We start from the raw sequence: 48,442 nt of genomic DNA, 5'->3' as shown, positions 1-48,442 counted from the left end.
ATTTATGGTTGACTTTTCATAGCTGGTCTCCATGTTTTCTTTTTGTTATGTTTCAAACTTACGTTTATATCTTAACTGTAAGTCGAGTATATATTCTCCCTATCTAAAAGTCTATTGACAAAAAGTATAATTTTTTTAATCTTATTTTGTGCATTTTTATCAGTTATATTGACCATTACTGTTCTTATTATCGTTATTGCATTTTCACTTTCTATATACTACAATATACATAAAGCTAGAACTTAACTCTATCTATAACAATTCAGGAAATAATATAATCCAGAAAATCTGACAAGTTTTTGCGCTCTGCCAGACTATATCAAATATATAATTTATAAAACAGCTACCATAACAGAATCAGGAGAATCTTATGAGTGAAAAAGGTTTAACCAATATCAGCGTAAAAAAAATAAACAGATCAAAAGTTTATCAATACATCTACAGAAAAAAAATAACATCCAAGCTCCAGATCGTTCAGGATTTACAGATGGGATTGTCCACCGTAAGCCAGAATCTGAACCTGTTAGAGCAGGATGGCTTAATAGAAAAAAATGGATATTTCGAATCCACCGGCGGAAGAAAAGCAAATGCGATTCAGATTGTATCTGACTTCAGAATTTCCATTGGCATTGGTATTTTAAAGAATATGTTCCATATCACTGCCGTTGACCTGTACGGAAATGCACTCTATACCAATACCATTCCATTTCCATATTCCAACACGCCGGATTACTATAAGCAGGTCACCGATAAAATCAAAGAATTCATTGCCACAAATCAGTATGATGAAGAAAAGATACTTGGTGTTTCCATCGCTACACAAGGAATCACCTCCCCTGATCACTCTACTGTGCTTTATGGAAATATCATGAACAATACAGGCATGATACTGGAGGACTTTTCCCGTTATCTGCCTTATCCATGTTATTTGGAACATGATTCAAAGTCTGCTGCCTTTCTGGAATTATGGAAACACCCGGAACTTGACAGCGCCGTTGTCTTTCTACTGAATCGTAATCTCGGAGGCGCTATCATCACAAACCACCAGATTCATCAGGGAAGTTCTATGCACAGCGGCACGATCGAACATATCTGTATTAATCCAGATGGACCTCTCTGTTATTGCGGAAACCGCGGCTGTCTGGAAACTTACTGTTCCGCCAACGCTCTGGAACAGGCTGCCGGTATGAATATAAAAGACTTTTTCTCTCTTTTACGCGAAAAAAAATCTCCCCAGCTTACACAAATCTGGAAAGATTATCTCCATCACCTGGCCTTTGCCATGAAAAACATTAATTTAATTATTGATGCGCCTATTATCATCAGTGGTTATCTGGCACCATATTTTTTAGAGGACGACATTGCCTACCTGACTAAACATATCAATGTTTCCTCACCATTCGCATTAAACAAAGAGCACATTTTTGTTGGCACAAATGGACAATACACTCCTGCTATCGGGGCTGCATTGTTCTATGTAAATCAATTTATACATGCAATATAATAAATATTACGCTGCATAGTTATTCGTACATGGCGGTGATAACTCAGAGGAAACTCAGAGTAAGATTCAACAGTTACATCAGAATTTAAAGGAAGCTAAATCTGATTTGGAAGATACTGAATATCAACAGTATTTAAGTGACCAAGAGCAATTACTTGACACATTCTACGATGAAACAGAGGAATGGTTAAATGCTCGTTTAGACGACCTTGATGGTCTTATTCAGCAAGTAATTGAAGAAACAAATACCAACGCAGGAAATATCAGTCAAACTAGAACAGATATTATGGTCATTAAATGGTATACATGCCACTATGAGAGCAATTCAAGTATATGATGAATTTAGTGATGATATGCAGAATTTATTCTGGGTAATAATGAAAGAATTGGAACGTGACGTTGAAGCATTGAGTAATCTTAATGAGCAAAAATAAAATTTTAGGGTATGTAGATTAATTTCTACATACCCTATTTTTTACGATTTTTCCTCTTCTTGCACTGGAATTTACTTTTTCAAGTCAGCTCCACATTTTAAATTTACGTGGACGAGATGTGGACATTTCAATATTATTCTCGTCCACATACACTTTTATAAAAAAAAGAGAGCCTTCGGATTTCTCCAAAGACTCTCCAAAAAGCCTATAAAATCAAGCTTTCTATTTAGAATTTGCCCTCATCAGAAGCCTGCTCTACGGAAGCAGTGGGGCTTATATTTACAGCATTTGTAAGCATTTTTGTGTATTACCAGCGTATTACCTACCACTTTTCATAGCAATTTAGACCACTTTTATTTGCCGCTACCGTTTTTTATTTTTGTTAATTCTGCAATATTTTCTAACTAAAATGGTATTCATTTTTGTTGAAATAATTTGGAGCAATATTTCATTTTTTTAATGGTCCTGTTTTAGTAACTATATATAGATCAGTATCATCCTTACATTCTGAAAATTTGTAGATCCAACCATTTGCTTTTAATACTTCAAAAATTTTAGTAACAACTGGATTTTTTTGATATGTTCTTTTTACATTACGCATGGTAAATATTCTCTTGAGTTCTGGAACACCAAGTTCATCAAAATGCTTTTTACAAGTTTCCTCATTCAAATAAACTAATTGACTAGCCCATAATTGTATTTTTATATCTATACTATATGAACTCTTAGTTATCAAATCAGAAATCAACTGATCATCAAGTATAAGATCTTCATCCAAAATAATTTGATTAATGCTATCTTCCGCAATTTCGTAGATTGCATTTTTCATTATATTGGAATAAGATGAATAATTCTTATATATAACTTTTGCATCACTTGAATCAAAATTATTTTTTATAATATATGCCGATAGCTCATCGGAATATTTTTTGTTATATATAGGAATTTTATCTGCTGTATAAGCAAGCATTGCTATTTTTTTCGGATCTCCAATATCCAAATCCAAAACATGTAAAGCCTCATCTAAATTAAAATCAATCTGCGGAAGGATATCCAAATAAGATGTCACATTCGCATCAATAAATGTCATAACAAGCGTTGGATAATACATACGAATATATTTCAAAGCATCGACATGCATTTCAATAATATGATTTTTTATCAAAATACATACTTTTTCCTCACTAATATCACTATTTTCAAATGTTTCCAATACATAATTTAAATTATTTAATATTTCTTCGTATCTATTATTATTGATATTGTTATTTATTATAATTTTATCAAAAAATTGTTCCGTAATATCTGAACCATAAACTTGTTCCATACCGGAATAATCGATTGGTTTATTTAAGTTATTAATTGTATCAATTAACACCTGATCTAAACCAAAGTTATGAAAATAGTGTGCAATATTATCCACAGATATAAATACCAATTGCCTTGTCAAGAGTTGCGACCACAAGGTTGTATTCTTAACTTTCGATAAATCATAAATATTTGTGAATAAATAATTTATATATTGCTTCTTTAAATTTTCCTCAACAGCGTCATTATTAAGAATTTCTATTACACAATCTTCTTCATCTTCAATCCTCTCTTCGCAATTATCAAGTATAATTCCTACATATGTATTTATATTTTCATTTACATACATTACAAGTGGTTCATTCCGCATGGATTGTACTAATGTGTAATTTTTATGTGTAATATCAGCAGTATCATCTACACCATATTGTGTTTGCAACATTAATTTAATATTCTCGAAAGACAAATCATACAAATGATTTTTATAAACTGCTAAAAATAACTTTTCTTCAGATTTCAAATAATTGATCGATATAAATGATACCTGCAATAAAGAAAGTTGAGAAATTATTGTATCAATCCGTGCATTTGGAATATTTAAATAGTCATCCTCATTTGATATATATTCACTAAGACAATTATCAACATTAACCAGTTGCAGTATCGGAGCATCTGTATAGTATAATGTATCTATAGAATATCTCCGAATTTGCTCCGTTGAAAACTTACCGCTTATTTTTGCAAAAGAGAAAAATTCTGGCCACTGCTGGTTTAATTTTGAAATGAACAAACTATCAAATTTACCTGAATCGTAAAATTTTGCCACAAAATCAAATCGATGATTTTCCTTAATTTGAACAATTACTGTGTACAAATACTTTTGATATTTTGGATTATCCTGTTGCATAAGAATACCATAAATAAGATCAAAATTTAAAGTCTCCTCTTCTGAAAAATCCACTTCACGTAAAACAGGAGATTCCAAAACTTTTTTAACATCCATTAATGAATATTCAAAATCCGCACCCAATTTATCTGTTATTTTTCTCAAAAAGATTTTGTCATGGGCAGATATACTTTCCTCATAAAAGTACGTCATATAGTCATTGTATGTTTCATCAATATAGCCATCCCGAATAAGGAATTTTAATAAATCAAAGTATGAATTACCTTTAATCTCTTTATACTCAAATGTCTTTCCTATTACATTAGATCCCTTGATCATAAATATTTCATCTGCATTATCTCTATCAATCAATTCATGTAATTGCTGTGTTTTTATAACCATCAATTGATGATCAATATCAGCTATACGCTTTTCATATTTTAATTTATCGCCATTTATACGACTTTGGATTGTATGCCGTCTTGCTTCCTTCTCGTTCTCCATAATCGCCCATTGTTTTTTCCCCTCCGAAGTAAGAGAAGAATATCCATAATTATGTGGTAAGTTATTATATTTTACATTATATAAGACATTCAGTTCTTCAATAGTATTCAGTAATTCCGCATCAATCTTTTGAATTTCTTCTATAAGTAACTGCTTTTCATTTTCCAAAATTTCTTTCTTTTTTGCACTAAAATAATTCTTTTTTCCAAAAAGCTCATGGACATAACCTCGCCCAAGTTGTAAATCACTGAAATCCCTTGGAAACAAATTTTTATACACAATGATTGCTAACATTTTATCCCATTGCAATTCCGTATTATTTAGTCTGTTCATATATATCCGAAATTCATTATATATATTTTTTAATACTCTCATATCATCTATATAAAGAGATAAGCGTTGTAAAAAACTTGCATCAAAATGTGTTAAAAGATTTTCTTTCTTCATAAGTGATATAAACTTATCATATGAATTGGAAGCATCCAGAATAGGAATAACAGGTATAATATAATCAAAAAATTTCGTGCGATCCTTCGTTGTAAAAATATCATCACGCAATAAATAAAAAAAACGTAGTGGTTTATATTCACCAGACTCAGAATTTTCTTCTAAATATTTCTTTTTATGAAAATTTGTTAAATTATTTACTTCTCGTAATCGAACAAAAATTTCATTTGAATCAAACCGATCCATATCTTCAAATACAATAACATCTGCCTCCACTTGTTCAAAAAGATAAAGTACCTCGTTCAAATATTTATCAAAATAAGATTCGTTTTGTGTTTCGAATATTTCTATTGTATTTCCTTGATAGCTAATTTTACGAAACAAATTTTTATTTTTCTGTACGGTTATTATTTTATGAATGCATATAATAGCACTAATCACAAAAAGTAATGTTGCAATAATAATTGCATATCCACTTGTAAAAACTGATAAAAATTGTTTGATTCGTTCTTCTTGAATTTGTTCAACTATTGTTGGGACTTTATTTGATATACGTAAAAAAGCTCCACTGCACAATAATATAGATATCAATACCGTTAACTTCTTGATATCTTTTTTCCCCATATCTTTTTTGATTCTAAAATTGGTTTGAGGAATCCGTTTCACTGGAATCTGATGTAATAATTGATTTAATATTTTTCCTTCAATCCAAGATTCTTTCTTAGAATCATCTGAATCAGTTTCTTCAGGGCATTCAAAATGCGCTAATGAAATATGTACAAATTTTTTATCAGGATGTTTTTTCTTGTATGTCTCAATAATACTGCTTTTTCCTGCACTGTAAGGACCAGAAAGAGCAACATTTGTAATGTCATCATTTTTTAAAGAAAATTCAATTGCGTCTTCATATACAGAAATATCAGCATTATCAATAGGTGTTAATTTTTGAAAAGTTATATTTTGTCTATCGTCCATAATGAAAATACTTCTCCTTTAGTATGGAATATCATATTCGCTATTACTATCTAAATAATTATATCAAATTTCATCTCATTTGTAAGCTAAAATATTTCATACTTTCATATAAGTCTGTAAAATCTTCACATAGCAAAAGGCATTCCCACATTAGATGGAAACACCTTTTGTCATTTTCGATATGCTATTGACAATTATCAATTTTGTATCCCGTAAATTCATAAAACAACTTAGGACTGATATAATAATCATAATGCTTACTGCCTTCTCTTTTAAAAGCAGTTCCGATGGGTAAAATTCCTTGTACCAATCCCTGCCTGATATATTGCTGATCTTTCCCCATAATTTTTGCTGCAAGAGCAACCGGGATATTATATCCATCAAAAGTTTCGTTTTCACCACTTTTATACATACCAGCCTCATCTCCTTTCGACATCATTGACCTTCATCTATTAACTGTTTAAAATTTTAGCCATTACAAAATCTGCATTATAACGATAACTCCTAAAATGCCCCAGGGCAACCATTGATAAAATTTCTTCATTCTTATAGCGGATTCCCATTGCTTTCTAACTAACTCAATGTCTATACGTTGATTACTATGGCCATAGGGTATCACCTTTTGAAAGATTTTTAAAAATTCGTCTAATTTATAATTTCCGCCTCTCACTTCAAATAGATTTTCTTCTACCAGCACCGAATTAACACAGATCTCACTTTTCCGCTTCGGATCTTCTGTGATCTGAATCAAAAAAGCCTGTTTCTTCTTATTAAACATAACGTCCGTAATATCCGAAAAATGTATCCAGCAGGACTCATATACATTTCCAACTGCCTGATAGCATTTCAAGGTCTCCTCTTCAATGGAAATCAAACTGTTTGCTACTTCTGTCACCTGCTCCTCGTATATGCTCCGTTTCTTCCATAATAAGATAGCGGTCCAAAAGAAACTGCCTGCTGCCACACACCAAACTATATAGCAGGCATGTATTCCAAATATGACTGGAAGAAACATGCATAGGATGCCTGCTAAAAGATAGACCAGCATGAAAATCAGACAATTTAATGCCCGCTCATACGCGGTTATTTCCGCCCCCTGCTCTGGGTAAATGCATTTTTTTTCCATATACACTACCTCGCAGACCGGATGACACGTGAAATGATACCGATTGCTACTTCCTTTTCTTCGTCCATTCTTGTACAAATAAAATATACGTCATCCTTTTTGCGTGGCAGTAGCTGACGGTCTTCCACCGAATGAGCAATCGCATTCGTCCCAACCTGCAGGCGAATAAAAATCAAACCATCATGGATTCCCGTTACTGTTCCGATATATTTTCCCTGCTTTTTGCATGCGTAACATGTGGTATGGTCTAATGATTTTCCTTCCACCGTAATACTCAGTTTTCCACCCGCTTCCTGGATCTTGTGAATCCGCACCAGCGTCGTATCTCCTACGCGGTAATGTTCCCTGGCATCCGCCATCCACGCCCGCACTAACTCATACGTCCTGATGAAACACTCCAGGCCAAAGCACTCCAAACGGAGCAGATGTTCTGTAACCGCCAGGATTCTCGCTTCCACAACGCTCCCTTCCTGAATCAGTGGTGCTTCGCCTTCCACTTGTGGGCGGTAAAAGTTTTGCACTTTTTTCTCCATTGCCTTTTTTCGTGATGCGACCACCGAATGTGTCGCAGCATCCAGTTTTAATACGATGAAATCAATCTCACAACCAATCATGTTAGATGTGATACGGATCTTCTTGGTCATATCCCCCTCATCCTGTTCTGACAGAATGATGTTCATCTCTGTTACTGGGATCATCACACGATAGCCCTGGTAATCTGCCAAAGCCACATTCACAGTTTTTCCCTCTCCAATGGAGTGCCGCTCCATGGAGATCAGCATGCCTGTCAAAATCTTCTGCTTGAGCATGGAATTCTGTAATTCGTGCCAATTCAGATCATCGGTTTCATTGTCATTTTCATATACAGATGCTGCCAGACGATCTAACGTGATGATCTGATCCGTACCGGTCACCGGCTTGCTTACCGCTCCCTGCCCTTCTGTTCCGGAAGTTTCCTCCACCTGCAGCATCTTTTCTTCTTTCAGTTCCACAATCTAGTCCTTTCTTATGATGTAGTTTATTTTTGTTGTTCCCATATTGTGTATATACTTCGATTTACCATATTCGGAAACTAGACGTTATTCTGATTCTGGAACAGCTTCTCAAAAAACGCATCCAGATTTGTGTCGGAATCCTGCTGCCCGTTGTCGCTTTCCCCTGACATTACTTCCACTTCCAGATTTTTATCTTCTACAAACGGCTTTTGTGCCTCTTTTTCTTCTGCAGCCTGTACCAGATCTTCCTCTAGGTCAACAAACTTCGGTTTCCATTCTTCTTCAAATACAGCCTGTCCATTTGGGAACCTGCCCTCTGTCGCATATTTTTCTTCCATTTTCTTTCGCTGTTCCAACAGCATGGTCCTCTGGTTCCCCCATCTCTCACTGTCTTTGACTACATAACGTTCCGGATCAGAAACGGCTTCGCGCAAAAGCTCGCCCCGACTTTTATATGCACAGCCTCTTCCACTGATATCATGTCCCTGTTCATACCTCCAGACCGGAAGAAATGCCTGTGGCATGATACGCCGCAGTTTCAATGCCTCTGGATGTTTATAAAATGGGAACTTTTTGAGTCGTATCATCTTCGTGCCCCGAACAAATAAAAACATCTCATCGGTATCAAGCCGCATGATTTCGTCCGGTGTGTATACCGGTCTCTGACCAACACCCGAATTTCTTGCCATATCCGGCACATAGTCTGTCAGACGCACTGTTTTCAGATTTTTCCGGATGGTCTCCACTTCAATGGTTGACAGTCCGGTCAGTGCTGAAAAATATTCTGCTGTCGTGGATTCATTGCATCCTAAAAATAACCGGAAATCACAGCCGCCGACCAGTTCTTCCCATACACCATCCGGATAACGATTTTGGAACTGTGGAATGTTCTGAACCATCAAGACCATTCCAATATCCCGACTTCGCGCCGTTGCCTCCTTCTGCTGGATGCTGTCAATGATTCCGATGTTGGGCATTTCATCAAGGATGAAATAGACCGGCACATCACATTTTCGTGCTGGCTGCCGGTCGGCATAAGCCATTATTTTGATAAACGCCATGGATATCATAAGGGCATTGAGCATGTTATACGTTGTCGTTGTATCAGAAGCCATGCAAAATATCGCCGTTTTCTTTTGCGCCATCCGTTCCAGATTGATCTGCTGGTAACCTGTCATCCGCTTGATTGCTTCATCCTGAAAAATTTTCAGGCGGGAACCAAGTCCCAGAATCGCATTGCCTTTATTCTGCGGGGATTGGCAGAACAAGTTATAGGACTGTCTGGCAGGGTGCGTGACCGGAAGTGCAAAAAATTTTGCGTCCAGCGATGCTGCTGATTCCTGCAAAAGCATGTTATATGCCGTACTGAACTGATGCAGTTCCTTGGGCATGACTGTGACTACATATAGCACCAGGGCCTTGAGCAATACTTCCTCAATGTCGTTGAAAAATGCTTCGCTGTTAATACTTGTCGTATTCTGGATGATCGTGTGACAAATAATGTCGACGTATTCCAGCTCCTCTTCCCCACTGATCTCCTGCAAAATATCCCATCCATCCGAATTCCAACGGTTTGACAGATTCCACAGTCCAACTTCATATCCTTGGGAATACAGATAATACACCATGTCGCCGCACAGTTCCCCTTTGGGATCTGTGACACAGAAAGACTCTCCTCGTATCACGCATTGGATGATCATGTTTCTGGAAATAGCAATTGATTTAAACGATCCCTGGGAGCCCGCGACAAACATATTTCGGTTATATGGCGAGTCACGAGGAATAGACACCACCTTTCCATCCATTGTGGTTCCCAGAATAATGCCATCCGTCTCCAATGCACTGTCTGTGATTGACAGATAGTTTTTATACTCCTCTTCGGTTGCTATCCGGCTAGTCCCATAGGTTCCCTTGGCAGAATAAGAGAAATTTCGTTCATCTTCGTTATCCCTGGAACGTCCGACCACCTTAATGTACAGGATCAATGCCACGATCAGTATCAGACTTGTGCCATAACCAATGTGCCCCTGCCTTGTAATTACTGCTACTTTTACTGCATGAAGAATGCCAAATGACAAATCTCCCTCTGGCTTCGCCAGGATTGCCAGGCATCCGCCCGGATATAGGGCACCGCAGACAATACATAGCACTTTTACATGCGTATACTTTGTATGTTCTTTCTTTGGAATTTTTCCCCTCCACTGGGAGAATGTCTGCTGCATTTTTTCAATATAATAACGGTATCTCATATGCGCCTCCTTCTACTTTGGATATACGTCAATGAGATACTTTCAGAAACTAAACTTTCATCGAGTTGCACAAGTCAACTAGTATAAATCCACCGGCTATTCTATACTATAAGCAATAATGGAATATGCTTTGACACAACTCATTTTGCCAACTTACAAATGAATCGAATCAATTTCAACCCAAAAGTTTGTTCTGTAATAAATTTTTTAAACTTTTTTTCATTTGTATGAAAAATATTTACTTTGACAGTTGTATATATAGTAACAGGAGTAAAAAATATGAACACTTATGATTACAACATTTCGGATATTGTAAATAAGTACAGCAGGCATGTTGCAATGCTATCGTACACTTATACCAAAAATATCGCTGATGCAGAGGATATTGCTCAAGATGTCTTTCTACAATTAATAAAAAGCAATAAGGAATTTGAAAATGAAGAACATTTACGCGCATGGCTTTTTCGCATCGCTATTAATAAAAGCAAAAACCTTTTAAAAAGTTTTTGGATTAGCCACCGCAGTGATTTTCCAACAGAAAATATTTCAATACACGAAAAAGATTATGATTTAATTCTGTCTGTTCTCGAATTAGAACCAAAGTACCGAATACCTATTCATCTTTTTTATTATGAAGGATATTCCATAAAAGAAATCAGTGCCATTCTTCATGAAAAGGAAGCTACTATCGGAACCAGGTTAGATCGCGCAAGGAAAAAATTAAAAGACAAATTAGGAAGTGATTACTATGGATCATAAAAAATATAAACATGCATTTCAGCAAATCCGTTTCTCTGAACATTTAGAAGAAGATATTCTTTCAAACCTTGAAAAACGGAATAATAAAAAAACGCGTACTAAATTATTTTCACGTGTTATTTTTACAAGTGCTGCTTCCCTATGTGCACTTACATTGATTGTTACACTTAACAGATCGGATTCTCTGGATTGCGATTTGCTATCTGAAAATTCACTTGCAGAACTAGATAACATTTCAAATATATCAGTCTGCCAGACGACTACTACTGAAAACCAGAAAGTCGAAATACCTGATCATGAAATGGTTATTCTTGATCCTGACAGTGAAATTGAAAAAAATAAAATTGTTTCTTTTTCTGGTGAAACTAATCATGCAGATAGCAATTATGAAATTGGTTATATTTATAATGGAACGTACAATAAATTAGACGGATTAAACAATACCCCATCATTTGATGAAGCATTTTGCACCACAGATACAGGAAAATACTACGTGTGCATTTCAAACTATTCTGCTCAAGAATTGTCTTTTGACACAAAACTAACAATAACTACGAATGATTTAATATACCATACTAACTCAGTATATTTATCAAAAGACAGTAGCATCACAATCCAAACTGATCTTATCAGTGAAAATTGTATTGCATATTACATTGAAAATTGTCAGACAAAAAAATTGACAAAAATTCAATCATCAACAAAAAAAGCAGCAATTAATGCAGATGGATCATACCGCATTTTTGGTATTACATCCCAAAATACTATTATTGATTTGAAAGATTGCCTTTCTATTGAGCACTCTGTTACCCAATCAGATAGTGATTCTATTATCCCATTATGTTATTGATACTGTCATATGTATGGACTATGTAAGGAGGTGATAGTTTAATCATTAAATATACAGCAATACCAAGGAGGTCCTTTATGAAGAAAAAATTATTATCAACCCTGTTACTTGCAGGGACACTTTTAATAGGTTCTACAGTATCTGCTTACGCACAGGATGTTTCTTCCGATCCACTTCAGCCATATGAAGATCGGTTAGAAGAATTAAGCACTGAACTGGGTACTGACTTAGCAATCGTTGCTCCTGAAGATGGAACCATTGAAGATGCTATCGATTTTTATTCTAGCATGTCTATGGATGAATTTGACTCATATGTAAAAGATGCCTATGAAGAAGCGGAATCTTTAGATGTGGTTACAGAAGAATATGTATCTGAAGAGTCCTCGTCCTTGGACGTTGCACCTTTAGCCAGCATTGCTTATTATCAAAAATATTTTTACAACTCCGGAAACACCAATAACTATCTCTATGTTCGAGCATATGTAAACAGTGATACTTCAAAGTACACCGGAGAAGTATATGATATTGGCAGTGTTCAGAAATCATATCCATCATACAAATGCAAATCAGCAAGTTATAGTTTCTCCAGCAATAAAAAAACGATCACCTGCAATTACAGAGTAACGAAATATTTATCTAGCACACTAATAGAAACTACAACAAAAAATATCTCTTGCACATTTATAGCAAACGGTGGCAATATATCTGCATCTGGCAGCGTTTAATTATTTTAAAGAAAAGTGTGGAGAGCATCATGAGGTGCCCCCACACTTTTCTTTTTTGGGCAATCTTTTTCCATTTTAAGACATAGTCATCTTTTTTCCAAATCTATACCTAACAGTCCAATTTTTGCCGCCCAAAAACATGCATCCCGGATTCCCGCAATATAGGAGAGATCCGCATATCTGCCATCCAATTTCTCTAACGACTGGATATAAGCATCAATTCTGCTTCGTACCTCTTTTTCCAGTGGCAGATCCTCATACTCTCTTAACAGCTTCTCCAGATTTTCAAGTTCCATCTTATAAACCGAATCTGTTTTTGCATATTGATTCCGGGTAATATCGATTGCTTCTGCTACGGTTTTTTCCAATAATTCTTTACTTAGCATTTCATTACTCCTTTTCGCTTGTTCGAATATATGTTCTGTATATTTATATACGTTTTTTAAAGGAGTTTCATAACAAAAAAATCGCCACAATCGTGACGATTTACAAACTTTATTGTTTCATATGATCATTCTTTGGCTTTAGCTCTGAAAAGTCTGCTTCGTTTTCAACCGAAATAGCGATCACTGGATTTTTCAATCCCTTCCCATCCAAAAATGCAATCCGATCTGCAGAATAGAATTTCTGTTGTTCGAAACCTACTAAAACCGTCTGCACCTCTGCTTCTGGTGGAAACTGCTCTAAATAGCGGATCAAATCCTCGTTCTGCACGTTCATCCCCCCTTGCGCATTTCACATTCTACTTATCAAGTACCTGTTCGCAAGTATATCATATTCGGTCAGAAAACGCAAACATACATTCGACTATTCTTTTCCCAATTTTTCCAGATATTGCTCCATGTCCTGTTTTTTCACACTAAATACCCGGATATTCTCGCCATCATTGAGCCAGTGTACAAACTGCTCCTGTTCCCTCAGACATAATACGCCTAACTGCTGCCGTTCCTGCATGATCTGCACACATGCGGGTAAATATAAGGGAAGCAATGAGATGACAGGAATCTGGAAGCGATCCCTTAACCTATTCTTTAATCCATCCACAAGCTCTGGATGAAAAAACAGTCGCAAAAAAATTGTCCCTGCGTTTCCATTCGGGATATAATACATCCCCGCTTCCGGTGTTACGCGGTTATATGCCTGGTTTCGGTGAAACAGACGATACTCCTGTTCTTTGACATAATTTTCCATGATGATCTGCTCCATATCCGTCCCAAAGATGATCTGCCTTGCTGTTCCCATCTTCCCCCATAATTTAAACAACGTTGTCTGTGTATTTTCTTCCACCGCTTTCATCCACTTGATATTGCGGTCTTCCATATTGTACAGCAGAATTGCCTCCTGCTGGAAGATCAGTATCCCGCACAGTTTGCTCCCCCTGTTTTCGTCGCTTTTCCCTTTGATCTCATATGGCGCATAATAGACCGGAGCTGTGTCTGCCTGTTCCCGCTGGTTCGATAACGTTTCCTTCTTTTTGGGTTCATAGAACACCCCTGCCAGATACATATTATAGATTACCTGACTGATGGTTGCCCTCCGATATGACTTTTCCTCATTGACCGCCAACTGTCTTGCTTCATAACGCGCCATAATCCCAGGCACATCTTCCACAATCTGCATGACAGCATTCTTTTTAATATGAAGGGTACGGGGATGACAACCAAATATGGTCTCTGCCTCACCTTTTTCCTTCATCTGCTGCATCATTTTTTTGTAATATGGTTTACTTCCACAAAGCTCCATGCAGATTTCCTTTTTGATTTCCCCGCCGGACATTGCCATGATGAGCAATATGCGACGTCGGATGGATTGTTCTGTCATTTATGTATTTCCTCAAAATATCAGGGTGGTTTACGGCGGCGGTGAAAGTTCTCTCTGTGGGATAATTTCTCACGTCAGGTGATTCATCTTTTTGCGATTTCCGAACTACCGCCGCCTAACCTGGTTCGCCCCATTTCCTCACTACTCAGTTAAATGCTGGTTTTCACACCTTTTTTAAGGGTATCTTTTCCAAAATAAATTTCTGACAAAAAGATACCCTACATTTCACAGGCAAAATCAATCCCAAAACCTTTGAATACATGCCTTTGGTGCCAGGTACAAACAGGTCTCATTTTTGTTTTGATCAGTATTGCAGGTCAGGAAAATATTTAGCTCAGTGCCCCGATCCGAATCAACATAGCCTAAAAAATGAAGCAAGTCGATTACCTGTTTGAGTTCCACATTATCGGAATCACGCACCATGTCCGCGGAACGATAAGAATGTTCAACGATCAGAACTGCCCCATCTTTCCAGTGTTCTTTTAAGCGGCTAAAACGTTTCGGATCTGCTACGGCATACTGATAAAGAGCCTGGCGGAGTGTATACATAAAAACACATTCCGGCTTGGCTTTCCGGTGAGGCAACAACTCCGGAATCTGGATCTTGAGCATCTGATCCTTTTGTGTCACTGAAATATCCCACAGGTTCATCTCAAAGATATACTGTCTCGTCGCATACTGCTTGTTTACCTGACTGATGGCAGTATATAAATTTCCGATCCCATTCGGGTTTTTCAAAAAACTCTGTCTCATACGGCAAGCCAGCGTCTCTACTTCTCTTAAACAGTATTCCATTTCTGCAAGTTCTGCTTCATTCTTTGATCCTGACAAACACTTCTCTGTCTTGCCCGGATGCCGACGTTCCTCCTGTACGGATATACCTTGTAATAACTGCTCCATAAATTCATTGTCATACATCGCGTTTCCTCCTGTTTTCTTCCTTATAATTACAGACCAATTACAAGATACTTGTTCTGTAATTAATGCGTTCTCTATTTTTGTCATACTTCGTATACATTAGATATACGGCGATTTTCTATTTTGGGAAACTAACAGAATCTAACAATCTCTTCTTGCTGAAATGCATATTATATTATACAATTAATGTAGTTGTTAATCTTTTAAGAAGGGAGAAGGGAATGGAATCAATCATCATTAAACCGGAGCGTGTGTTTCAAGAGGGGTATCGCTATTACATAAGCTACATCACGCATCCGGTAAAATGGAAATCCGCATTGCGGAAATGGTATTTTATTAAGTATGTCCGGGATTTGGATCTGTTCAGTTTTGAACGACAGCATTATCCTTACAACCTGGTATTTGTGTGCTGCAATCCACCAGAACAGGTTGCCGCCATACAAGCTGACTTTGAACGCCGGTACTTTCAGTATATGAAAACCGGTGATATTGACGGGCTCATTGCTTTGCGGACAGAACGGCATGACTATCCCTGCTAGACTTTCGTCATTCCATACAGGCATAAAAAAAGACGGATGCCATAGGAATTTTCCTTCCTATAACAACCGTCTTTTTTCATTAATATGTTTTATTTTTTAAGTCATTTCCAAAAACATCCCACAAACTCTGCTGTTCCAATTTCATCCGCTTGCAGCGCTTTACGGTTGAGACGGAGCATCCACACTCTTTTGCAGTTTCTGTCACACTCCGTTCCTGTGCCGTCGCCCAGATGTCGATTTTTGAAGGATCTTTCTTCCAATTTGGCATTTCCAGCGCATGAAATGCCTCACTGACACTATACCCCTTGAGAATCGCAAGGCATAGGGCATAAAACCCTTCCTTGATTTTATCTTCCATAGCCAGGTTCATAGTTTTCACCCCCGCCAAAGAACCCATTGCCATTCTCTGTGTCATACTGTACGCGCGTATACACAGCGGTATTTCCTACCATAATAGGATTTTGCCCGCTATCCTGGCATGACATCACACCTGTCTGGCAATATGGTGCTGACAGTCCTGTTCCAGATTCTGGCATTGCTTCTTCTCCGAACTGTTGTGTATAACAGTCTGCACTTACAGGAGCTTCTGAATAATTGTCGTGTTCATCCCATTCATGGCTCTCCTCTGGTGGCAGGTCATATCCGATCATGCTCAGTGCCCTCGCTACTGCTGCTGTCTCTGCACTTTCCAAAAAGTAGTGCCCCGCCGCATGTGCATCACTCCATACGCGCATGGCATGAGCTGTTGCCAACACTTCTCCTTCATTCTCGATCGTTGCCTTGACGATCGCCTGATACGGCGTCATAAGCAGTAGTTCTTTTCGGATCAGCATCTGTGGCATTTCCCGTCTGGCCCATGCGATCCGAAAGCCTGCCTTAAGATAAAAACTGCCATCATCCAGCATGATTTTTCTCTTACATGGATCATCACCCAGATCCTCACTGTAAACGCTGTAACCGGCATCTGACAACGCCCTTCCAATCGCGACTGTTTCCGCACACTCGAAAAAAGAGGGCTCCTGTGGTTCACATCTCCGTTGGGAATAAGCTTCCGCAAGAAGCGTCGCATCATCACGATACACTTCTGCCTTTATCAATACGGACTCCACGAATCCGGGATTGTTATTCTGACGGTCAAACCGCATCAGACTGGTGCGTATCTTCCCTTTTGGATGCTGTTGATAAAATTCTGAAATCCGGAATTTAACCGGCAGATACTGGGAGCCATCTTCCAATATAATTCTTCCCATCTTTCTTCCTTTCTTATTAAAAATAAGAAGCGGCTACATAATACAACCGCTTCTCTGACCATTTTCTATGAGTGATATGGTAAGGCTTCATCCATACCATTTGGGATTGGCATAAACCCGTTCCCATTTGGAATCATGATACCAGGCTCATTTGCATTTGGAGCCATCCCCTGGGCCTGGTTCTGTGTGTAGCCACCCTGGTTTCCACCATAATAGCTTCCCTGGTTTTGGTTTTGTGGCATATAGCCACTATTTGCGGGCATTCCCGCATTAGCTCCATAACCATTGTTTTGCATCGGGGCAGCACCTGCCATGCCATTTGGTGGCAGCTGCATGTTATTTGGACCGGTCTGATAACCGTTTTGCTGCTGTGCATAAGCTCCATACCCCTGATTATTTGGCATCGCATTCCCAGGCATTGTGTTCTCCTGCTTCGGACCGGCAAACGAGGTATCTTCTACCACGATCTCCGTTGTCGTGACCTTCTGGTTTTCATTGTTAACATAACTGCCTGTCTGCAGCCGCCCCGAAATACAGATCTGGGTTCCTTTGTGTAAATACCGCTCCGCAAATTCAGCACTTTTGCCAAAAACGACACAGCTAAAAAAATCTGCTGCCGCCTCTCCCTGCTTTTTGCTCTTTCGCGCCACTGCCAGACGATACCTTGCGATCGCCATCGCATTTCCATTCTTGGAATAACTGATCTTGGGATCTCCCACCAGTCTTCCCATCATTACAACCTTGTTCATTTTTTCCTCACTTTCTGCCTTACGGCTACATTTCTATTACAAAACCTGTATCTTCAGGATTTTGCCGAAAAATAAAAAAACAGCACAACACAGACCATTTCTGATCCATGCATGCTGTTTAACCATGCTTTCGCATTTTATATACTTGCCTAATTGGCATGTAAGACTTCTATATTATAATATATACGCCGTTTTTTCTCTGACGGAAACTTCATATATGCTTCCGGTCATCACAGATGCAGCATATCATATTGATTACTGCCAGGATAAGGTACACCGGGCTTCCAAAGCAATCCGATAATGTCTTTAGATTCCCTACCATAAACCATATCCCGATCTGCATCAGGCACAAAAGAAACAGTATGATCCCGATGCAACGTACAAAAAGCATCGTGTTTTTCCACTGTACAGACAGTGTTTTTCGGAAGCCTGCCAGCACTGGAACCATGCTGCAGCACAGATATGTAATGGTCAGTAGTTTCAGTACGTTTTCCGATACCTGTATCATCTCAAGGTACGTCTGGATCATCACTTAGTGCACCACCTTTCCGATAATGTCCTCACAGCTCATACAGCCAAAACTTCTGGAGTCCATGGAATGCTCCCGGTTATCCCCAAGCAGGTATACCGATCCGTCTGGGACCGTCTGTGCCGGAATATCCGAGGTTTTTCCCACTGTATGATCGGATTCTGATATTTTCTGCCCGTTGACATATAACTGTCCATACTTACAGGACACCACATCTCCACCAATGGCAATGATCCGTTTGAGCAATGTGGTCTTTTCTTCTCCGGCACTATATTCCACACCTACCACATCGCCCCGGTTATATTCCTTCCCACGAAGGAGTAAGATAAACTGTCCATCCTGATAGGTTGGACGCATGGAAGCCCCCTGTACCTGACCGATCCACACATGCTGCATCAGCGCACAAAATACAAACAGTACAAGAAGGAGTTCCCCCGCATAACGGATCATCCGCTTTAATGCCTGTATTTTTCTTTCTTCCAGCTCCTGCTCCCGGCTCAGTTCTGCCATATGTTCCCTGACCGTTTTTATCAGCTCTTTCCCTCTCGCAAAAAGCCCGGTCAACCATTCCATCCACTGCTTCTTTTTCTCTTGTAATTTTTTTCTCATCTGCCCTCACTTATCTGACAGACTTGCAATCACAGCCGGAAGAAGAAGCAGAAAAACAAATCGATCCCTTCTTTGAGGAAATGTCCCATCCGTTTTTCCATCCGTTTTAAAAATTCTTTATCCGCCTGATCCAGTGCTGCCATTTTCTTTACCTCGTCTAATAATTTCATATCCATGTACTCTCCATTTCTCATTAATCTTCCATATCCCAGGCACCAAGGGATGCAGCGATCGCATCCAGGTCCTCTTCATTGAGTGCTTCCACTTCTGGTGCATACACAACCGGCTCTGGCTTTGGAATCGCTTTCTGGTCTGCTTTTTTCTCCTGCCGCTTATCTTCTCTTTGCTCCTGCCCATTCATTTCCGGTACAACTTCGATACGCTCCAATTCCCCAAGTCCCAACAGTTGCTTTTTCTCACGCAGGTACAGATCCAGTGCTTCCGCGATCACATGTGCCTTCGCACGCGTACCACAGCGGTTTAAGAATGCCGCTGCCTGGCAGTGTCCGGCGATCGTGCTGTTAAACCGGATCGTAAACTGATAGGGATTCTTTTTCATGATTGCTCACCCTTCTTTTTTTGCATCACCTGATACAACAATTTATATCCATGTACGTTTCCTTTAATATCCTCCAGAAACATATATCTGCCAAGCAATGGGGATTTCTCAATATATTTTTTCAGAAGGATCGCTCCACCGCCTAAGAACACCACGAAGGAATGTTTCAGGTCAATCTGAAATTCACGAAAAGAGGATAACAGACTGTCTACAAATGCCTGTGCTTCTTCTTCCACCAGTGTAATGATCTCCTCATCATACAGACTGGTGTCCCCACTTAAAATGGCATCCACATCGCTCTCTTCGATGATCGCGTCAAACTTTTTTAAGCACTTTTTATGTATGGTCTGATATAAAAGAGTCAATCCCTGCTCTAGGGAATCCGTATGCTCGATGTCAATCGTGCCACGCACCATGGTCAGATAATCCGTTGTGAATCCACCGATATCAATCCCAACAACGCGTGGGTATGGCTTAATTTGTGTAAACACCGTCATAATGGCAGCATAACATTGCGCGTATACATACACTTTTGTAATCTTCACCCGCCACGTTCTACCCTTATACCACACATATTGCGCATCCGACGTTTTAAAATAAGCTTTAAAATTGTCCTTTAAACGGGCATCCTCCATATGGGCAGGCGGCAATCCTCCAAGCATGGTAATGTAATAGGTTTTATCCGGATCATATGTGATCTCGTTATGGTTTTCCTTATAGTCCAGCTCTTTTGCAATCCCCATCATTGCCAAAACGAAGTAACGTTCCGTTTCTGACTTGTCCCTTAAATATTCCTGCCGTTTATTGGTCAGCGTGTAATATCTGCCCCGGTATCTGATATAATCTTCCGGGCGTGCAGTTGCAGGAATGGTGTTCTGTGGCACCACGCCTGAAATAGAGATTGAATGATCTGTTTTGACCTGTTTGTTTCCCGTGTCGATTGCGATTTCCATCTCTTGATTCCTCCTTATCTTACGTTGTAATTATGCTGTAATTACATGTCTCTATTTATATATACGGATTTGGGATGTGTTTCATAACAAATATTTCTATTTTTCGACATTATTTTCAATCGCTTCCATACACACAAACAGTTCGGTCACCATCTCGCCAAGCCGTTCCAGGGAGATATCCCGGTACTCCTGCCCGTTTTCCTTCCCATCTTCGATATAACAGCACCGTTTTCCCTCTTTCTCATATAGTTTGATCTTTAATTCCATTTATCTGCTCCTCTCGCTTTTTTCTTCTGTCCACTTTTTCAGTATAAAAAAATGCAGCCGCCACAAAATATATGCAGCGGCCGCAACCTTTCTAGTTCACATGATTCTTCTTTCTGTTTCGTGCCAGCAGGGCGATTCCGCCAACAGCCGCCAGGATACCCACGATCATAAGTACATACATGCTTTCTGTGTTTCCTCCGGTCATCGGCATGGTAAGCACTGCTGAATTTCCAATTTCAAATGTCAGGTCATAAAAACAATACTTCTGTGCCGCCTCATCCCAGACTGCCTGTGACAGATCTGCTCCACGCTGTTGTGCTTCCTCTACGGTAAGCTCCATCGGCAAGGTGACGGTGATATTATCCTTCAGGAGATTTTTCCCGTCTGCTGTCTTGATCTCTGTGATCACATAATCTTGTGGGAGCAGTCCTTCCCAACAGATTTTGCCGTCTGCATCGGTACTTGCAATATGCTCATCCCCTTCATCCACGCCGACCAGCCGGAATGATACCCCAGATAACGGGATCTGCTTCTCATTCGCACTCTTCTTGTAGATCGTAATGGAGCCGTACTGTGTCTCATCATAGGCTTCGATCTTCGGATTTTCTGCCAGGATACTTCCACTGCCAGCGACTTCTCCCTGATAGATCTGTGGTGCCACACCATTTTTTTCCTGTCTGATCACCAGTTTCAGTCCGGTTGTCACATCCGTTTTTGTCTCTTCCTGTCCAGTAAAATACATGATTCCGGATAACTGGTAATGCACCGGTGCAGATATCTCCTTACAGGTATAGGTCCCAATCGGGAAAGCAATCGCTCCATCATGCTCATACAGATCATCGGACTGTAAAGTTCTGCCATCCTGCATCTGGTAAGTCGTAAGCAGGTCTTTTTTATCCGTTGCTGAAAATGTTCCGGTATCATCCGTCCGATAATACCATTTCTTTGCAGGTGTTCCGTCTGTTGCTCCATTCACGTTCTCATAATATGCAATCTCAAATATGGCACCTAACAGGGCAGCATTTCCCGGTGCCTCTGCCGAATGTGAGCCAAGATCTAATTTCTGCAATGATAAGTCAAATGGATTACTTGCCGGCTCTTCCTTACAGTTAACCGTTGTTGTCTCTAAAGATTTCACCGTTGCGGCATGGATTCCAGCCGGAAGGGTCTCTTCCTGCTCATTGCAGAGCAGGTACCCGTCCGATGCGGTCAACTCTTTCACGTAATAGGTTCCTCTCCGAAGTGTCACTGTGTTGGAGCTTCCATCCTCTTTCGTCGTCAGCGTCTCCACGCGGTTTGCATCCTGCATGGCATCTTCAACAGACTGATATACCCCGTATACAGCGCCTTTGATATTGTAACAATCATTCTCTTTTGAAAACGCTTCATCTGAAGATGCTTTTTTCAGTGTCAAAAATCCCTTTTCCGGTTCATCCGTAAAGTCGATCTCCACTGCATGGGTGTTTAAAGAAAACGTCTGTTCCCAGACTTCTTCGTTGCGTTCATATCCATCCGGTGCCTTCACTTCTTCCACCTTCCATGTATGGGTTGTCCCCTCTTTTAACGTTTTGAGTTTGTCGCTCACAGAAGCAAGGACACTCTGTTTTGCCTTATTGTAAGCACTGCTCCAGTTTTTATAATCCAGTACCGGCTCATAGGCTTCTGCATAGTCGGTCCACAGGACATTGCCTCTCCAGTGGTAAGCCGCTTTTCCGTCTGCATCCGTAGTCACCGTTGCCACCTGTTTTCCATCCATGGAAACGGCAAATTCAGCGCCAGCTAATGCTGCACCCGTATCAGAATCCGCCTTTGTGATATGTATATCCAGGGACGGTGCCACTTTCTCCCTGGCCTTATAATGTGCCCGCAGGTAAGAAGTCCGGGTAAATACCACCCGGATGGCACCATAAGTTGGTGTAATGGCACTGGTCCATGTACTGACGGACTGGTGTCCGGTTCTGGTATAGATTAAAAATGGTTCACTGCCATTCGGGATCGCATTTTTATAGTAATGGATCGTCGTGGATTTTCCTGCCATGGACGCATCCGAACCGATCCAGATACCGACATTGCTGCCATCCCATCCTTTGGATACCGTTACACCAGTCTGTCCGACAAAAGAAGTATCATTCACTACCCCGTTGGTATCCTTGAGCCAATACGACTGTCCAGCAGTGGCATACACCGTCCATCCATCAAAAGAAGGCAGCTTGTTGTAAGAATAAAACCGGTTCCAGACATCCGCAATGGCAGCATCCACCTTGGCTTTGGTGTTTAAGTGCCCGCAGTTATGTGCGGTATTCCTTGCCCCGTCCGTTAAAACGTATCGACCGTAATTTGCCGGGCTTTCATTTTCCTTGATCTCGGACCAGATCAGGTTTTGGACAAGGACATAACTGCATAGCCAGTCATTACCATAATAACTTTTTGCTAAATAGACCGCTTTGGTTAAATTGTTCGTCTTTTTATAGCTCCATCCGTACTTATCCATCAGCCATTGCGCCGCATCCCCATTCAGCCCGTAAGTGCCACCGGAAGCTCCAATGTTGACGGAAGGCTCAATACACCATGCCAACTGATCACCAAGCATCAAATAGGATTCCGTACAATCCCAACTTCCATCCTTATGGTAACAGGAAAACTGGTTCTCATACTTTATAAGTGTTGCACTGCTTGCTGCCCGACTGATCGCACGCTCCGCACTGTTCATGGTTGCTGCCAGCGGTGTATCGGCACCGGTCATGGAAAATATTTCTTCCGGAAGCACCGTATCGGAAACCGCTGTATCCGCAGCATCATTTTCTGACACAAATGCCCCGGTTACCGTTACATCATCTTCCGGCATGACAATGAGCATGGTATCCGGATAAGCTCCATCCGTTACCGCTGCCCCATCCGTATCCGTAACAGCAAGTGCTGTCCCATCACTGGTTGCTACGGTGAGGGAAGCTAAGTGATAGCCCTCCTGTGGGGTAACTTGCAGATGGATCTGGTTTCCTGCCTGCAGATTGTCATCTTCCTTGAGTGCAATACTGCCATGTTCCAGATTTGCAATCCGGACAGTATAACACGCTGCCTTCTCTTCTGCCGCCATTGCCGGAACGGATAACAGTTCCAGGCATACACTCAAAAGCACCGTCATACACACCAGCAGGATGGCAAGCATCCGGACAGGTATCTTTTTCATACGCATTTTTTACATCGCCTCCTTATTGTGCACAGCCGCCGCTAAAATAATAGCCGTATGCATGACCGTTATAATCGAATTTGACGTTGCCGCCCTGCACATACCAGATACCATTTTCATTCTGAACGGCACCGTTATAATTGAAATTCACTTTTCCATCCTGCAGATACCACCAGCCAGCATCATTTTTTGCCAATCCAGTATAGTTAAAATCGACCACGCCATCGCGGATCATCCACCAGCCGTTTTTATTATTTGCAATGGTGTTCGCAGATGCGTCAAACACCCCGTTTTTCACATAGATCCATCCTGCATCCGGTGTGATCCCAATGGTATCTTTCACGACTTCTGTTTTCGTGGTCGTTACCACACCATTATCCGCCCAGAAGATCCCGTTTTCGTTTGCGACCAGCCCGCTATAAGACAGATCTGCTTTTCCATCCCGTAAAAACAGCCATCCTTTACTGCTGTTTTTTGCCGTTTCATTTTCCGATACCTGTAATCTTCCGTTAGAAAACTGATACCATCCGCCATCATCCAACTGGATCAGACCATCGGTGTCCTGTTTCCAGCCGCCCTTCATATGCCACCAGCCCTCCCAGTTTGGGACAAGCAGGGAACCAGTATTTTTCTGCACGATGCCCCGGTCGATATAGCCAAGTACACCGATACTGCTTTTAGACAGGACCAGTGACGGCATGGTTGCATCTGTTTTATCCGTATCATATACATACTGGTCTTTATCATTAATATCCTGTGACACCTCTTTCCATATCACGCTGGCTTCCTTGATCGTCGCTGCCTGTGCAGGCACCAACGAAGCTGCCATGGCGCACACCATCAGACCAGTTAAAAGCAGTCTCTTTGCTCTCTGTCTCACGCTTTGTTCCTCCTTTGTTTTTTTCTCAAGTGCTTCCCTGTCTGCACACAGGCCATGCAGATACAGCCAAGGATCAGGCACATACCGATCCTCCGGCACCAAAGTTCCCTTTGGATATCCGGTGTGGAAGCATCCTCTATCGGCTGCTCCTCTCTCTTTTCGTCTCCGCCTTCTGTTACAGTGAAAGATCCCTGTCCGCTTTCCGTCCGCACACAATACACCACGTACCGGGATGCCCCATTAGATCTGTAAGGATGACAGGTAATCAGGGTGAGCATGTCACGCCCCTCCTGGATTTTTAACCTTTCACTGTCAGTCGGTGCGATCACCTCACAGGATTCCACCTTATAACAAAGCGTTTCCCATGGATTCTCCACCAATACCGCATCCCCTGATTGGAGCTTTTCGATCTCCTTAAAATACTTGCCGTTTTTCCACCCTCGGTGTGCCGCAATCACGCTGTTGGTATTCTTCCCGCCAACCGGCAGGGATGTTCCGCCAAGCACTGCTGCACCAAGGTTTAAATGGGCATCGGTCGCTCCCACATAGAGCGGCAGGGTACAGTCCATAGCAGGGATAGAAAGAATGCCGATCGGCTCACTGGCATCCGGGAAAAAATCCGGAACCACCTTCACCGCTTCGGCATCCCGAAATGCAGCCTGCTCCGTCTCAAAAAGCGTCTCATTATAGGTTTTGCTCTGCTCTAATACCGTCTCCGTCCATACGGTATCCTCATTTTCCGCTTCCTGTTGCATGTCAGATATAGATCCTTCCGATTGAAACTGCCGGATCACCTGCTCCTGTTGGTGTTTTGTCCGGACAGCACTCCAATCCGGATAGAAATACACGCCTGCACCAAGTGCTATGAGCAGGATGCCACACAGCAGCCGCGTTTTCATTGCTCCCTCACTTTCTGTCTGTGCCGACTTAAGATCCGAATCATGACACCTGCACCGCCTGCTATACCGAAACCAAGTAACAGGGCATTAAGGTAAGCATGCCTCCAGGTAGAACTAACCTTGTCCTCTGTCTCCTGTCCGCTTGCCGTCTCATAGGTCCGCTCTCCGGTGACCACCAGCCGATGCGTATTGATGCCATAGGGCGTGCAGGTAACAAGGGATACCAGATCCCTGTCTTTTTCAGGTGCCAGTGCCTGGGTATCTTCCGGCAGGATCACTGCCATGTCGCACACCTGATACGTCAGTGTCTCATCCAGCACGTGGATCAAAAACAGATCCCCGGTTTCAAGGTCTGAAAGATCACTGAACATCTGTGCCCGGTTCATGCCGGAGTGTGCCGAGATCACCGGACGGTTTCCGGCGCCGCCAACTGGCAGCGCCGTACCTTCCATATGTCCGGCTCCCCGCTGTAACACTTCTGCTGAAGTCGTGTGATATACTGGCAGATATACATGAAGCTTTGGAATCTCCACAAAAGCGAAGATACCGGAATCATCCAGTGCTAACTGGGAGGCATAGGGAAGCTCCGGTTTCTCCACGATCTGGGTTCCGGTAAAAGGATCGGACAGGGTTATGTGTGCTTCCGACAGCCACGCATTGTATGCAATGGCATTCTGCATAAGTTCCTCTGTCACATCCGACTGCTCTTTTGCTTCTGCCGCATAGACTGCTACACTGGACTGTGTATGAACCCGGTAACACCAGTCACTAATCCATGGATAGCCGACCAAGCCAATCCCACCAAGGATCAGCAGGATCGCTGCCACCCTTTTTAGCCATTTCTGTTTCATTTCTGTTTGAGATTGATGTGGAGTTCTCTTTTACGGGTAACAAGATAACAGCCGCCTGCCACTGCAACCACGCCAATGATCGTGACCAGATACAGTCCCTTACCGCCGGTCTGTGGTAATAAAAATCCCTTCGTGTTATTGACGGTCAGCAGGACTTTTGCGTTATCTTCTGTCATTGCCGCATCCTTTTTATCGACTGTTGCGGATGCCGGTTTGATCGCCCCGACATACAGGTCGGTCTTTCCGATGGTCCGTCCATTTGCAACCTCACTATTTGGAGCTCCTGCTGCAACCTGAAGCAGTTCATCCAACTGGTTCGTGACCAGATTGCCATTTTCGTCATAAATTCCGCCATGGTAATTTTTGACGATTTCAGCCGCAGCTTCGGCATCCATTCCGGTAACACCCGCGACGGAGGCGATTACATCCCGGTCTGTTGCGGTAATGTCTACTACGATCTGGTCTTTCAGCAAGTTGTAACCATCGTCCGTAGCTACTTCCGTCAACTGGTATTCATCTGCCTCTGTTCCATTGACCAGGATCTTTCCGGTCTCGGCATTCGGGATAAACGTGGTTGCTTTTGTTTCATCGGTAGTTTTTCCGGTCACATAATACACGCCATCTTCGGTTTCTGACGGTTCTGCCACAACATAGTACGCATCCGAAGCGTTATACAATTTAAACTGTACATTCTCGTAATGACCTTTTTTGTCTGAAAATGTCTTTGTGAGGTCTAATCCATAGGAGTACACATAGTTTTTGTCTTCCAGCATGTTATAATAGCCGTCCGATGTTCTGCTCCAGACCAGATTGACATCGTTTGGATTTCCTTCATCGCCCAAGACGACGGAATCATCCGAATGGACTGTTGCCGTATAATAAGCCACCATGTAATAATCTGATAATCCATCCAGATCATCTGCCCCCTCCGGGTTATTGGTTCCGGTTCCATTGATTACATTTAAACCGGCTTCCGTAAAAGAGAGTTTCAAGCGTGTGGAACCGTCCGTCGTCACTGCTCCGGTATCCGGGTCCTGCACCGTCACATCAACATACTCCTGGGAATAGTCCCCGGAAGAAAGATTCCAGAGTAATACGGCATTCTTCGTGTTATTCGCATTTGCATCCTCAGCATTATTGTAAAATGCGATCTTCAGATCCCTGTTGTATGAAATACCTTTCGATAAGGTATCCGTAAAGGTATATTCGCTGAGAAATGTTGCCTTGGAGCTGATGTGCGGTAATTTGGAAACCAAAATGTAGTCCAGCACATCCCCTTCCGATGCCGTTGTTGTGTCCCGGTAAGCAAAATCTTCACTGTAACCTGCGCCACCTTTCCCTGCAGTCACGCCATCCGCGGTATATCCCCCGCGGTTGGCGACATATTTCTCCGCATTGATATCTTCCGTATTCTTGGCATTGGTGTCCTTATTAAATACAACCAGGGAATCCGAATCATTACGTGAGATATAATCAGATCCGGTATGTACGGTCATGTTCTTATCCGTTTTAGATGCTACACCGGAAGCTTCTGAGATCGTATTGCTGTAAGCATTGCGGACACTTTTATCCAGTGTTGGATTTCCGGTCTGGTTTTTCGGGTAGACGACCATATCATACAGCCAGGATTCCCCGCCGGACTCATGCGCCTGTGTGCCATCCGCACTTTCAGAATTGGTCACCCCATCTTCCGCATGGCTTCCATTGCTCCCATAGCTGACACCGTCCTCACTGGTCTGAGCGCTAGTATTGGTAAATGGAAGCTGGACGAACCATGGATTAACGGTCTCTACTACCTGTTCTGGAACCTCTGTCTCCACAAACAGGTATAAGCCAAGCTGCAGGTCCTCCGCATGGGTATAACCGTTCTTATCTGTCTTTGGAAGATTAACGACTCCTGCTTTTGTTTTCTGATCCGTTGTGGAATCTTCCGTACCATAATCATACAGGTAAGACTCCAGCGCATTTTTTGCTGCCACATTATCTTCTTTTAACAGAGCTTCCATGGCATCTGTAATTTTCTGGCTTGTCACATGATAGACTCCGGTATTATGGCAGGGATTGGCTTCTTTTTCACCTGTCATGTCAATGTTATCTTTTTCTGTAAGTCCAAGGATCTTTGCCAGATCTGTCGGGATCTCATAGACAAGCTCAACGGTTGTTCCGGTGCCCTCCTGCACGCTGTGTGTTTCTACATTTCCAACACGTAAATAGGAAAACTGTACCCCTTCGATGGCATAATCCTTTAAGGCACTTTCTACTCTGCTGTCTGCTTCTCCGGTTGCCTTATAAGTCCCTGCCTTATACTCGCCTGCTGCCTCCGCCGCAGTAATGTCATATTTATAAATGGAGATAGATCCTGTTTTTGATTCATCAATGATGTCTGCATTCAGCAGATCATTCTTTGTTGCCGTATTATTGGTTGTCACAGCCGATGTTGCTGCATACACAGTCGATGATACCGGTGCCAATGCCAACAGACCGGCAACAGCAACGACACCCATACGTTTTCCATGCTTTAAAAATTTGATATAGCTCATTCTCTCATCTGACGGATGATTCCGCCTGCTCCTTTCCGCTCTTGATTTTTCTCAAAAGTTGTTTCTTTTTCCGTATGGCCATACGCTTTTCCCCTAGGGGATTTGCAGAGTAGAGCATCTCATCATGCTGTCTCTCTATCTCTACCTGCTATTATTGATATACGTCGATTGCAAATTTGGGACAACTTGGTAACAAATCTCATTTCGGTAAAAAAGAAAAAAGCATCTATACCAGTTGTACCGATACAGACACTTTTCTACTAATTTTTATATTTGATTATTTCTCTGTAATTATTGTATAATTACAAATTTCACTATACCATTTTTATACCTTTTTTTTCTACTATATCCAAAAGTTTCTGATATTCAACAGATTCTTTATCTATTGATTTTCCGCAAATAATTAGCTTAGGGTTTACAAATGGAATACAATCTCCTTTTGCATCTCCATCTGCATCTTCTTTTTCTCTCTCATAAATCAATCGCCACTCTTCTTCAAACTTATATGACATTCCTTTGGTTGTACATGTTAAACGATATTTTGCATCAGAATTATCATCTATATCCAGTAGATCTTTATGGTTTAAGGCAATATCCCCACATTTTTCTCTGTCGTTTACATATCTTACTGGCATAATACTCATCCCATCAGTAGCTTTAACCATATTCAATACCTCATAGAAACTGTACACCAAACAAATCCCCGTCTCATTATTTGCGTATTCTCTCCACATCCTTTCGTTATCGTGACGCTCTGTAAAACAGGCAATCATCCACATATCTCTCAAATCTTTAATTTTTTCCATAAATTTAGGATTTTCTTTAATATCATTGATATTGATACGTTCCTTGACTGTTTTCTCTGCATTTAGTAATGGATATTTTTCCTTGATAATATATTTGCTTATTTCTTCAAAATCAAACACTGGTGTACAATCCCCATCATCCTTATATGATGAAGGCCATCTCATAAAAATAGTTTCATTCTCCAAACTATTAAGTTCATCTGAGTTTAAAGATCTATACCTAAATAATGATTTAAAAACCCCTCCTACATCTGGTATGCGATTATATAATTCCATCACCGCATCTATACACGCTGTCCTATTATTATTTACATATCCTTCAAAATTCGCTTTGTTTCTTATTTCCAATTCTTTATTCGTCAACTTTACCTTCCTCCATCTGTCTATTTGTTCCTACATGTCCTGATTTTCCCAAAATATTACTTTTTTTGCTACAACACTGTTGATATAAACTGAGCTAATGCTGCAACTGCCGCACAAAATTCCGTTGTGCCCTTTATAGCCTGTAAAGCTGCCAATGCAGTTTTAAGCATTGATCGCTTTGGCTTTTCAGATACTATCTCTGTTTCTACAACCTCTAAGCTCTCCATTGCAGTTTCCTTATCTTCTGGTGACATAAGCGTAGTTGTTGCTTCCTTAACTCCTCTAATTGCCTTTTCTAATTCATCCGCATTGATTCCAATATGCGCTGTTGCCGTAACAGTCGAATTATCATTTGCAATAATTGCCTGACCATTTTGTACTGTTACATTATAAACAATCTTTTCATCAATTCCCATATCAATCCCTACCTTCGTCAAATAACTTTCTATATGGCGTATCAAAACCATAACAAACCGATCATTAAATCCTTTTATTTTATCCGGAAACTTATTAGAAGTTGAATAGCCCATGGAAATTCCACAGTAAATAGCATTTTTCGTATCAACCAGATAACGCAAAACTGCATACACATTACGAATCTCTTCTTTTTCTGTATCACCCAATGAAAAAATATTATTCCCATAGGAACCTTGTACTTTCTCAACTTCTTCTTCCAGATCCCAGTCACAATTACCGCAGTCTTTAATATATTCATTGATGATTGGTGTTGATTCCAAATAATTCAGGAATTTTCCAAGCACTCCTGTATAGTCCCTATAATCGGCTTGAAGCAACCGATTGGCATAACTGTTAAAATCATACTGAATTTTTCTTAATTCTTTTCTACTCAATTTCATAATTTTTCACCCCACAAAACGGACAATATGCTCCTGTCATTTTTAATAATGGTTTAATTTTCGCTGTACGTTTACAACATAAAAAGGTACATATTTCCATTGCATCTATGCCTGATCGAATAGGATCTTCGCTTTCATGTTTTGGACGTTTTCCAGCTTTAAATGTAAGCACTCCACTTTTATTATGACGTTCTATACCTTTCAATACATCATAAACCATATCATTTTCTGTATTTTTTATCTTTTTCATTGCAAGTTCAAGAACATCATCTGTAATATAATTATCACTTGTCAATCCACAACTCGGACAAAATACGTGAAGAATTCCATCATCTTTTAAATCTGAAGGCGTAGTCTTAAAAAAAGTACCGCAATGCTCACATTGTAGTAAAACATATCCTTCATCATCTGTAGGAATTGAAATTTCTATTGTAAGTTCATTATTCATGTAAACTCCTCCTGTTGAAATTTTACTTCCACATCAACTTATATCCTATGTTTTTATTTGCATTACTATTTTACCACAAAAAAAAGGAATGTACAATCAAGTCATACATTCCTCTACCAACTATGTAATTACACAATAAGTATTTTATAATTGTTTCGTAATTAATTTTTCTATGGATGTTGATAGCATGTTTTTCCGTCAGCATCCACTGTGACATATCCGGCAATTCCATGAATCTGATATCGCTTTAGTCCTTCGATCTGCTCCATCCGGTCGATGATCACGATGCGGCGCACCTGCCCTGTAATGCTCTCATAACGTTCTTTACTTGCAAGAAGGGCAAGTTGTGATTCCTCTCCTTTCATGACTTCCAAAATCTCATATATACATCCATCTGCAAAAAATGCCAATAACATAAACGGAAACTCCCTGCTGTCGATCGCCACCGGGTCCTGTGCCTGCATCCGTTTCTTAAAGTCCAGGAACACCCAGAATGCCTGCTGTTTTTTTTGAAGCTGTGTAAGGTGTCCTGTATACTTCTGCATATCGGCATAGACATTCTCACTGCCATGGATCTTTGTTGTTTTATAATAGGACGTATCCAAAAAACGCGCATCCGGCAAGTAAACACCTTCCTCCGGCTCACAGACCTCGCCTGTCTGTACCATCTGGTGCAGTAGATAGCCGACCTGCTCCTGCTTATTGTCTGCAAAATACTCCAGAAACTGCCGCTTACTTACCCGTCCCACTGTGACCAGAAGGGAGTTGATCTCCTTTCGCAAGTCATGCTTTTCTTTTCTTTCCTGGAACTCCACCTGTTCCCCCTGAAGGTTTATTGTCTGCATCACGCTCCTCCCATCTGTACATACATCTGCTCCAGGTCCTTCCGGTCGGTCGTAATCAGTTGATGCTCTAATGCACTTGAACGGAACCAGACCGGGATGTTGTTCCCACCGGTACATAAAAGCCCATGCCCGCGCTCAAAATGCAGGATTTCCTTATACTCTTCTGCCGAAAGGGACAGCAGCTTTTGCACTGCCTGTGCTTCATCCCGCTCCAGGTTTAATACGATCTTGGTTTTACAGTTATTGATGATACCTTTCCCATATTTTCCATCTTCCAGTGAAAAAAAATCGTTCAGATCCTGTGTCGCGGCAATCGCTGCCCCACCATAGCCGCGTATGATTTTGAAAATCTCCAGAACGATCTCCGCTGCCTTGGCATTTGACTTGGAACCGATCAGCTCCCAGATCTCATCTACAATGATCGCCTTTTTCTTCGTTCGGTTCTCCTTTGCACGCGCATACACATACTCTAATACCGTATACATCAGCGCTGTCAGGAATTCACCCTGAATGTCCGAAACGTCAAAGACCATGTACTCACTTTCTCTGATATTGGTCTGCTGGTTTAAGGATGCAAACGAACCATGCACGAACCGGTTCAGCATCAGGCACAGACGCTTGGTGCCCTCCGGCATTTCCTTTAATACATCGTAAAGGTCTGAAAGTACCGGCATCTTCTTATATGTCCCTGCCGCCACATCATAAAGGGATGCATTGTCATGGGTAATGCCGTATTTTTCGTAGGTCAGAATCAGCGCTTCATCCAAGATCTGATCTTCCTCTGCCGTCATAGTTGGAATCAGCAGGGAAAAGAACACATGCAGGCTCTGTACTTTAAGGGCAAGCTCCGATGCTTCCCTTCCGGCTCCATCGATCACATGGTTTGCAGAATCATCTTTTTTTCGGATCTCCATGACATTGATGCAGGCGGACCCGCCTGGGGAAAATTTGACATAGGTGCCATTCATATTGTCGCAGAGCCTTTTATACTCATGTCCTTTATCCGGAGCAATGATAAACGTCTGGATCTTCTTCTCCCGGAACCGTTTGGCAAGAAGCTGGATCGTATACGTCTTTCCGGCTCCGCTGGTTCCCATGATTGCAATATTGGCATTCTTATAACTGGAGGTATTAAAAAAGTCAGCCATGCATAGGGAGCCGTTCAGCTCATTGCTCCCAAGAATGATGCCATCCGGATCACTCATTTCATAACTTGAAAACGGGTAACATGCCGCCAGTCCTTCCGTTAAGATGTTGCGCTTGGCGCGGGAAAAGATCTTCCGGTCGCAGCGTGCCAGTGGCAGATAAGTATGGAATGCCCGCACCTGCTCATAGTCACATGGGGATAGTAAAATTTCCATGGATTTCAGATAATCGATGTATGCCTGTGCCTTTTGGCGCATCGCTTCCAGGGAAGGTGCAGAAATCGTAACGATCAGCGCAAAATAGTAAAAATCATTGGTGTTCGCTCCACCCGATAAGCCATTTTTCAGGTAGTACCCGGAAGCAATGCGGTCGCTTAATTCGTCATATTCTGCCGTAGACTGGTCCATCCCCTTGATGCTGGAGCCTTTCCATCGCAGACGCCGTCCGATCCGCTCAATGTATCTGCTCCTATCTTTTTTCTCTACATACAGGTCCACATCCACCCCGTCCCCGGCATTGATGATGCAGGCGGTCCAGCCAGCCCCTACACGTGCCGGGATGGAATCCGCACGCACATAAAAGGTCTGATAGTAGATGTCATCCATCTGCAGGTAGTCACTGTGCCTAAAATCCAGCCGCTTCGGAGTAACATATTCTTTCACCGGAATCTGCTGTGTCCCGGCTTTCCCGTAATTCAGATCATAATACCGGTACACTTCGGACACCCGTCTGGAGAAATCAACGGAACTGTTCCTTGTCCGGTTGAGCAGGTCGTAAAAGATCTTTGCGGTTTCCTCTGTCGTGCTTCCAAGGATTGCCACCCGGTTCCCGCAGTTTTGCAAATAGGTCAACACCCGGTCACGCATCCGGCACAGCACCCGCTCTATTTCTTCCTCGGTCTGCATCCGAAGCTCCTGCTTTGGTGCTTCAAACGCAAGGAAAAAACGTCTGGAGATTGCTTCATTTTGTCCCAGGTCAATGAGCAGCTTCCTACTGTCCTCCATCATGGCTCTGCACTTTTCATCCGGCTCACATGCGATATTTTCATTCAGACGTTGTAAGTAACTGGAAATATCCGTCTTTTTTGCCAGCACCTTGATCTGGAAATTATCCGGTGCGATCCGCAAGAATTTCTCAAAATCGTAGATCACCTGTTCCTGTTCTTCCCTGCTCTTTAACAAAAAGTTGATTGGTAAGACTTCCAGAACTTTCACATACCGCCCATCGTCCGTATAAATGGTCCCGTTTTTAATCTTCTTGATCGGCAGGAAATCAACCGCCAGCGTTGTCGGAAGTGGTAACTGGTCTGCCTTTGCATCCGGTGTCTTTCTTTCTGCTTTCGGTACGGACATTTTTTCTGCATGGATCATCCGCAGACGCTGTGCCGCACTCATATTCAAAAAATCATCTGGCTCCTGCCCTGTCCTATCGGTACTGCTCTCAAACGTCCGGCATTTTCGCATACGTTCCAGTTCCCGATAGATTTTTTTCTCGTGCCGTAACTGTTTCATTTTCATCTGTGTCTGCCCTTTCTGCAGCCACTTTTTTTCATCCGGCGTGCTTTTGCCTTCTCCCGCTGCATTTTCTGGTATTCATTGCGTACCAGGAGCTGTTCCCGATGGATCTTGACGCTGCTGCCCGGTGCCTCATACAAGCCCCGGTCTTTCACCGTCTGAAAAAAGTCCTGCAAAAACGAAAACAGGCTCAACTCATGGATGCCTTTTAGCGCCAGCACCGCCAATGGGAGCAGGATAAAAATGGCAAGATACATCCGTACCTTAAACGGGAACGGCAGCAATCGGAAGATCACGCTTCCCGCCGCGCCGACCAGGATGATGGCTTGTACCATGCTGCTCCAGGTGATTTTTCCATACACATATCCTTCCTTCGCAAAATTGTAGGGAATAATATATTGTTTCAACGTATTCCTCCTTCCTGTGGTAAAAGCGGCAAGAATCAATCTCACCGCTTTTGAAAAATGGAAAGTACAGTAATCGCATGCCTTGCGATCACATAGAAAGATATACGTCAAAACGTCAGGATCGGAAACTTCGTTTTCTCACAAGCACCAGGCAAACGGCACAGGCCATGCCAATCCCGGCAGGGAGCAGCCACTTTCTGGTGACCTGTTTTTCCGGAACAATATCTTTCATCGCATCCCCACTTTCTTCTGTCCTGGTCTGCTCGGATGTTTCTGCTTTTTTGTCCGATTCCTGTGTTCCCCCGGAAGATGCCAGAATCTGGTCGATCACATCCGTCTGTCCCGTAACCGCTTCATAGGGCAGTTCCATTTTCTGGTCTGCCACATACCGGTATGCATCCATCTCCTGTGCCGCTTTGCAGACCAGCTCCGTTCCGGCAGTATCCTGTTCTCCAACCAGTAACGCGATCTCCGGCTTCTGCATGGCATTTCGGTCAACCGTAAAATACTTTGGGTAATAGACAGTGACCGGCTCCTGCTTCTCATCGTATGCATTGATCCCTGTGATCTCATAGGTTCCGGCATCCAGATCAACCGTCTTTTCTGACGCTCCCACAGAGGTTACGGTATAATCCTCCTGCCGGTAAGTCACCGTATCACCATAATACACATCCAGTACCGCATGCAGCGTGATCTGCACCGTTCCGGAAAATTTCTCCTGTCCAGAAAACACAATCTTACTGGTGACTGCTTTCGGTGCTTCTGACCGGCCGACAGCAAACACATATACCGGCTCTGTCTGTTCTTCTCCAGTCACCGAAAATGTCTCCGGGGAGCACGAATAACGGTAGTCAAAATACAGGTTGTCGTTAAACCGGATAGCAGACAGCCGGTAAGTCCCAACCGGCATCTGTGCGGTAATGGCATGGTTTTTATACTCCCTGCTTGCTACGGTTACCTCTTCCCCCGTATCCTGTTCTTCAAACACCAGTTCCATCGTCTGCCCGTCCAACGACAGATCCACAAAGCACTGAATTTGCACTGTTCCCATCACTTTTTCCTGCCCGGCAGCAAATACCGGAAACGGTAACAGCAGTGCCAAAATGAGCAGACTCATCTCACATAATTTTCTCATGTATCCTCTTCCTTCCTGTCCATCCATGCCGTTTGTGGCATGGTGTTTTTCCTGTAACCAAAAAATCCAGACATCTACACAGTGGTATTTATTTACGTTATGCTATTCTGTCAGGAGACAATAGAACGTATCACAGCCATAACCGTACCTTTTTTTGTCTCCTTCCAAAGCCACTAAAGAAATATCTGGAATTTTCTGATCACAAAATGCCTTGATTTTCCAATCGATTCCTTTTCTTTCATTCAGATCATTTCTGAAACCAAAACCGGCGATCCTGCAATCATACCTCTGGCGGTCCACAGCCCTCATAGGCTCTGCACATAGGTTTATACCACTGCTTCCAGACCGTCCGAACCGGAACGCAGAAAAACTCTGCCCCGTTCTCCCCCGACTCTAACCAAAACAGGAAACGTGCCTGCTGCCAATGGTTTCTTCCCGACACCGTTCTGAAGGTTTCCGTATTTTCATGGGGCGCATTTCCCATAGCTTCCTCTGTAACTGGTTCACTCTGATTCCTTCCGCCTGCTGCCTGCTCCATATCCTGTCCCAGATCATCCAGATATGGGTAGAACGGATTCATTGGTGTAAGTTTCTGCCCATTCCCTTTAAAATGTGCTGTCCGGGCAAAACGCCTGATATGCTCCGGAAGGTGCTGCTCATCCCAGATATCGTGTTTTGCGATCTCCACCGCAAGGATTGCCGTTTCCGGATCAGGCAGAACCGGATCTTGTACCACATTCCCCCGTCTGGAAAAATGCCGGTTGCAATATCCGGGCAACACAAGCAGCATGCCCTGTGATTCCAGACATGCGGGATGTGTCTCATAGATGCCCAGTAAGCCATCCGACACAAAAGTGCCAAGTCTTCGCGACACCGTAGACTTAGAGCAGTTCCAGCGCACCGCCAGATCATCCAGATGCACTCTGGGATCTAAGATCTTTTCATTTTCCATACATTCCTTGTACACTTTTTGGTTCAGTTCCAAGTGTACTACCGGCATTAATACACTACCTGCCGTATAGGGATCACACACGGTTCCATGAAACCACAGGTCCAGGAACATATCCATCGGGCTCAAGTGTCTGTCCGGCTCATCCAATCGTAATAACTTTGAAATTGCTGTAATGGGGAATAATATGAATCCTGATTCCGCATAGAACAATCTCTGCATGGGCGAAAGCTCCTTTTTCGGATTTATGAAAATACAGCTCCAGTCCAGCCAGATCCACACCTGCCCCTGTTGCACCTTATAGGTCAGAACCTTCATCTTCTGCATTTCTTTTAAGATCTGCAGAGCATCTTCCGGTGTTCGCACATCCAATACCCGGCAAAGATGATTCCTGTGCTTTTTGGAGTCCAAAGGAAGGATCAGCATTCCGGTATTATATGCAATGCCATCCTTGTATCCAGGTCTGGTTGCCGCTCTTGCCCACAAGCGCAGGAAATGGAACAGATGTGTATTGCCCTTGCTCCGCTTCAGGGAAGAGTACGATAAAAATTCGGTTAGTACAGCCCGGTTCATCTGCTTATACTTCATATCACTAACGGCAGTATGATCGACTGCCACCTCCTGATAGCGCGGGCGGCACTCTGCCTGTGTTCTCTTCTGTGTTATCATTTTCTGCTGCATCTTCCCTCCCACTCTTTCTGTCCATATCCTTAGTGTATATATACTTCACATTGCGTTTTGCGGAAACTTCAGATAATCTTAAGAACACTTTCTATGTTTTGTGGTATACTGGAAAAAATTGAAGATGTTCATGCTAAAACAGTATGATAAATCGAAATGTTGGGAGATGGATTTTATGTGCTTTTGGTTGTTTATGTTAATATGTGATTTATTAGTTCCAATTATTATGATTGTCGGCGGAAGAATAATGTGGAAACATTGTCCCAAACATATAAATGGTATATATGGATACAGAACAACTCGTTCAATGAAAAATATGGATACATGGAAATTTGCACACGACTATTGCGGAAAACTTTGGTGGAAAATAGGATGGGTAATGATTATACCCTCTGCTTTGATACATATTCCATTATACCATAGTGATAAGAATACGATTGGAGTTGCAGGATTGATTCTTATGACAATTCAATGTATTCTTTTGATTTTATCAATTTACCCAACTGAGAAAGCTTTGAAAATACATTTTTATGATGACGGAACACGTAGATAAATTTGGACTTGTAAAGGAAATGTACAACATGAAGAAAATCTGCTTAGTGGTTTTTTCAGCTTTAACAATAGTATTAGAATTATTGCCTTGTGGAACAGTTTGTATTTTTGCAACATCTCCAACAGAAAGAGTAAAAGAAACATTCTCATACTTTAGCCTTACACCGTTTGGCTATGCAAATTTTGCTCCACTTATCACAGCCACACTTACTGTTGCCATCTTCTTGCTTTCATTGTTTTCATTGAAAAAGAATGGTATTCTCAAAGCATTGTTTAACCTTTCAATTATTACTGTAGTTATTTCTCTTTTGCCGTTGATGTACGGCTTAAACTACTACACCCTTGTAGGAGCCTTTATAACAGTAACACTTGTAATAGAAAGTATTTTGGCTAAGATACAACAGAAATAAAATGCTAACTTCAAGTTTGTCAAATTGGAAAATTAGAATTATGGAAGGAGAGTTTGCTTATGGGACAGATAGCAAATCAAATGGCATTAAAATTATTTTTTAAGATTAAAGAGCGAATAAAAGAAAAAAAGAAGCAAAAACAAGACAATAAAAACAATGGTTCAAAGAAATAGACGACTTCCAGTTTTATGAGTTGGCTTATATTGGGGCATCTATTTTTGCGGTTTATTATGATCCTTGCCAAAGGTGTATCCAAGACCAAAACAGGTTAAGCCGAAACTTACCACAGCTATAAAGTCAATACTACATATGGCTTATCCCCTATTGAAAGGCCAACCGCCTACTATTACGGTAGCACTCATGTTTCCATTATAAAGCTCAAATATATATCACATGATTTCTCCCATCGTAGTTTATATCAGAAACAAAGAGAGCATGATTTTATTCTGACAGAATTATTAGCTGCCAGAGTAGAATCCTGCTCTCTTATTCATAATAGACATCATTTCATGATATCCAGTAATTCATTTGGTGTAACAATAAACGGCTTTTTGGGAAAATGCTTGCTGTTTCCAGTCACAAGGTATGCATTTTCATCCTGTTTCGCCATAACAACTTCGTAAAACACAAGATCTTTAGGATCTGGCAAAATTTCATTTGTAATAAGCTGCTTTGCAAATACACCATAGGTTTTTATTGTATCTAAAAGTAATTGAATGTTTGCATCCGGGAACTTAAACTTTGGACGGTGAAGTACATTATCATATTCTGCAAGAATCTCATCATTGAATACAGGAATAATTGTTCCGTCAAAAACAGCATTAAGCACCTGAACCGTTGCCGCATCACTATGTTTGGATAGTAAAGCGGATATAAGAACATTCGTGTCAATAACGACCAGACAATTTATATAGCGTATCCTTATGCTTTACTATTGCGGGCAAGTTGTATTTCTGCATTTATATCATCTAAAGATAATTCCTGCAGGTTATTTTGTTCAGCAGAACGACGCAGAGCATTAAAGGCAGCGCGTCCATCCTCTAAAGAAATGCTTGACTGTGCCGAGATTTCAAATGGGATTTTACGTTCTCTGACAACCGCACGTGCAAAAATATTAAATGCAGTCGAAGCATTCATGCCAAACTCTTTACATAAATTATCAAACTGATTTTTTAGTGATTCATCCATGCGGATACTAAATGTAGCCTGAGCCATAAAACATACCTTCTTTCATAAATATAATCGATGCATTTGTTATATTTATTATACACAGGAAAAGCAAAAATATCAATAATTAGAACACAAATAATTGTAAAAGCAACACAATAGGTTCAAATCTTCATGTGGAATATAAGCCCGGTTAGTTTCCCCGACCGGGCTTTTTGCTTATCCTTTACTTTGGAACAGCCGTTCCGCTTCGTTCATTCTTTTCTTCAAGGCCTGGTACGAATTTTTCCGGCGTGCAGGGTAAAGGTTTCCCGTATACTTTGCCCCTGCCCCGCTGGAATCCACAGCACGCTCATAACCGGCACAAAATTCCTGTGCTGCCAGTTGCGGATCTGTCGCCGTTTTTAGGAAAGTTACCAGTTCCGGGTAATCGGCAAGCTCATATACCATGAAGCTGACCTGTCCCTGGAAAGAATCCGGGGCATAACCGTTTTGGATACAGTAATTCTTCATGTTCCGTAAACGGTCATCTCCCCACTGGCAGATGCCATAATATCTTCCCGTTACATTGGTCGGATTATAGGTGCTCTCCACATAGATATTTGCCAGCACACCGCAGGCTCCTGCCTTACTGAACCCACATGTTTTGGTCAGATATTCATACAGTGCATTTTCATCCCCGACACTGCCTGCCAGAGCCGCCACATACGGACGTCCATACCCAACGATGTGGTTATTGGTCTGGAACTTATCAATGCACACCCTTCCCCGGCTATACGATGCCTGGATGATCTCTGCCGCACCATCCCCATCAATGTCACCTGCATACATCGCCACATGGTCAATGTTTTTGTATCTCCCGTTCCCAGCTCCATACTGGTAAAAGATCAGGTCTCCCGGACGCAACTCCCCAGGTCCGGACAGTGCCGTACCGCGCGTGTCACAGTGTTGCCCCAGGTCTGCCGCTGTCATGCCATAAAGGGTATCATATCCCGCCTCCTGATAGCTTTTTGTCACCAGGGAAGAACAGTCGGAAAAACCGGTCAAAAGCCGACGCTCCTGACTGTATATGTCTGTACTGTGGTTTGCCAGTGCACACTGCACTGCAGTTGCCCCAAGGGTGTAATCCCCAAGGATCGCGCCCCCGCCGCCTACGGAAAATGACGTGCTGCTTGCGGTGGCATCCCGCCAGGAAATGATCTTATTGATGCTCTGTAAATCCTCTTTGGTCATCTGCTTGTGGATCTTTGCCGGGCTCCACTGGAGCAGGAAGTCCTTGGCGATGCTAAAGAAGCCAAATACACCCTGATCCTCCGGTGCCGGATCACCCACAAGGAATCTCAACAGCCGGATTGCAAGGTTTAAGCTGTTTTCATCTGTAACAAAAGCATACTCCCTGGACTGTGTCTGTACCATGGATGCCACCGGTTCCTGCAGGGATATGGTATACTGGCAGGTGATGTAACGGATGACTTTCTCTGTTGTTACGCTCTCACTTTCAAGCTGCCACCATTCCCCATCGGAAAGCATACCATCCCCGTTTTCCATATGTTTTTGAAATAAAGCTTCCCAATGCTCTTTTGTTTTTCCACCGATCCCCGCAAGCTGGTCCATTTCATCCAGATAATAGCGTTTCCCTGTATCCAGGTACTGAAATGTTTTCACTTCCGGTCCGCAATAACGGTAATAGGCGCGTGTAGTCACTTCCTGTGTCGTCTCTTCCCGCACAAGGTCTTCCCCTCTCGCCCAACTCCCCCATGGGATGCTCTCGATCAGAACGGGTAAGTCTGCTTCCAACACGCTCCCGTCCCCATTTTCCATTTTTGTAATATCCTCTGTCGTACAGGAATTTTGGATCAGTGGCAGAAAATACTTCTGATAGGTCCCATTGCTCCAGAAGGTATCATAATCAGACACCAGCGTATAGCCTTCGTATACGACTTTTGTCCCGTCTGCATCCACCATCGGCTTCCGTCCTTCCCCGGTTACTTGCGTATGTGCTTCATACACCCCATTATAATCTGCATCTACCGCATCATAGAGGGATTTTAATGTGCCTGCCGAGGGCAGCATATGGAAAGTATCATACGTTCCATACCGGCTCCCGTCAAAATCTGCCAGCAGGGCAGAAATGGAAGCTACATGCCCGGCATCTGAAAAATAGGTATCCATGACAGCCGTCAGGTTTTCCGTTTCAATCTGAAACATCTCACTGGTATAATCAGCAGAATTTGAAAATCCTAATTGTGAAAAGATCACCCCAAACAGGCTCCCAACCACAAATAGAAAGCCGATCAGCACTGCAAGAATCGTTACCAACACTTTTACGATAAACAGTTTCGGATTTGTCGCTGCACTCACTGCCTGTCCTGCAAACCAGGCAGCCCGCTGTGCTCCTTTGTTCTGTTCCATAAAACTCCTTTCTTGCACAGACAGCCCCATTCCATACCGGAATGAGGCTTGTCCGTTTATCAGGTTCCATCCCCCACACTGCCATCATTGTTCAGGTGGGTTTTGGTATCATATTTATTCTGAAAAGTTCCATTTTTAAATGTAGTCGCATTCGCATACGCATTGACCGCGCGGTTTGAACTTCCTTCATGGATCTTCAAATACGTGGTATCATCCAGCCGCACACAAGATTCCGGATTCTGCTGTGCGTAAGTTTGCGTCACCCTGGTTCCGCTAAAAGAATGTACCGCGCCCTTTTGATCCGCATAGATGCCATGCATTTCCCCGTTTCCGACGGTATGCACCTGGAAGCCCTGGTTTTTCGGCATTGCCGCCACGCCAAAGGAGCGTAACCCTGCCTCATCTGCCAATGCCTGGTTTGCTCCACCGCCTTTAAGCTGTGCCGCCGGGAGTGGTTTTGGAGCTCCTGCATAGATATCTGCCCGGTCAGCTCCGACTGCAGTTGCGGCGTCTTGTATCGAAGCGTATGCCTGACCGCCAACCGTTGCTTCCCATCCACTTTCTGTTTTGGAAAATTCTGCCGGATGAATGGCTCCGTCTGCTCCATGGAGTGCTCCATAAGCCTTTGCATTTTCTCCTGCCGGACCGGATACGGCATGTTCTGACAATCCTGCTTCAAACGCTGCCTGATCTGCCAGGTTTACATCGGATGCCGCGATCTTTGCCATGTCAAACCCTTTCATGTCGGACCTTCCATCGTACACTGCCATGCTGTCTGCCCCCAGGGCAGCCGCTGCCTGCTGTGGAGTTTCATAGGATGTGCCGCCTACCAGCGTATTCCATCCACCGGCATCGTTCTTCTGGAATTTCGCGGCAAACTGGGTATCCTCCCTCTGGAATGCCCCGTAAGCCCGCTCTTTTCCGGGCTTTCCTGCCGCATGTTGCTCCAGTGCGTCACCGGTCTGCTGCAGATCATACGGATTGATCCCCTGCACACCAGTCAGTCCATGCACCGCATCCGCACCTGACAACCGGTTTCCGGTGGAGAGTTCCCGCCAGCCATCTCCATTTGCTTCTTTCGTTATATTTCTTGCGCTGATGCTTCCATCCGGGGCAGTACGCATAACTGCCATGGAACTGTTCTCTTTTGTTGGCACTTCCCCCTGTTGTGTCTGATACTGCTTTCCACCAAGTGACTCAGAAAATGCCTGGGTATTTGCCTTTACATCGTTGGAAATTTCGCTCTCATTTAACAGTTCTGCTGCAGGAGCAGCCGTTTTCCCTTCCGCCAAGGTTTCGCCGCCTGGTGCAGAAGTTCCTTTTGTTTCTCCACCGATAGGTGTCCCTTTTGCCATCTTTAATGTCTGGAACGCTGTTTTTGCCGAGTTTACAACCATCTGCTGTCCCTTAGACGACAATCCGGCAGATATTCCGCCAATTCCGATCGGCAGGCGGATCGGTTGCATCCCGGTACTGAGCAGACCGATCTTCTCCAATAACTGATCGAGATACTGGAAAAAATCATAAATACCAAGGGTAATGCAAAACAATAAGATGTTGTCCGCAATCAGATCCGATTCCCATAGCAACGTCTGCATCATCGACCAACAATAGATATACGTCATCATGCCGGAAAAGAGCATGGACAGCGTCGAGGAAATATACAGTTTCAGATAATTCTGTGCCATCTGGCGGGTACTGTTAGAACCAATCGTGCAGATACCAACTGGTGCCAGCACACGCAGTAACTGATAACGCACATAGCGTTTCACGTACTGTACCATCAGTTTGAGATACCGCCACCCAAGGACTGCTGCCAGTACAATGCCGATCAGCATCTGCAATCCGCTCAGACCGATGCCTGAGGAAAAATTTAAGGAACTGGTTACCCCGTCATCGCCAAACTTCTGGTCTGATAAAAGTGCATCCAGGGAAAAATTAGTGGAAAACTCATGTGTCACACCATCCATCCAGCCCCATGCCTTTGCAATGAGGTCTGAAAACAGGTTTAATACCGGTTTTACATTAAATACAAGGAAAAATGCCACTACCGACCAGAGGATCAGGGGCAATGGTTCATCTACTGCCCCCTGTACCTTCTTTGCAAACATGGAACGGTACAACTGATATGCCATGATACCGATCACACCCGCAACCGCCAGCGGTCCGATCACATCATCCACCAAAAGGTCTAACAGGTTCATTTCCCCTTTGTTAAAGATATCGTGAAATTCCCCGGTTGAAAGCGTCAACGTCCCGGTAAACCACTTCGTGATCAACACAAATGCGCCATAGACCAGGTCCTTAATGACTTCCAACAGGGCATTTACAAGCCATGCCATACTATTCCTCCTTCCAAAAAATCTCCCATGCATGAAATGCACAGGAGATCTCTCTATCAGGGAACTGGTTCCTACCCCTTAATATAACGATGCGTTGTCCCCAATTCCAAGGTTTGTAGTAACAAAATAGATGATGGATGCCATCAGCATGATCGCGATCCAGCAGACAGCGATCCGCTTTAACCAGGCGATAGATTCTTCCACCGTATTTCTGTTTTTCGAGAAAAACATTAAATACAGACAAATGCCCGCCACACAGCCCGCCGTTACAGATGAAATCCCTGCAATGGATTTATACAGGGTATTCATCATCCCTTTGGCTTTTGTGAAGATATCGCTTCCTTCTGTCGCATGCATCTGTACTACCGCCATGCTCCCAAGCAGCATGACTCCTTCCAGGCGGATCGCAGCCGCCTTTATCCTTTTCTTCCATACGTTCTGATCCATGTTTTGATGTTCAGATATTCTTCGTGTAAGTGCGTACATTTTTGTTTTTTTCCTCCTATGATGTCAATTTGCCGGAACCTGTCCGGCTATATGTTTGATATACGTCACTTTTGAAAATGTGGAAACTAGCAAGGGATTTTTGAAAGCCCGCCGGGAGCATTCCCAAAGAGACTTGTTCCCCTCTTTACGTCGGATACCTATGAATCGTTGTGTTTCTCCTGCTAATACGAATGGGATATCCGTTGACTATATAGCAAAATTTGTGTATAATTTTGTTATCAAACAAGGAGGTGCTTTTATGCCAACCATCAGATCAAGTGCTGATTTAAGGAATAATTACAATGAAATTTCCACATTTTGCCATAATTATCCTGAACCAGTTTTCATTACGAAGAACGGAAAAGGCGATCTTGCTGTCATGAGCATTGAAGCCTACGAAGAACTGACCAGCCGCTTTGAACTATATAGCCAAATCAAGGAAGGAATGGACGATATTGCCACAGGCAACACCAGACCATTTTCTGAAGCTATGGCGGATATCAGGAGCCGTCGCCGTCGATGAGCTATCAGATTCATATCACGTCCACCGCAGAACACGATATTATGCAGGCAGCGGATTACATCGAATTTACCCTCAAAAATCCGGATGCCGCGGAGCATCTGTTAGATGCTGTGGCTAAGCAGATAGGCTCATTAGCCGACCTGCCACAGAAGTTCCGTCTGGTAGATGAGCCGGTACTTGCAAGTTGGGGCATTCGTTTTGTGATCATCAATCATTACCTTGCCTTTTATACGATTGATGAAGAAAAGCAGACAGTAATCATCGTCCGTTTTCTTTATCAGAAAAGTAACTGGTCTTCCATTCTTCGACAGGGATTTTCCCTCATGTAAGGAATCTGTTTGTATGCAGGTTCCTTTTTTCATGCAATCTTTTCTATCTAATCAGCCATAACCTGTTGTATATGTCACGTCTAATAATACGGAAACAAAAAGAGACAGCCGAAGCCGTCCCGTTTGTTATACTACATGATTCAATTTTTCCTATCCAGGATTTTCAGAAATTATAATGATCCCTGTTGTCCCATAAGCAGTTTCAGTTCATTCAGATTCAGCCAGCCTTTGCCGTCCTTTACTGCATCTTCCGTTTCCTGTAATTTTAGCAAAAGTTCTTTTTCCGCACATTCACGCTCATAATTTTCCATGCGCCATCCTCTCCTTTCTGAAATCAATCACCATCTGCCTTTCCGTTTAGATCATATCCACAGCCTGTTGAGCCATCTGTACCATTTTTTCAAATGCCTGTGCAAAATGTTCATCATCCTCACCTGTCCGCTTTTTCGGACCTTTGATGTGATTTTTGCTGGAGCTTCGTCTGGCTTTTTTATTTATATGCCGTTCCATCAGCATCTCATCGATATTTTCATCCGTATACCACTTCCCGGACTGGTGGATCGCATATGCTCCTTTTCCAAGAGCCATTGCTGCCACACCATAATCCTGTGATACTACAATATCCTCTCTATGGCACAGACTGATCAGTTTATAGTCTACTGCATCTGCTCCCGCGCCAACCACGATCACTTCACTATATTCAGATGCAAGCACATGGTTCGTATCACAAAGCAAAGTAACTGGCACATCATATTTTTCAGCTATTTTCTCAACGATTCCTACAACCGGGCAGGCATCGGCATCTACAAATATATTCATATTTTCCACACTTTCTTTATTTACTGTAACACCATAACACAATCATTTTTGCTAGTCCTTTATCACTATACAAAAAACTCATATAAACCCATTTCATAAATTGAACGGTATGTCCTGTCTGGATATTGCCTGATATAAAGGTCCACATCCATTTTACAAATTTGCTCATCCACAATATACCGTTTTATACGATCAATATACACTTCATTATTTTTATCCATATACAACTCTACGTCTTTGAGAAAATCTAAGAACTGTAATATTTTATAATTTTCCTTAGTAACAGGGATTTTTGCTTTACGAAGAATCACTTTTCTTCCCTGCAAGTTCACCTCTTGCACTTTCGCACTTGCATTATTTGATACGATTTCTAATGTATACGGCACCTGTGTAATAACTCCAAGCTGATTTGCGAACGTATAACCAGAATAATAACCATCAATCCTTCCGTTTCTGGAAACGTATTTATATCTTGCGACGGTATCAGCCCCAAGCGGGACACCTCCCGTCAGCCGACTTTCTTTCGGGAGATAATAAATACCAGTATCAAATCTCTTAATCTTTCCCGAATCACATAGTAAATTAAACATCTGCCGGAGATTGGCATCTGATATCGAAATCTGAAGATCAGAAACAAAGATAGGTTCATTCGGTTTATAATTGGAAATCAAATATTTATATAACTTTGTCATAAGCCTATCCTAACAACTTTTTCTTATATTCAACATAACATATTTTGATCCCTTCTGCCAAATTACATTATACTCATTTTACATATTCAAATAAACAAAAACAGGCTCTGATTCAGAATCTCTCTAAATCAAAGCCTGCCTGATACGTTTGCTACCTAATTATGTTTTTCCAACCAATTATCTGGATATTTCAAAACACTTTTCTATACAATGTTTACATCTGCTCTAAATCCAGTTGTATATGCA

At 42.2% G+C, this 48,442-nt stretch carries 49 protein-coding genes; 10 read left to right on the top strand and 39 right to left on the bottom strand.

Annotated features, from left to right (window positions below; translation table 11 throughout):
- The first annotated feature begins 370 nt into the window (after positions 1-370).
- Entirely contained in the window at positions 371-1,504 is a 1,134-nt protein-coding gene (locus HMPREF0373_RS06500) for an ROK family transcriptional regulator (protein WP_021738867.1), read from the top strand.
- Between the two features lie 106 nt (positions 1,505-1,610).
- Positions 1,611-1,841: a hypothetical protein gene (locus HMPREF0373_RS06495; RefSeq protein ID WP_044963203.1), complete on the top strand. Its 231-nt coding sequence runs from the start codon at positions 1,611-1,613 to the stop codon at positions 1,839-1,841.
- Positions 1,842-2,386: 545 nt separating this feature from the next.
- Here the strand turns inward: HMPREF0373_RS06495 and HMPREF0373_RS06490 are convergent.
- From HMPREF0373_RS06490 to HMPREF0373_RS06470, 5 genes are all read right to left on the bottom strand, one after another.
- Positions 2,387-6,058, bottom strand: a complete 3,672-nt coding sequence (locus HMPREF0373_RS06490; protein ID WP_021738865.1) for a YobI family P-loop NTPase — start codon at positions 6,056-6,058, stop codon at positions 2,387-2,389.
- A 184-nt stretch (positions 6,059-6,242) separates the two neighbouring features.
- Entirely contained in the window at positions 6,243-6,470 is a 228-nt protein-coding gene (locus HMPREF0373_RS06485) for a hypothetical protein (RefSeq protein WP_044963201.1), read from the bottom strand.
- A 63-nt stretch (positions 6,471-6,533) separates the two neighbouring features.
- A complete protein-coding gene (locus HMPREF0373_RS06480) occupies positions 6,534-7,184 on the bottom strand; it encodes a hypothetical protein (protein ID WP_021738863.1) in 651 nt (216 codons plus the stop codon).
- Positions 7,185-7,189: 5 nt separating this feature from the next.
- Positions 7,190-8,176: a S1 RNA-binding domain-containing protein gene (locus HMPREF0373_RS06475; RefSeq protein ID WP_021738862.1), complete on the bottom strand. Its 987-nt coding sequence runs from the start codon at positions 8,174-8,176 to the stop codon at positions 7,190-7,192.
- A gap of 80 nt (positions 8,177-8,256) precedes the next feature.
- Complete coding sequence (locus tag HMPREF0373_RS06470; protein WP_021738861.1) at positions 8,257-10,428, bottom strand: VirD4-like conjugal transfer protein, CD1115 family; 2,172 nt, start codon at positions 10,426-10,428, stop codon at positions 8,257-8,259.
- A gap of 279 nt (positions 10,429-10,707) precedes the next feature.
- Here HMPREF0373_RS06470 and HMPREF0373_RS06465 point away from each other — a divergent pair, with 279 nt between their 5' ends.
- The 3 genes from HMPREF0373_RS06465 to HMPREF0373_RS06455 all read left to right on the top strand — a co-directional run bounded on the left by HMPREF0373_RS06465 (position 10,708) and on the right by HMPREF0373_RS06455 (position 12,762).
- On the top strand, positions 10,708-11,187 hold the full coding sequence (locus HMPREF0373_RS06465) for a sigma-70 family RNA polymerase sigma factor (protein ID WP_021738860.1): 480 nt from the start codon (positions 10,708-10,710) through the stop codon (positions 11,185-11,187).
- Entirely contained in the window at positions 11,177-12,037 is an 861-nt protein-coding gene (locus HMPREF0373_RS06460) for a hypothetical protein (protein ID WP_021738859.1), read from the top strand. Before HMPREF0373_RS06465 ends, HMPREF0373_RS06460 begins: the two co-directional genes overlap by 11 nt.
- Positions 12,038-12,114: 77 nt before the next feature.
- Positions 12,115-12,762, top strand: a complete 648-nt coding sequence (locus tag HMPREF0373_RS06455; RefSeq protein WP_021738858.1) for a hypothetical protein — start codon at positions 12,115-12,117, stop codon at positions 12,760-12,762.
- An 86-nt stretch (positions 12,763-12,848) separates the two neighbouring features.
- Here HMPREF0373_RS06455 and HMPREF0373_RS06450 read toward each other — a convergent pair whose 3' ends face one another.
- From HMPREF0373_RS06450 to HMPREF0373_RS06435, 4 genes are all read right to left on the bottom strand, one after another.
- Positions 12,849-13,148 carry a hypothetical protein gene (locus HMPREF0373_RS06450; protein ID WP_021738857.1) on the bottom strand — a complete coding sequence of 100 codons (300 nt, stop codon included), beginning with the start codon at positions 13,146-13,148 and terminating at the stop codon, positions 12,849-12,851.
- A gap of 109 nt (positions 13,149-13,257) precedes the next feature.
- Positions 13,258-13,476: a hypothetical protein gene (locus HMPREF0373_RS06445; protein ID WP_044963199.1), complete on the bottom strand. Its 219-nt coding sequence runs from the start codon at positions 13,474-13,476 to the stop codon at positions 13,258-13,260.
- A gap of 93 nt (positions 13,477-13,569) precedes the next feature.
- The gene (locus tag HMPREF0373_RS06440; protein ID WP_044963197.1) at positions 13,570-14,583 is read right to left on the bottom strand and encodes a hypothetical protein; all 1,014 of its coding nucleotides are present in this window, start codon (positions 14,581-14,583) and stop codon (positions 13,570-13,572) included.
- A 237-nt stretch (positions 14,584-14,820) separates the two neighbouring features.
- Positions 14,821-15,501 carry a hypothetical protein gene (locus HMPREF0373_RS06435; protein WP_044963195.1) on the bottom strand — a complete coding sequence of 227 codons (681 nt, stop codon included), beginning with the start codon at positions 15,499-15,501 and terminating at the stop codon, positions 14,821-14,823.
- Between the two features lie 221 nt (positions 15,502-15,722).
- Between HMPREF0373_RS06435 and HMPREF0373_RS06430 the strand changes: the two genes are divergently transcribed.
- Positions 15,723-16,040, top strand: a complete 318-nt coding sequence (locus tag HMPREF0373_RS06430; RefSeq protein ID WP_022036241.1) for a hypothetical protein — start codon at positions 15,723-15,725, stop codon at positions 16,038-16,040.
- Positions 16,041-16,119: 79 nt separating this feature from the next.
- Here HMPREF0373_RS06430 and HMPREF0373_RS06425 read toward each other — a convergent pair whose 3' ends face one another.
- The 22 genes from HMPREF0373_RS06425 to HMPREF0373_RS06330 all read right to left on the bottom strand — a co-directional run bounded on the left by HMPREF0373_RS06425 (position 16,120) and on the right by HMPREF0373_RS06330 (position 38,464).
- Positions 16,120-16,410, bottom strand: coding sequence for a helix-turn-helix domain-containing protein (locus HMPREF0373_RS06425; RefSeq protein ID WP_044963191.1), 291 nt, complete (start codon positions 16,408-16,410; stop codon positions 16,120-16,122).
- Positions 16,388-17,290: a hypothetical protein gene (locus HMPREF0373_RS06420; protein ID WP_021738851.1), complete on the bottom strand. Its 903-nt coding sequence runs from the start codon at positions 17,288-17,290 to the stop codon at positions 16,388-16,390. Before HMPREF0373_RS06420 ends, HMPREF0373_RS06425 begins: the two co-directional genes overlap by 23 nt.
- A 65-nt stretch (positions 17,291-17,355) precedes the next feature.
- Complete coding sequence (locus HMPREF0373_RS16015) at positions 17,356-18,039, bottom strand: single-stranded DNA-binding protein (protein WP_021738850.1); 684 nt, start codon at positions 18,037-18,039, stop codon at positions 17,356-17,358.
- Positions 18,040-18,250: 211 nt separating this feature from the next.
- Positions 18,251-18,571 carry a hypothetical protein gene (locus HMPREF0373_RS06410; protein WP_021738849.1) on the bottom strand — a complete coding sequence of 107 codons (321 nt, stop codon included), beginning with the start codon at positions 18,569-18,571 and terminating at the stop codon, positions 18,251-18,253.
- Positions 18,572-19,177: a signal peptidase I gene (gene lepB, locus HMPREF0373_RS06405; protein ID WP_021738848.1), complete on the bottom strand. Its 606-nt coding sequence runs from the start codon at positions 19,175-19,177 to the stop codon at positions 18,572-18,574.
- Positions 19,178-19,206: 29 nt separating this feature from the next.
- Positions 19,207-19,347 (bottom strand): hypothetical protein, encoded by a 141-nt coding sequence (locus HMPREF0373_RS16715; protein WP_154314888.1) that lies wholly within the window; start codon positions 19,345-19,347, stop codon positions 19,207-19,209.
- A 23-nt stretch (positions 19,348-19,370) separates the two neighbouring features.
- Positions 19,371-19,736 carry a hypothetical protein gene (locus HMPREF0373_RS06400; protein WP_021738846.1) on the bottom strand — a complete coding sequence of 122 codons (366 nt, stop codon included), beginning with the start codon at positions 19,734-19,736 and terminating at the stop codon, positions 19,371-19,373.
- Positions 19,733-20,689 (bottom strand): ParM/StbA family protein, encoded by a 957-nt coding sequence (locus HMPREF0373_RS06395; RefSeq protein WP_021738845.1) that lies wholly within the window; start codon positions 20,687-20,689, stop codon positions 19,733-19,735. Before HMPREF0373_RS06395 ends, HMPREF0373_RS06400 begins: the two co-directional genes overlap by 4 nt.
- A gap of 96 nt (positions 20,690-20,785) precedes the next feature.
- Positions 20,786-20,956: a hypothetical protein gene (locus HMPREF0373_RS16710; RefSeq protein WP_021738844.1), complete on the bottom strand. Its 171-nt coding sequence runs from the start codon at positions 20,954-20,956 to the stop codon at positions 20,786-20,788.
- A 91-nt stretch (positions 20,957-21,047) separates the two neighbouring features.
- Positions 21,048-24,149 carry a SpaA isopeptide-forming pilin-related protein gene (locus HMPREF0373_RS06390; RefSeq protein ID WP_021738843.1) on the bottom strand — a complete coding sequence of 1,034 codons (3,102 nt, stop codon included), beginning with the start codon at positions 24,147-24,149 and terminating at the stop codon, positions 21,048-21,050.
- Between the two features lie 16 nt (positions 24,150-24,165).
- Positions 24,166-25,023 carry a hypothetical protein gene (locus tag HMPREF0373_RS06385; RefSeq protein ID WP_021738842.1) on the bottom strand — a complete coding sequence of 286 codons (858 nt, stop codon included), beginning with the start codon at positions 25,021-25,023 and terminating at the stop codon, positions 24,166-24,168.
- Complete coding sequence (locus HMPREF0373_RS16010) at positions 25,020-25,922, bottom strand: class C sortase (RefSeq protein ID WP_021738841.1); 903 nt, start codon at positions 25,920-25,922, stop codon at positions 25,020-25,022. Before HMPREF0373_RS16010 ends, HMPREF0373_RS06385 begins: the two co-directional genes overlap by 4 nt.
- A complete protein-coding gene (locus HMPREF0373_RS06375) occupies positions 25,919-26,773 on the bottom strand; it encodes a class C sortase (RefSeq protein WP_021738840.1) in 855 nt (284 codons plus the stop codon). Before HMPREF0373_RS06375 ends, HMPREF0373_RS16010 begins: the two co-directional genes overlap by 4 nt.
- Complete coding sequence (locus HMPREF0373_RS06370) at positions 26,770-29,313, bottom strand: SpaA isopeptide-forming pilin-related protein (protein ID WP_021738839.1); 2,544 nt, start codon at positions 29,311-29,313, stop codon at positions 26,770-26,772. Before HMPREF0373_RS06370 ends, HMPREF0373_RS06375 begins: the two co-directional genes overlap by 4 nt.
- A gap of 314 nt (positions 29,314-29,627) precedes the next feature.
- Complete coding sequence (locus tag HMPREF0373_RS06365; RefSeq protein WP_021738838.1) at positions 29,628-30,482, bottom strand: DUF2971 domain-containing protein; 855 nt, start codon at positions 30,480-30,482, stop codon at positions 29,628-29,630.
- A 68-nt stretch (positions 30,483-30,550) separates the two neighbouring features.
- A complete protein-coding gene (locus HMPREF0373_RS06360; RefSeq protein WP_021738837.1) occupies positions 30,551-31,339 on the bottom strand; it encodes a hypothetical protein in 789 nt (262 codons plus the stop codon).
- A complete protein-coding gene (locus tag HMPREF0373_RS06355; RefSeq protein ID WP_021738836.1) occupies positions 31,326-31,787 on the bottom strand; it encodes a hypothetical protein in 462 nt (153 codons plus the stop codon). The genes HMPREF0373_RS06360 and HMPREF0373_RS06355 overlap by 14 nt, the downstream gene beginning before the upstream one ends.
- 170 nt (positions 31,788-31,957) lie before the next feature.
- Entirely contained in the window at positions 31,958-32,632 is a 675-nt protein-coding gene (locus tag HMPREF0373_RS06350) for a DUF5697 family protein (RefSeq protein ID WP_021738835.1), read from the bottom strand.
- Positions 32,632-35,289: a VirB4 family type IV secretion system protein gene (locus HMPREF0373_RS06345; protein WP_167618640.1), complete on the bottom strand. Its 2,658-nt coding sequence runs from the start codon at positions 35,287-35,289 to the stop codon at positions 32,632-32,634. The genes HMPREF0373_RS06350 and HMPREF0373_RS06345 overlap by 1 nt, the downstream gene beginning before the upstream one ends.
- Positions 35,290-35,291: 2 nt before the next feature.
- Complete coding sequence (locus HMPREF0373_RS16005; protein ID WP_049946815.1) at positions 35,292-35,699, bottom strand: hypothetical protein; 408 nt, start codon at positions 35,697-35,699, stop codon at positions 35,292-35,294.
- Positions 35,700-35,814: 115 nt separating this feature from the next.
- On the bottom strand, positions 35,815-36,834 hold the full coding sequence (locus HMPREF0373_RS06340; RefSeq protein WP_147597874.1) for a hypothetical protein: 1,020 nt from the start codon (positions 36,832-36,834) through the stop codon (positions 35,815-35,817).
- A 280-nt stretch (positions 36,835-37,114) separates the two neighbouring features.
- On the bottom strand, positions 37,115-38,464 hold the full coding sequence (locus tag HMPREF0373_RS06330; RefSeq protein WP_021738829.1) for a hypothetical protein: 1,350 nt from the start codon (positions 38,462-38,464) through the stop codon (positions 37,115-37,117).
- Positions 38,465-38,639: 175 nt separating this feature from the next.
- Here HMPREF0373_RS06330 and HMPREF0373_RS06325 point away from each other — a divergent pair, with 175 nt between their 5' ends.
- Positions 38,640-39,017: an SdpI family protein gene (locus HMPREF0373_RS06325; protein WP_044963221.1), complete on the top strand. Its 378-nt coding sequence runs from the start codon at positions 38,640-38,642 to the stop codon at positions 39,015-39,017.
- A 28-nt stretch (positions 39,018-39,045) separates the two neighbouring features.
- The gene (locus HMPREF0373_RS06320; protein WP_044963185.1) at positions 39,046-39,426 is read left to right on the top strand and encodes a hypothetical protein; all 381 of its coding nucleotides are present in this window, start codon (positions 39,046-39,048) and stop codon (positions 39,424-39,426) included.
- 502 nt (positions 39,427-39,928) lie between these two features.
- Here the strand turns inward: HMPREF0373_RS06320 and HMPREF0373_RS06315 are convergent.
- From HMPREF0373_RS06315 to HMPREF0373_RS06295, 5 genes are all read right to left on the bottom strand, one after another.
- The gene (locus tag HMPREF0373_RS06315) at positions 39,929-40,318 is read right to left on the bottom strand and encodes a putative toxin-antitoxin system toxin component, PIN family (protein ID WP_341348892.1); all 390 of its coding nucleotides are present in this window, start codon (positions 40,316-40,318) and stop codon (positions 39,929-39,931) included.
- A 29-nt stretch (positions 40,319-40,347) separates the two neighbouring features.
- On the bottom strand, positions 40,348-40,641 hold the full coding sequence (locus HMPREF0373_RS06310) for a type II toxin-antitoxin system RelB/DinJ family antitoxin (RefSeq protein ID WP_021738825.1): 294 nt from the start codon (positions 40,639-40,641) through the stop codon (positions 40,348-40,350).
- 171 nt (positions 40,642-40,812) lie between these two features.
- The gene (locus tag HMPREF0373_RS06305) at positions 40,813-43,005 is read right to left on the bottom strand and encodes a phage tail tip lysozyme (protein ID WP_022036630.1); all 2,193 of its coding nucleotides are present in this window, start codon (positions 43,003-43,005) and stop codon (positions 40,813-40,815) included.
- Positions 43,006-43,064: 59 nt separating this feature from the next.
- Positions 43,065-45,347 carry a hypothetical protein gene (locus HMPREF0373_RS06300; protein WP_044963181.1) on the bottom strand — a complete coding sequence of 761 codons (2,283 nt, stop codon included), beginning with the start codon at positions 45,345-45,347 and terminating at the stop codon, positions 43,065-43,067.
- Between the two features lie 78 nt (positions 45,348-45,425).
- Complete coding sequence (locus tag HMPREF0373_RS06295; RefSeq protein WP_021738822.1) at positions 45,426-45,833, bottom strand: hypothetical protein; 408 nt, start codon at positions 45,831-45,833, stop codon at positions 45,426-45,428.
- A 259-nt stretch (positions 45,834-46,092) separates the two neighbouring features.
- On the opposite strand from HMPREF0373_RS06295, the gene HMPREF0373_RS06290 reads away from it, so the two are divergent.
- Both HMPREF0373_RS06290 and HMPREF0373_RS06285 read left to right on the top strand, forming a co-directional pair.
- Positions 46,093-46,356 (top strand): type II toxin-antitoxin system prevent-host-death family antitoxin, encoded by a 264-nt coding sequence (locus HMPREF0373_RS06290; protein WP_022036628.1) that lies wholly within the window; start codon positions 46,093-46,095, stop codon positions 46,354-46,356.
- A complete protein-coding gene (locus HMPREF0373_RS06285; RefSeq protein WP_021738820.1) occupies positions 46,353-46,685 on the top strand; it encodes a type II toxin-antitoxin system RelE/ParE family toxin in 333 nt (110 codons plus the stop codon). The genes HMPREF0373_RS06290 and HMPREF0373_RS06285 overlap by 4 nt, the downstream gene beginning before the upstream one ends.
- 170 nt (positions 46,686-46,855) lie before the next feature.
- Here the strand turns inward: HMPREF0373_RS06285 and HMPREF0373_RS16705 are convergent, their stop codons facing one another.
- The 3 genes from HMPREF0373_RS16705 to HMPREF0373_RS06275 all read right to left on the bottom strand — a co-directional run bounded on the left by HMPREF0373_RS16705 (position 46,856) and on the right by HMPREF0373_RS06275 (position 48,196).
- A complete protein-coding gene (locus tag HMPREF0373_RS16705; RefSeq protein ID WP_021738819.1) occupies positions 46,856-46,996 on the bottom strand; it encodes a hypothetical protein in 141 nt (46 codons plus the stop codon).
- Positions 46,997-47,042: 46 nt separating this feature from the next.
- Positions 47,043-47,504 (bottom strand): YaiI/YqxD family protein, encoded by a 462-nt coding sequence (locus HMPREF0373_RS06280; protein ID WP_021738818.1) that lies wholly within the window; start codon positions 47,502-47,504, stop codon positions 47,043-47,045.
- Positions 47,505-47,569: 65 nt separating this feature from the next.
- Positions 47,570-48,196, bottom strand: coding sequence for a DUF6088 family protein (locus tag HMPREF0373_RS06275; RefSeq protein WP_021738817.1), 627 nt, complete (start codon positions 48,194-48,196; stop codon positions 47,570-47,572).
- Between the last annotated feature and the right edge of the window lie 246 nt (positions 48,197-48,442).

The sequence above is a fragment of the Eubacterium ramulus ATCC 29099 genome (genome assembly GCF_000469345.1).
Lineage (GTDB): Bacteria > Bacillota > Clostridia > Lachnospirales > Lachnospiraceae > Eubacterium_I > Eubacterium_I ramulus.
This window is presented reverse-complemented; position numbering and strand designations above follow the sequence as displayed.

Coding starts and splice junctions, on each gene's coding strand:
- HMPREF0373_RS06430 (WP_022036241.1), top strand. CDS start 15,723: ATGGAATCAATCATCATTAAACCGGAGCGTGTGTTTCAAGAGGGGTAT.
- HMPREF0373_RS06355 (WP_021738836.1), bottom strand. CDS start 31,787: ATGAATAATGAACTTACAATAGAAATTTCAATTCCTACAGATGATGAA.
- HMPREF0373_RS06275 (WP_021738817.1), bottom strand. CDS start 48,196: ATGACAAAGTTATATAAATATTTGATTTCCAATTATAAACCGAATGAA.
- HMPREF0373_RS06280 (WP_021738818.1), bottom strand. CDS start 47,504: ATGAATATATTTGTAGATGCCGATGCCTGCCCGGTTGTAGGAATCGTT.
- HMPREF0373_RS06480 (WP_021738863.1), bottom strand. CDS start 7,184: ATGGAAAAAAAATGCATTTACCCAGAGCAGGGGGCGGAAATAACCGCG.
- HMPREF0373_RS06400 (WP_021738846.1), bottom strand. CDS start 19,736: ATGAAAAAGAATCCCTATCAGTTTACGATCCGGTTTAACAGCACGATC.
- HMPREF0373_RS06425 (WP_044963191.1), bottom strand. CDS start 16,410: ATGAACCTGGCTATGGAAGATAAAATCAAGGAAGGGTTTTATGCCCTA.
- HMPREF0373_RS06295 (WP_021738822.1), bottom strand. CDS start 45,833: ATGTACGCACTTACACGAAGAATATCTGAACATCAAAACATGGATCAG.
- HMPREF0373_RS06330 (WP_021738829.1), bottom strand. CDS start 38,464: ATGCAGCAGAAAATGATAACACAGAAGAGAACACAGGCAGAGTGCCGC.
- HMPREF0373_RS06370 (WP_021738839.1), bottom strand. CDS start 29,313: ATGAGCTATATCAAATTTTTAAAGCATGGAAAACGTATGGGTGTCGTT.
- HMPREF0373_RS06390 (WP_021738843.1), bottom strand. CDS start 24,149: ATGCGTATGAAAAAGATACCTGTCCGGATGCTTGCCATCCTGCTGGTG.
- HMPREF0373_RS06420 (WP_021738851.1), bottom strand. CDS start 17,290: ATGGGAAGAATTATATTGGAAGATGGCTCCCAGTATCTGCCGGTTAAA.
- HMPREF0373_RS16710 (WP_021738844.1), bottom strand. CDS start 20,956: ATGGAATTAAAGATCAAACTATATGAGAAAGAGGGAAAACGGTGCTGT.
- HMPREF0373_RS16715 (WP_154314888.1), bottom strand. CDS start 19,347: ATGAAATTATTAGACGAGGTAAAGAAAATGGCAGCACTGGATCAGGCG.
- HMPREF0373_RS06300 (WP_044963181.1), bottom strand. CDS start 45,347: ATGGCATGGCTTGTAAATGCCCTGTTGGAAGTCATTAAGGACCTGGTC.
- HMPREF0373_RS06470 (WP_021738861.1), bottom strand. CDS start 10,428: ATGAGATACCGTTATTATATTGAAAAAATGCAGCAGACATTCTCCCAG.
- HMPREF0373_RS06325 (WP_044963221.1), top strand. CDS start 38,640: ATGTGCTTTTGGTTGTTTATGTTAATATGTGATTTATTAGTTCCAATT.
- HMPREF0373_RS06500 (WP_021738867.1), top strand. CDS start 371: ATGAGTGAAAAAGGTTTAACCAATATCAGCGTAAAAAAAATAAACAGA.
- HMPREF0373_RS06310 (WP_021738825.1), bottom strand. CDS start 40,641: ATGGCTCAGGCTACATTTAGTATCCGCATGGATGAATCACTAAAAAAT.
- HMPREF0373_RS06360 (WP_021738837.1), bottom strand. CDS start 31,339: ATGAAATTGAGTAGAAAAGAATTAAGAAAAATTCAGTATGATTTTAAC.
- HMPREF0373_RS06340 (WP_147597874.1), bottom strand. CDS start 36,834: ATGAGAAAATTATGTGAGATGAGTCTGCTCATTTTGGCACTGCTGTTA.
- HMPREF0373_RS06460 (WP_021738859.1), top strand. CDS start 11,177: ATGGATCATAAAAAATATAAACATGCATTTCAGCAAATCCGTTTCTCT.
- HMPREF0373_RS16015 (WP_021738850.1), bottom strand. CDS start 18,039: ATGAACAAGGTTGTAATGATGGGAAGACTGGTGGGAGATCCCAAGATC.
- HMPREF0373_RS06375 (WP_021738840.1), bottom strand. CDS start 26,773: ATGAAACAGAAATGGCTAAAAAGGGTGGCAGCGATCCTGCTGATCCTT.
- HMPREF0373_RS16010 (WP_021738841.1), bottom strand. CDS start 25,922: ATGAAAACGCGGCTGCTGTGTGGCATCCTGCTCATAGCACTTGGTGCA.
- HMPREF0373_RS06290 (WP_022036628.1), top strand. CDS start 46,093: ATGCCAACCATCAGATCAAGTGCTGATTTAAGGAATAATTACAATGAA.
- HMPREF0373_RS06440 (WP_044963197.1), bottom strand. CDS start 14,583: ATGACAGAACAATCCATCCGACGTCGCATATTGCTCATCATGGCAATG.
- HMPREF0373_RS06350 (WP_021738835.1), bottom strand. CDS start 32,632: ATGCAGACAATAAACCTTCAGGGGGAACAGGTGGAGTTCCAGGAAAGA.
- HMPREF0373_RS06320 (WP_044963185.1), top strand. CDS start 39,046: ATGAAGAAAATCTGCTTAGTGGTTTTTTCAGCTTTAACAATAGTATTA.
- HMPREF0373_RS06490 (WP_021738865.1), bottom strand. CDS start 6,058: ATGGACGATAGACAAAATATAACTTTTCAAAAATTAACACCTATTGAT.
- HMPREF0373_RS06395 (WP_021738845.1), bottom strand. CDS start 20,689: ATGGAAATCGCAATCGACACGGGAAACAAACAGGTCAAAACAGATCAT.
- HMPREF0373_RS06345 (WP_167618640.1), bottom strand. CDS start 35,289: ATGAAACAGTTACGGCACGAGAAAAAAATCTATCGGGAACTGGAACGT.
- HMPREF0373_RS06455 (WP_021738858.1), top strand. CDS start 12,115: ATGAAGAAAAAATTATTATCAACCCTGTTACTTGCAGGGACACTTTTA.
- lepB (WP_021738848.1), bottom strand. CDS start 19,177: ATGAGAAAAAAATTACAAGAGAAAAAGAAGCAGTGGATGGAATGGTTG.
- HMPREF0373_RS06485 (WP_044963201.1), bottom strand. CDS start 6,470: ATGTATAAAAGTGGTGAAAACGAAACTTTTGATGGATATAATATCCCG.
- HMPREF0373_RS16705 (WP_021738819.1), bottom strand. CDS start 46,996: ATGGAAAATTATGAGCGTGAATGTGCGGAAAAAGAACTTTTGCTAAAA.
- HMPREF0373_RS06465 (WP_021738860.1), top strand. CDS start 10,708: ATGAACACTTATGATTACAACATTTCGGATATTGTAAATAAGTACAGC.
- HMPREF0373_RS06285 (WP_021738820.1), top strand. CDS start 46,353: ATGAGCTATCAGATTCATATCACGTCCACCGCAGAACACGATATTATG.
- HMPREF0373_RS06450 (WP_021738857.1), bottom strand. CDS start 13,148: ATGCTAAGTAAAGAATTATTGGAAAAAACCGTAGCAGAAGCAATCGAT.
- HMPREF0373_RS06435 (WP_044963195.1), bottom strand. CDS start 15,501: ATGTATGACAATGAATTTATGGAGCAGTTATTACAAGGTATATCCGTA.
- HMPREF0373_RS06305 (WP_022036630.1), bottom strand. CDS start 43,005: ATGGAACAGAACAAAGGAGCACAGCGGGCTGCCTGGTTTGCAGGACAG.